General features: G+C 69.8%; 52 protein-coding genes, 1 pseudogene and 1 riboswitch (1 of these 54 running past the window's edge). Of the genes and pseudogenes, 18 read left to right on the forward strand and 35 right to left on the reverse strand.

Annotation, left to right across the window (positions count from 1 at the left end):
• Positions 1 to 378: 378 nt before the first annotated feature.
• Positions 379 to 705 (reverse strand): hypothetical protein, encoded by a 327-nt coding sequence (locus AOQ37_RS37430; RefSeq protein ID WP_062651566.1) that lies wholly within the window; start codon positions 703 to 705, stop codon positions 379 to 381.
• A gap of 52 nt (positions 706 to 757) precedes the next feature.
• Positions 758 to 1237 carry an ATP-binding protein gene (locus AOQ37_RS37435; protein WP_062651568.1) on the reverse strand — a complete coding sequence of 160 codons (480 nt, stop codon included), beginning with the start codon at positions 1235 to 1237 and terminating at the stop codon, positions 758 to 760.
• A gap of 204 nt (positions 1238 to 1441) precedes the next feature.
• On the opposite strand from AOQ37_RS37435, the gene AOQ37_RS40995 reads away from it, so the two are divergent.
• Positions 1442 to 1798: an STAS domain-containing protein gene (locus AOQ37_RS40995; RefSeq protein ID WP_062651571.1), complete on the forward strand. Its 357-nt coding sequence runs from the start codon at positions 1442 to 1444 to the stop codon at positions 1796 to 1798.
• A gap of 1130 nt (positions 1799 to 2928) precedes the next feature.
• Positions 2929 to 3603 (forward strand): LysE family translocator, encoded by a 675-nt coding sequence (locus tag AOQ37_RS37455; RefSeq protein WP_062651577.1) that lies wholly within the window; start codon positions 2929 to 2931, stop codon positions 3601 to 3603.
• A gap of 79 nt (positions 3604 to 3682) precedes the next feature.
• Here AOQ37_RS37455 and AOQ37_RS37460 read toward each other — a convergent pair whose 3' ends face one another.
• Complete coding sequence (locus tag AOQ37_RS37460; RefSeq protein ID WP_234437143.1) at positions 3683 to 4663, reverse strand: pyridoxal phosphate-dependent decarboxylase family protein; 981 nt, start codon at positions 4661 to 4663, stop codon at positions 3683 to 3685.
• A gap of 39 nt (positions 4664 to 4702) precedes the next feature.
• Positions 4703 to 5440 (reverse strand): DUF4142 domain-containing protein, encoded by a 738-nt coding sequence (locus AOQ37_RS37465; protein ID WP_062651579.1) that lies wholly within the window; start codon positions 5438 to 5440, stop codon positions 4703 to 4705.
• Between AOQ37_RS37465 and AOQ37_RS40670 the strand changes: the two genes are divergently transcribed.
• Positions 5439 to 5678: a hypothetical protein gene (locus AOQ37_RS40670; RefSeq protein WP_159401438.1), complete on the forward strand. Its 240-nt coding sequence runs from the start codon at positions 5439 to 5441 to the stop codon at positions 5676 to 5678. The two genes, AOQ37_RS37465 and AOQ37_RS40670, sit on opposite strands and share 2 nt — an antisense overlap.
• 126 nt (positions 5679 to 5804) lie before the next feature.
• On the opposite strand, the gene AOQ37_RS37470 is transcribed toward AOQ37_RS40670, so the two are convergent.
• Positions 5805 to 6833 (reverse strand): aminotransferase class I/II-fold pyridoxal phosphate-dependent enzyme, encoded by a 1029-nt coding sequence (locus AOQ37_RS37470; RefSeq protein ID WP_062651582.1) that lies wholly within the window; start codon positions 6831 to 6833, stop codon positions 5805 to 5807.
• Positions 6830 to 8170: a radical SAM family protein gene (locus AOQ37_RS37475; protein ID WP_234437144.1), complete on the reverse strand. Its 1341-nt coding sequence runs from the start codon at positions 8168 to 8170 to the stop codon at positions 6830 to 6832. The genes AOQ37_RS37470 and AOQ37_RS37475 overlap by 4 nt, the downstream gene beginning before the upstream one ends.
• On the opposite strand from AOQ37_RS37475, the gene AOQ37_RS41000 reads away from it, so the two are divergent.
• Complete coding sequence (locus AOQ37_RS41000) at positions 8144 to 8401, forward strand: hypothetical protein (protein WP_199825152.1); 258 nt, start codon at positions 8144 to 8146, stop codon at positions 8399 to 8401. The genes AOQ37_RS37475 and AOQ37_RS41000 overlap by 27 nt on opposite strands.
• Positions 8402 to 8683: 282 nt before the next feature.
• Here AOQ37_RS41000 and AOQ37_RS37480 read toward each other — a convergent pair whose 3' ends face one another.
• The 5 genes from AOQ37_RS37480 to AOQ37_RS37505 all read right to left on the reverse strand — a co-directional run bounded on the left by AOQ37_RS37480 (position 8684) and on the right by AOQ37_RS37505 (position 13673).
• Positions 8684 to 9529: an MOSC domain-containing protein gene (locus AOQ37_RS37480; RefSeq protein ID WP_062651584.1), complete on the reverse strand. Its 846-nt coding sequence runs from the start codon at positions 9527 to 9529 to the stop codon at positions 8684 to 8686.
• A 495-nt stretch (positions 9530 to 10024) separates the two neighbouring features.
• Positions 10025 to 10414 carry a hypothetical protein gene (locus tag AOQ37_RS37485; protein ID WP_234437145.1) on the reverse strand — a complete coding sequence of 130 codons (390 nt, stop codon included), beginning with the start codon at positions 10412 to 10414 and terminating at the stop codon, positions 10025 to 10027.
• A 596-nt stretch (positions 10415 to 11010) separates the two neighbouring features.
• Positions 11011 to 11469, reverse strand: coding sequence for a hypothetical protein (locus AOQ37_RS37495; RefSeq protein WP_062651588.1), 459 nt, complete (start codon positions 11467 to 11469; stop codon positions 11011 to 11013).
• A gap of 572 nt (positions 11470 to 12041) precedes the next feature.
• Entirely contained in the window at positions 12042 to 12722 is a 681-nt protein-coding gene (locus AOQ37_RS37500) for a hypothetical protein (RefSeq protein ID WP_062651656.1), read from the reverse strand.
• Between the two features lie 477 nt (positions 12723 to 13199).
• Complete coding sequence (locus AOQ37_RS37505; RefSeq protein ID WP_062651590.1) at positions 13200 to 13673, reverse strand: hypothetical protein; 474 nt, start codon at positions 13671 to 13673, stop codon at positions 13200 to 13202.
• Positions 13674 to 14017: 344 nt separating this feature from the next.
• On the opposite strand from AOQ37_RS37505, the gene AOQ37_RS37510 reads away from it, so the two are divergent.
• Both AOQ37_RS37510 and AOQ37_RS37515 read left to right on the forward strand, forming a co-directional pair.
• Positions 14018 to 14416 carry a hypothetical protein gene (locus AOQ37_RS37510; protein ID WP_234437146.1) on the forward strand — a complete coding sequence of 133 codons (399 nt, stop codon included), beginning with the start codon at positions 14018 to 14020 and terminating at the stop codon, positions 14414 to 14416.
• Between the two features lie 69 nt (positions 14417 to 14485).
• Positions 14486 to 14572: riboswitch (ZMP/ZTP riboswitch) on the forward strand.
• A gap of 21 nt (positions 14573 to 14593) precedes the next feature.
• Positions 14594 to 15460, forward strand: coding sequence for a bifunctional 5,10-methylenetetrahydrofolate dehydrogenase/5,10-methenyltetrahydrofolate cyclohydrolase (locus tag AOQ37_RS37515; protein ID WP_062651592.1), 867 nt, complete (start codon positions 14594 to 14596; stop codon positions 15458 to 15460).
• Between the two features lie 214 nt (positions 15461 to 15674).
• Here AOQ37_RS37515 and AOQ37_RS37520 read toward each other — a convergent pair whose 3' ends face one another.
• Complete coding sequence (locus AOQ37_RS37520; RefSeq protein ID WP_159401439.1) at positions 15675 to 16058, reverse strand: DUF6924 domain-containing protein; 384 nt, start codon at positions 16056 to 16058, stop codon at positions 15675 to 15677.
• 509 nt (positions 16059 to 16567) lie between these two features.
• Between AOQ37_RS37520 and uvrA the strand changes: the two genes are divergently transcribed.
• Positions 16568 to 19036, forward strand: coding sequence for an excinuclease ABC subunit UvrA (gene uvrA, locus AOQ37_RS37525; RefSeq protein ID WP_062651596.1), 2469 nt, complete (start codon positions 16568 to 16570; stop codon positions 19034 to 19036).
• Between the two features lie 20 nt (positions 19037 to 19056).
• Here uvrA and AOQ37_RS37530 read toward each other — a convergent pair whose 3' ends face one another.
• Both AOQ37_RS37530 and AOQ37_RS37535 read right to left on the reverse strand, forming a co-directional pair.
• Positions 19057 to 19395: a thioredoxin family protein gene (locus AOQ37_RS37530; RefSeq protein WP_062651661.1), complete on the reverse strand. Its 339-nt coding sequence runs from the start codon at positions 19393 to 19395 to the stop codon at positions 19057 to 19059.
• Positions 19396 to 19844: 449 nt separating this feature from the next.
• The gene (locus AOQ37_RS37535) at positions 19845 to 20987 is read right to left on the reverse strand and encodes a PucR family transcriptional regulator (RefSeq protein WP_062651598.1); all 1143 of its coding nucleotides are present in this window, start codon (positions 20985 to 20987) and stop codon (positions 19845 to 19847) included.
• 87 nt (positions 20988 to 21074) lie between these two features.
• Here AOQ37_RS37535 and AOQ37_RS37540 point away from each other — a divergent pair, with 87 nt between their 5' ends.
• Together AOQ37_RS37540 and AOQ37_RS37545 are read left to right on the forward strand one after the other, a co-directional pair.
• On the forward strand, positions 21075 to 22130 hold the full coding sequence (locus AOQ37_RS37540) for a ferredoxin reductase (protein WP_062651600.1): 1056 nt from the start codon (positions 21075 to 21077) through the stop codon (positions 22128 to 22130).
• 7 nt (positions 22131 to 22137) lie between these two features.
• Positions 22138 to 23256, forward strand: a complete 1119-nt coding sequence (locus AOQ37_RS37545; RefSeq protein ID WP_062651602.1) for a fatty acid desaturase family protein — start codon at positions 22138 to 22140, stop codon at positions 23254 to 23256.
• A 269-nt stretch (positions 23257 to 23525) separates the two neighbouring features.
• On the opposite strand, the gene AOQ37_RS37550 is transcribed toward AOQ37_RS37545, so the two are convergent.
• The 4 genes and pseudogenes from AOQ37_RS37550 to AOQ37_RS37560 all read right to left on the reverse strand — a co-directional run bounded on the left by AOQ37_RS37550 (position 23526) and on the right by AOQ37_RS37560 (position 28711).
• Positions 23526 to 24491 (reverse strand): amidohydrolase family protein, encoded by a 966-nt coding sequence (locus tag AOQ37_RS37550; protein ID WP_062651604.1) that lies wholly within the window; start codon positions 24489 to 24491, stop codon positions 23526 to 23528.
• A 610-nt stretch (positions 24492 to 25101) separates the two neighbouring features.
• Positions 25102 to 26379, reverse strand: a complete 1278-nt coding sequence (locus tag AOQ37_RS37555) for an MFS transporter (RefSeq protein ID WP_062651663.1) — start codon at positions 26377 to 26379, stop codon at positions 25102 to 25104.
• A 553-nt stretch (positions 26380 to 26932) separates the two neighbouring features.
• A pseudogene (locus AOQ37_RS41670) lies at positions 26933 to 27019 on the reverse strand (GntR family transcriptional regulator); the annotation flags it as partial.
• 303 nt (positions 27020 to 27322) lie between these two features.
• Entirely contained in the window at positions 27323 to 28711 is a 1389-nt protein-coding gene (locus tag AOQ37_RS37560) for a hypothetical protein (protein ID WP_062651606.1), read from the reverse strand.
• Between the two features lie 398 nt (positions 28712 to 29109).
• On the opposite strand from AOQ37_RS37560, the gene AOQ37_RS37565 reads away from it, so the two are divergent.
• The gene (locus tag AOQ37_RS37565; protein ID WP_234437147.1) at positions 29110 to 30480 is read left to right on the forward strand and encodes an alpha/beta hydrolase family protein; all 1371 of its coding nucleotides are present in this window, start codon (positions 29110 to 29112) and stop codon (positions 30478 to 30480) included.
• A 283-nt stretch (positions 30481 to 30763) separates the two neighbouring features.
• On the opposite strand, the gene AOQ37_RS37570 is transcribed toward AOQ37_RS37565, so the two are convergent.
• Together AOQ37_RS37570 and AOQ37_RS37575 are read right to left on the reverse strand one after the other, a co-directional pair.
• Complete coding sequence (locus tag AOQ37_RS37570; RefSeq protein ID WP_062651610.1) at positions 30764 to 31540, reverse strand: hypothetical protein; 777 nt, start codon at positions 31538 to 31540, stop codon at positions 30764 to 30766.
• A gap of 226 nt (positions 31541 to 31766) precedes the next feature.
• Positions 31767 to 32354 carry an ALF repeat-containing protein gene (locus tag AOQ37_RS37575; RefSeq protein WP_062651612.1) on the reverse strand — a complete coding sequence of 196 codons (588 nt, stop codon included), beginning with the start codon at positions 32352 to 32354 and terminating at the stop codon, positions 31767 to 31769.
• Positions 32355 to 33385: 1031 nt separating this feature from the next.
• Here AOQ37_RS37575 and AOQ37_RS37580 point away from each other — a divergent pair.
• From AOQ37_RS37580 to AOQ37_RS40675, 4 genes are all read left to right on the forward strand, one after another.
• Positions 33386 to 34525 carry an NUDIX hydrolase gene (locus AOQ37_RS37580; RefSeq protein ID WP_062651614.1) on the forward strand — a complete coding sequence of 380 codons (1140 nt, stop codon included), beginning with the start codon at positions 33386 to 33388 and terminating at the stop codon, positions 34523 to 34525.
• A 55-nt stretch (positions 34526 to 34580) separates the two neighbouring features.
• A complete protein-coding gene (locus tag AOQ37_RS40225; protein WP_199825150.1) occupies positions 34581 to 34736 on the forward strand; it encodes a hypothetical protein in 156 nt (51 codons plus the stop codon).
• Between the two features lie 330 nt (positions 34737 to 35066).
• On the forward strand, positions 35067 to 35750 hold the full coding sequence (locus AOQ37_RS37585; RefSeq protein ID WP_062651616.1) for a histidine phosphatase family protein: 684 nt from the start codon (positions 35067 to 35069) through the stop codon (positions 35748 to 35750).
• Positions 35751 to 35764: 14 nt separating this feature from the next.
• A complete protein-coding gene (locus AOQ37_RS40675) occupies positions 35765 to 35950 on the forward strand; it encodes a MafI family immunity protein (RefSeq protein ID WP_267888032.1) in 186 nt (61 codons plus the stop codon).
• A gap of 254 nt (positions 35951 to 36204) precedes the next feature.
• Here the strand turns inward: AOQ37_RS40675 and AOQ37_RS37590 are convergent, their stop codons facing one another.
• The 4 genes from AOQ37_RS37590 to AOQ37_RS37600 all read right to left on the reverse strand — a co-directional run bounded on the left by AOQ37_RS37590 (position 36205) and on the right by AOQ37_RS37600 (position 42127).
• Positions 36205 to 36729: an SMI1/KNR4 family protein gene (locus AOQ37_RS37590; protein WP_063781242.1), complete on the reverse strand. Its 525-nt coding sequence runs from the start codon at positions 36727 to 36729 to the stop codon at positions 36205 to 36207.
• A gap of 143 nt (positions 36730 to 36872) precedes the next feature.
• On the reverse strand, positions 36873 to 37397 hold the full coding sequence (locus AOQ37_RS40680) for an SMI1/KNR4 family protein (protein WP_159401441.1): 525 nt from the start codon (positions 37395 to 37397) through the stop codon (positions 36873 to 36875).
• A gap of 242 nt (positions 37398 to 37639) precedes the next feature.
• Positions 37640 to 40711 (reverse strand): FG-GAP-like repeat-containing protein, encoded by a 3072-nt coding sequence (locus tag AOQ37_RS37595; protein ID WP_062651620.1) that lies wholly within the window; start codon positions 40709 to 40711, stop codon positions 37640 to 37642.
• A 768-nt stretch (positions 40712 to 41479) separates the two neighbouring features.
• Positions 41480 to 42127: a dihydrofolate reductase family protein gene (locus tag AOQ37_RS37600; RefSeq protein WP_062651622.1), complete on the reverse strand. Its 648-nt coding sequence runs from the start codon at positions 42125 to 42127 to the stop codon at positions 41480 to 41482.
• A 264-nt stretch (positions 42128 to 42391) separates the two neighbouring features.
• On the opposite strand from AOQ37_RS37600, the gene AOQ37_RS37605 reads away from it, so the two are divergent.
• A complete protein-coding gene (locus tag AOQ37_RS37605) occupies positions 42392 to 43165 on the forward strand; it encodes a maleylpyruvate isomerase N-terminal domain-containing protein (RefSeq protein WP_062651624.1) in 774 nt (257 codons plus the stop codon).
• 746 nt (positions 43166 to 43911) lie between these two features.
• Positions 43912 to 44238, forward strand: a complete 327-nt coding sequence (locus AOQ37_RS37610; RefSeq protein WP_062651626.1) for a hypothetical protein — start codon at positions 43912 to 43914, stop codon at positions 44236 to 44238.
• A gap of 257 nt (positions 44239 to 44495) precedes the next feature.
• On the opposite strand, the gene AOQ37_RS37615 is transcribed toward AOQ37_RS37610, so the two are convergent.
• The 10 genes from AOQ37_RS37615 to paaA form a co-directional block, all read right to left on the reverse strand.
• Positions 44496 to 45308, reverse strand: coding sequence for an SDR family NAD(P)-dependent oxidoreductase (locus tag AOQ37_RS37615; protein WP_062651628.1), 813 nt, complete (start codon positions 45306 to 45308; stop codon positions 44496 to 44498).
• 577 nt (positions 45309 to 45885) lie between these two features.
• Positions 45886 to 47136 (reverse strand): kynureninase, encoded by a 1251-nt coding sequence (kynU, locus tag AOQ37_RS37620; protein ID WP_062651630.1) that lies wholly within the window; start codon positions 47134 to 47136, stop codon positions 45886 to 45888.
• Entirely contained in the window at positions 47133 to 48017 is an 885-nt protein-coding gene (locus AOQ37_RS37625) for an alpha/beta hydrolase family protein (RefSeq protein ID WP_062651632.1), read from the reverse strand. Before AOQ37_RS37625 ends, kynU begins: the two co-directional genes overlap by 4 nt.
• Positions 48007 to 48852 (reverse strand): tryptophan 2,3-dioxygenase, encoded by an 846-nt coding sequence (locus AOQ37_RS37630; protein ID WP_062651634.1) that lies wholly within the window; start codon positions 48850 to 48852, stop codon positions 48007 to 48009. Before AOQ37_RS37630 ends, AOQ37_RS37625 begins: the two co-directional genes overlap by 11 nt.
• A 53-nt stretch (positions 48853 to 48905) precedes the next feature.
• A complete protein-coding gene (locus AOQ37_RS37635; protein WP_062651636.1) occupies positions 48906 to 49682 on the reverse strand; it encodes an SDR family oxidoreductase in 777 nt (258 codons plus the stop codon).
• A 51-nt stretch (positions 49683 to 49733) separates the two neighbouring features.
• Positions 49734 to 50873: a 2Fe-2S iron-sulfur cluster-binding protein gene (locus tag AOQ37_RS37640; RefSeq protein WP_062651639.1), complete on the reverse strand. Its 1140-nt coding sequence runs from the start codon at positions 50871 to 50873 to the stop codon at positions 49734 to 49736.
• Positions 50870 to 51370, reverse strand: coding sequence for a 1,2-phenylacetyl-CoA epoxidase subunit PaaD (gene paaD, locus AOQ37_RS37645; RefSeq protein ID WP_062651641.1), 501 nt, complete (start codon positions 51368 to 51370; stop codon positions 50870 to 50872). Before paaD ends, AOQ37_RS37640 begins: the two co-directional genes overlap by 4 nt.
• The gene (paaC, locus tag AOQ37_RS37650; protein WP_062651643.1) at positions 51367 to 52167 is read right to left on the reverse strand and encodes a 1,2-phenylacetyl-CoA epoxidase subunit PaaC; all 801 of its coding nucleotides are present in this window, start codon (positions 52165 to 52167) and stop codon (positions 51367 to 51369) included. The genes paaD and paaC overlap by 4 nt, the downstream gene beginning before the upstream one ends.
• Complete coding sequence (locus AOQ37_RS37655) at positions 52151 to 52492, reverse strand: 1,2-phenylacetyl-CoA epoxidase subunit PaaB (protein ID WP_062651645.1); 342 nt, start codon at positions 52490 to 52492, stop codon at positions 52151 to 52153. The genes paaC and AOQ37_RS37655 overlap by 17 nt, the downstream gene beginning before the upstream one ends.
• Complete coding sequence (paaA, locus tag AOQ37_RS37660) at positions 52489 to 53568, reverse strand: 1,2-phenylacetyl-CoA epoxidase subunit PaaA (RefSeq protein ID WP_062651648.1); 1080 nt, start codon at positions 53566 to 53568, stop codon at positions 52489 to 52491. The genes AOQ37_RS37655 and paaA overlap by 4 nt, the downstream gene beginning before the upstream one ends.
• 322 nt (positions 53569 to 53890) lie before the next feature.
• Here paaA and AOQ37_RS37665 point away from each other — a divergent pair, with 322 nt between their 5' ends.
• Positions 53891 to 54145: an acyl carrier protein gene (locus tag AOQ37_RS37665; protein WP_062651650.1), complete on the forward strand. Its 255-nt coding sequence runs from the start codon at positions 53891 to 53893 to the stop codon at positions 54143 to 54145.
• Complete coding sequence (locus tag AOQ37_RS37670; protein WP_062651652.1) at positions 54145 to 55623, forward strand: class I adenylate-forming enzyme family protein; 1479 nt, start codon at positions 54145 to 54147, stop codon at positions 55621 to 55623. Before AOQ37_RS37665 ends, AOQ37_RS37670 begins: the two co-directional genes overlap by 1 nt.
• 467 nt (positions 55624 to 56090) lie before the next feature.
• Here the strand turns inward: AOQ37_RS37670 and ccrA are convergent, their stop codons facing one another.
• Positions 56091 to 56249, reverse strand: partial view of a crotonyl-CoA carboxylase/reductase gene (gene ccrA / locus AOQ37_RS37675; RefSeq protein WP_062651665.1) — the 3' portion only. 1071 nt of this gene lie beyond the right edge of the window; only the last 159 of its 1230 coding nucleotides appear in the window; its start codon lies beyond the right edge, outside the window; its stop codon occupies positions 56091 to 56093.

Consider the following 56249-nt stretch of genomic DNA (forward strand, 5'->3'; position numbering starts at 1 on the left):
CTCAGTCGAACGGATCAGCGGTTCTGTGCGCGGTTGCCCGCGCGGTGCCGCCACCACGTGGTCTTGTCGCGGTCGGCGTATGTGCCGTCGACGACGAACTCCAGGCCCCGGACGACGCCCGGCCGCGGCCTGCCGGTCGATCCCCGCCGGGCGACGTCGCCCCCGCCGCACTCCTCACGGCCGATGGAGCGTCTCCCGCCGCAGGCATGGGGTGCTGACCAGCATGGCGTGCTTAACCAGCCGCTGCCCGCGAATTCGTCGTCGTCGGTGGAACAGGGCGGCGCTCCCCGGCGGCCTCTGTGGCTGGCCGGCAACGCTTCTCACGCGACGCCGCCGGGCTCGAGTGAGCGTCGGTGCCACCCTGACAGCTGGTGCTCGTCAGCGCCGCTCGGAAGGTGCCACCGCTGGGGGCAGCACGAGGAGGCCCTCACCCTCTGCCGGTGCGATCACGTGTCCTTGCTGCTCGAGCACTCCCGACACCGCGGCCTGCACCATCGCCCGCACGCCGTCGTCCGGGGCCCGGCCGGGCTGCTCGCCCGTCAGGGCCTGGAACTCGTCGGAGGCCGTCCATCTGATCAGCACACCTTCGGGCACCTCGCTGACCTCGAGGCCCGGCGTACCGGCATCCACCCCGGTGCTCACGTGAAAGCCCGCTTCGGCAAGAGCACGCCGTACCTGGTCGGCAAGCGAAAACGGCGACAGCATGCGCTGCTGTTTCCCCGGATCGGGCTGATCATGCGTGCCGGTTCTCGTACGGTTACGGTGCCGTGCGGCCGGCGATGGCCCCGCCCGGATCATCGGCCAACGCGATCACCGCGGTGACGCGTTTACCGACCGGCTCACGGCGTGCCTCGTAGGCCTGGCAGACGGCCAGAGTGATCTCCAGACCGTGGCGCCCCACCCGCTCCGGGTCGGTGTCAGCCACGTTCGGCAGGACCGGATCGCTGTCCCACACCGACACGCGCACCACCCCCTGGGTCACCTCCAGATCGAGCACGACCGGCCCGGGCGCGTACTTCACCGCGTTCGTCACCAGCTCGCTGACCACCAGCTGCGTCATGCCCAGCGCCCGCTCCGACACCGACAGCCCATGCACGGCCCGCACCTCGGTGAGAAAGCCGACGGCCAGACCACGCGCGTCCCCGATACAGGAAGAATCGCCGTCATAGGCGGCTGATGCCGACAGCGAATCGGTGCGCTGCGCCGCCTGCCCCTCGTCCCCCACGGCCTGCTCCATGCACCCGCCCCGTCTCCAGCAATCACCACACGACGTTCACGCCGCCCACGCAGCATCGCACGACCACGGGCCCACATTCCGCTTACTCGGAGCTTCAGGCCGCCCCACAGGGTGTGGTTGACACGGAACAGCGGCGTGCGCTTGCGTGGACGCAGAGGGGCTTCGCAGCAGCAAGGCCCCCACACCATCAGGGCGGGAGACGGCATGAACCAGGCCCAGCTGACCGTCTCCCAACACATGACCGCTGACCACGTGCACGTGGTGCTGCTGGCCGGGGAGATCGACCACACCACGACCGATCTCTTCCGCCAAGTGCTCATCACCGAGGACGGCTTCCCCCGGCACACCGTGCTCGACCTGCGCGCCGTCACCTTCATGGACTCCAGCGGCATCAACATCCTCGTCGCCGCCAACAACGCCGCCCGCGCCGACAACGGCTGGCTACGCCTTGCCCACATCCCCAAGCCCGTGGCGGAACTGCTGCACATCGTCGGCCTCGACGACGTCATCGGTCTCTATCCCACACTCGACGAGGCCCTCGCACCGCAGGCCGCCGCCTGACCCCACCGCCTCAGCCGACCGGCAGCGACGCCTTCATGACCCGCCGCCTCAGCGTCACGGCGCCGCGCCCTGAACACATGCGCGTCCCCACCCGGGCCGATCCGCGATGCCTCGCGATCCGCGTGCCGCTGCGCGGCCGCCTCCATCCGCCGTCCCACCGCTCCGCCAGGGCAGGATCGGGTCACGCGCGCGTCGGGAAGGTGCCGCTGATCGCGGGAACAGGTCGGGAGTGCAACAGCGAGTTCATCCGTCGACGCCGGGTAACCGCACGGCATGTATCTGCCAAAACCCCTGAAGGCTCTCTTACTCGGCATCGCCGTCTACGCGCTGCTCGTGCTGATGTTCCGCTACGGGCGCGGTGGCATGTCATGGGAGCACTCGTTCTTGGTCTCTCTGGTCGCAGCCCCGGTGGCGCTGTTGTGGGGGTGGGTCCGGGACCACTGGAACGACCGGGCTCGAGAGGCCGGCGCAAGGTGGCGACGCAAGAGGCAGAACTGACCCGGCTCGCCCGGAACGCATGCTGTGCGGAGCGCTGCGGTCATGGTGACCTCCCCATGCAGCCGGCCGAAGGTCACACCGGACGCGGCGGAGGGCATCGCTCGCGCGGTCGTCGATTTCGCAGCGCGGTTGCTCACCGAGGGCCACGAGGCGGGCGCTGACACCCTCCGCCGGCCGGAGGCAAGCGGCGTGGTCCAGGCCCTCGATGCGCACCCCGCAGCAACGGGTACGCACCTCGTGCGCCTGCCCCTCTCTCAGCCGTGGTCCCGCACCGTCGCGAGGCACTGGTTCATGGAGGCCTGCGAGGTCGAGTCGGCCCCACCAGCCCCCGACGGCCCCAACGCGGCGTTTCGCGAGGTGCGTTGAGACATGTGTTTCTCGCTGCGGACGCGGGCGCGTGTGTGGCGTGGGGCGGCGAGGACGTACCACTCGATGACCCGTGAGCGACCCTCGTGAACGCGCACCACGTTGCCCGTACAGACGAACAGGCCTCCGGTCGGCACATCTTGGGAACCGTGGGGAACTGGAGGGGGAACGCGGTCCGCACAGGGGAACCCGGGACCGACCACGGCCGGCCGGCCGGTGCGACGTATGAGGCGAACCGAGCGCAGGGCCAGTGAAGGGGAGAACGTATGTCGGTCGATCTCGTCGGCTTCCTCGGCGTAGTGCTGTTGGCCTACGTGGTGCCCGGCCCGGACTTCCTCGTGGTGGTGAGATCGGCGACCGAGCATCCCGCCAAGGGGCGGGCCGCGGCGCTTGGCGCCCAGAGCGGACTGTGCGTGCACATGCTCGCCGCCGCGGTGGGGCTGTCGATGATCGCCGCCCGCTCCCCGGCGGTCTACGACGCCATCAAGCTGCTGGGCGCCGCGTACCTCGTCCATCTGGGAGTCCGTGCCGTGCTGGCCGCGCGCCGGACCGCCCGTGAACGAGCCCTCAGGCGCGAGACTGCCGCCCGGCCGGAGGACGGCGCCGACCCGCGGCCTCCGGCGGAGGACGGCCCGGCCCGCGGCCGGTGGCGGTCCGGCTTCACTCAGGGCTTCCTCACCAATGTGCTCAATCCCAAGGCGGCGCTGTTCTTTCTCAGCATCCTGCCGCAGTTCGTCCACGGCGGCGGCTCGGCGTCGCGGCAGATCTTCTTCCTCGGCACCCTGGACATCGTCCTCGGTGTCGCCTACTGGTTCGCCCTGGTCGCCGTAGCCGCGCGACTGGGGGCGTTCCTCGCGCGCCCCAAGGTCCGCCACCGCTGGGAGCTGACGACCGGGTGGCTGTTCATCGCCATCGGCGTCGGCGTCGCCGCGGCAGCCTGAAACGCTCGGCGGGCCCAGCAGGTTGTTTCTCCGTGCCGGCATCCAGCCGGACACCGCCCGGATGCCGGGCTTTCGCCGGCTACGCGGCGGGGATGTTCCTCGCCTCGGCAGTGATGATCTTCAAGGCCTCGGTGACGCGGTCCTGGTGGATGCGGTGGGAGACCACGCAGACGCGCAGGGCATAGCGGCTGTCGACAACCGTGCTGGAGAGCACGATGCGCCGGTGGGCGTTGATCCGCTCCAGCAGACGGCGGCTCGCCTCGTCCGCCCGCTCGGCGGCGGCCCGACTGCCATCGGTGGGGCGGACGCGGAAGATCACGGTGGACAGGTCCGGGCGTTGCGAGATCTCCAGCTCTGCGACGTCGGCCGGCGTGTCGTGGATGTGTTCGGCCAGGTCGAGCTTCTCGTCCAGAGCCGCGCGGAAGGCGTCCACCCCGTGCAGGTGCAGCGGAAGCCAGGCCCGCAGGCCGCGGATCTCGTGGGCCAGTTCGGGGCCGAGGTGGCCGGAGTCCGGGACACTTCCCGTTGCCCCCATGTCCTGGAGGTAGCTGCCGGTGCCATGGTGCGCGGCGTGCTGGGCGGCGAGGTCGCGGACGACCAGGGCGCCGGTGCCGAACGGCATGAACAGGGTCTTGTGCGGGTCCAGGGTGACCGAGTCGGCCTCTTCGATCCCGGCCAGGCGTTCCTCGCCGCGTGCGGTGAGCCGGAAGAAGCCTCCGTAGGCCGCGTCGATGTGGAACCACACGTCCTCGCGGCGGGCCAGGTCGGCCAGCCGAGACAGCGGGTCGACGGTGCCGGTGTCGTTGGTACCGGCGGTGGCCACCAGCAGGAACGGCCGCTGCCCGGCATCCCGGTCGGCGCGGATCATCGCGGCGGCGGCCTGCGGGTCCATCCGGAGATCCACCGCATGCGGCACGGTACGTATGTGAGCCGCCCGGATGCCCGCGAGGCGGGCTGCCTTGGCGACGGAGTGGTAGGCGAAGGCGGTGGTGTGGACGGTGCCGCCGTCGAGGGCCTCGCCGGGCCTCGCGTGCCGGGCGGCGACCGTCGCGGAGAACATCCGCCTCACGTGGGTGCCGTGAACCCTGTTGTCGTCCGCCTAGCTGCCGTTGGCGGCCGGGCCGTTCATGGCCGGGCCCAGGTCCACTGGGGTGGATGTCGCGTTCGCCGGCGGGGGCAGGACGACCAGCGGTTGGCCGACCGGCGGGACCGGCGGGGTCATGTCCGACTTGGGCAGCTTCGGCGGGGTGGTCTGGTTGAACAGCGTGGTGTCGAAGTCGACCAAGCCGGTCTGCTCCATCACCGTGATGTGGTCCAGGACGGTGTCGTTGGCCTGGTCTGCCAGCGCGCGCACCAGCGTGTTCTTCGTCGTCGAGCGGACCTTCGCCACCGTGTTGAAGATCGAACCGTGCGTCTGGCGCAGGATGTTGGCGAACTCGATGTCGAACTGCTTGCCCTGGGCCGCCTTCAGCGTGTTGACGAACCCCTCCTGCTGCGGACTCGCGATGTTGGGCAGGGTCACGTTCAGCAGGGGTGCGATCTTGCGGCAGGTCTCGTCCAGCGCCGCATGCCCGTCGACCAGGTGCTGGCTCGCGGTGAGGACCCCCTTGCTCTGCCCCTTCTGCTGTCCGATCAGCCCGACCGGATGCTCCCAGAGACCGGCGGCGCGCACCGCCACCACGAAGGCGCGGTCGCCCTCGGTGAACGGCCCCCACTGAGTGTTGGCGATGATCCGGTCACCCGAGGTCGACACGGTCTCAAGTCCGAGCATCGACGGATAGGCCAGGGCACCCAGTGTCAGCGTGAGTGCGCCCCCTACGACGACAGTGCCCACCATGTTCCGCGAAAGTTGCACCAGTCCTCCTGCCCGTCGGGATTTCCGCCGCCTTGCCCACCTGATGGGAGCGGACGAAGATAACTACGCGCGCGGCACTGTTCAGGCTCATCAGACCGAGCAACATCTTCATGGGCAGTACACAGGAAGCGTCCGGCGTACCACAGCCGAGATCGTGATCTTGTCGGTCGGAGCCGGCTCCGGGTACGCGGACGATGCACTGTTGATCATCGGTGTGTGATGACGGATGAACAATTGATGGCCGCGGTACGCGGCCCAGGTACCGCGCTGGACGCTGACGTTCGAGGTCCTGAGGTCCTTGGGGCGCTGGAGTGGTCGACCACCACCTCGACGCGCCTTCGATGGTTCATCGGAGCACCGTCGACGTCCCGTCGAAGGCGTCGGCAAGGCTGGTCAGGATCGAGCCGGACCAGTTGTTCTGTCCGAATACGCTGACCGGTGCTGCGAGCATGCCGTACTCGCGCTGGAGCGTCTCCGCTGGGATCTCCACCGGGAAGAAGTAGTTGCCGGGACAAGTCCGGCTTGCTGCGGGAATCGCCCTCAGCACGTCCTCCGGCAACCGTTCGAACAACCGATCAGCCCGCGCGGCCAGTTCATCGACGACCTGCCGGGGCACGTCGCTGTGCTCGGTCAGCAGGCGGTCGGCGAGGCTCAGTTGTTCCGACGTCGGCGGATCCGACCGGAACGCTTCGGCCAACTCGGCTTGCTCCGGAGCTTGCGCCGGATCCAGCAGGACCACGCCGAACGTGCGGGGCCACAGCCATCCCTTGGTGACCGAGTGCAGCAGGACCGCACGACCGGTGTCCAGCAAGCGGCGGGTGCCCGCGGCGAACGGAACTCCCAGGTCGTAGACGCTGTCGATCAGCACACGGCGGCGCGGTGACTCCCCCAACCACGAAATCACCGCGGCGCACTCGGCATCGGAGAGGTACCGGCCGAGCGGCTTGCTGGGGTTGGCGAGCAACAAATACTCGGGCCGGGGGTGCGCCGGCGACCTCGGCAGAACCGGTGCCGGTAGCGTCGGGTAGGAGCCGGGCTCCAGGCCGGCAGCGTGGGCCAGCTCGAAGTAGACCGGATAGACGTCGCTGGGCAGCCACAACCGCGCTTGCACGCTGTGCAGCCAGTGGAACACCACACCGAGCCCGTGCCGCACCCCTCGACAGACCATGGCGTGGCCGGACCACTCGTCCGGCAGCTCGAAACGCCGAAGCCAGGCACGGGCGAGATCGCACCGGTGCACCGTACTCAGGTCGGTCGGCGGTTGCGGTCGCATCGGAGCAAGCGCCCGGTACACATTCGTCTCGGCAACGTCCAGAAGCGACGAGGAAGCGCTGAGTTGCCGCTGCCGGAACTCCTGGAACTCGTCGAACTTCATGTCGCTGCACCTTCCGGCACGATCTCGCTGGCCCGGTCTTCCAGTGAGGCGTAGCAGCGTCCGTCGGCCAGGACGTTCCAGCTGCGTGCGATCCCATTGGTGCGTTCCCAGAGCAGGCTGGGCTCGGTGTAGGCGGCGATCCGCATCGGCCGTCCGTCCCAGCTGCCGTCGTAGACCGGCGCGCCCCAGGGCAGGCGGCTCGCCAGCTCGAAGCCGTGCTGTTCGGCGAACCGGGTGACGATGGACAGGGAAATCTGGTGCTCTCGGCTCCAGACGTTGGCGGTGCGGTCGAAGTAGAGCGACTCAGTGCTGGTGGAGACGTAGAGCTCTTTGAAGCAGACTTCCTCGACACCGAGAGCCGCGGCCCACGAAAGGTAGTCGGCGACCCCGGCCGCGTCGGCGACACCGCCGTGTTGGAGCACGCAGATCAGTCTCGTCCGCAGCCCCGGCCACCGGTCACGTTCCTCGCGCCAGGTCTCGATGACCGAACTCACCGGCGTGCGCAGCATCATGAGCCGCTCGCTGACGGCGTCGTCCTGATGGTGCCGGGAAACGGCGAGCACGCTCAGGCCCGCGGCACGGAGGGCCGCGAGGCGCTCGGCCCGGTCGACGTGCCGGCCCTTGGCCAGGGTGTGCGCGTTGGTGATCAGGACGACCTTCGGGAACGCCGCCGAGCAGGCGGACACCAGTCGCAACTGCTGTTCGAACGGTATGAGCGTGGGCTCCCCACCGCCGGTGATCACCGCACGCTCGGCACCCGCCGCGCGGGCGCGCTCCAGCCAGTCGGCGACGGCGTCCCACGGGACCCGTGCCGGCGCTTGGTCACTGGAGATCGAAGCCGACGAGAAGCAGAACGAACACCGGGCTTGGCAGGCGGAGGCCACCGGCAGCAGCGACACCGAGCGCGGTCGCGTGTCGGCATACCCACGCAGCGCCGATCCGTGCAGGTGCAGGGAGGCCGCCATCGCATCCTCGACGGTTGTCGGGCGCAGGGTGAACTCGTCGCCCGCTTGGTCGAGTTCGTGGACGGCTGACAACCGGATGTGAGCCTCGTGGAGTTCCGTGCCGAGGCCGGTCGACAGGTTGGGCTTCAGCTGGTCGGGATCCACCATGGTCTCCAGCACCAGCAGCCTGTCACCCGGAATGGCCAGACGGTCCAGCAAGCGTCTCGCCTTGCCGATACCGATTCCCAACTCCGCGCGGGTCAGCAGGTGGAACCGGTCGGGAAAAGTACTCTCCGGAATCCCCGCCTTACCGTAAGCGAAGGCGTACTTGTCAAAGCCTTTCGCGAAGTTCGACAGCACGATGACGTGGAAGCGCTGGTCGCCATGATTCATGCGGTCATCATGCATGAACGAGCCCCGGACGACAGGAGTCGAAGTGCAGGCGGAACGGGGTGCCTCGATCCGAACCTCGTCGTCGACGCCGGGTCCTGCCTTCTCGCGGTCCACGACACGGCCGCCGGTGACCTGAGCCCGCTGACCTGGAACAGTGACCGGACCGGTGCAGCCGAGGACCTGCCCTTCGTCATGAGCGAGCACCTGATCGCACGTCGATGCCCATGCTGACGGCACCGCCATAGCGCCGATGGCTACGGACCCGCCGCTCCCGGCACCGCCCCAGACCCGTCCGTCCTGGCGCAGCGGGGCCGGGCCGTCGGCCCCACGCAGCTCGCAGACTCCGTCATCCCCAGCCCTGCCCTGCGGGGCTGTGCCTGGTGGGAGCGTCGATGTGGACGTGGGCCGACCAAGCGCCCCCGCGTCAGGCCCGTCCTTGCCGACGTAGCCCTCCGGGCCATCGGCCTCACCCGCACCCGTACCTGTACCCGCCCCCGGCTCCCGCCCGTCGGGTCACGTGGCCGCTTCCAGAATGATCGCGTCGCCCACCCGGACCGTTCCCGCTTCCAGCACGTCCAGGTACACGCCGAGACACGAGAGCCGGCCCAGGTCGAACACGGGCACGCGGTGAACGCGGGCCACCGCTCGCATGATGCCCGGATCTGCGGGCAACTCGTCATGTCCGAGCGTGGGGACCACACAGCGGGGAGTCGGTACCACCACCCTGAACAGCGCCTCCCCCAGGCGCAGTCGTGATCCCGGCCAGGCATCTTCCGGGAAGCCGGGGCCGCCATCGGTGTCCACGACGAGGTTCGGCCGGAAGCGGCGGGCGTCGAAGTCCCCGGCGGGATACACCCCGCGCATCCGGGCCAGGGACGCAGTGGTGACGAGATGGACCCGGCCGAAGTCGAAAAACGTTCCCCGGGCAACGCTGCCGGTCGTGATGCTCACCCCGGTCTCATCGACGGCCGCCGTGCCCCGCACGGAGTCCGGCACCCCGCCCTCGTACTCGGGCACGGCACGCTCCAGCCTGCTGTGCTGCGGCACGGCAGCCGAGAGGAAAACCGGCCGACCCAGCAACTTGGAGAGCCGCGCGTCCAGTTCGGGATCCTCCACCGCCAAGGCGGCGCCGTCCGGCAGCACGACCTGGACCACCCCGGACTCCTCAAGGCGGCCACGGCAACGCAGCAAGGCCCCCCATTTACGCGGGTGCTTGACGCTGCCCACCGCGCCCGTCACGTCGAGAACGGCGTAGGCGCGGTCCCCGGAAAGCCCGTCCTCCGTGACCGCCACGGTGGTCACGCCCTCGCCCAGCATCGACTTCACCGGATACCGGTACAACGCTGCCACAGTCCCCATGGATCAAGTATCAGGGGAGACCGGCCGGTGAAAGGCACGTCGGTGCGATGTCAACGGTGACGTCGTTCCTCACAGAGCCCACCGAACTCCTGCTCCCGACAGACGGGACAGATCCCCAGGATGCAGTGGCAAGGGTCCAGGCTCCAGGCCCCGTTGCCGGTGAGGAGCTGTGGGTGTCATTGGCAGGGGGCGCAGCGCATTCAACTCCGTGGCGCTGAAGTCCATCGACGTCCCTCGACACGCGCGGAACTTCGCAAGGAGATGGTCGGCGTGCCGGCCGCCCGCTTCCCGGTCCGCCCCGGTGGCCAGCGGCTTCGCATCGACGTACGGCCGCCCGCCAGGTGGCCGGGTTGACCTGCGCCTCAGTGACCAGGTCAAGCGGGCGCCAACGAAGCCTTCGTGATCGTCGGCGCCCGCTGTCTCAGGTCTCCTCCGTCCGGACGGAGCATTCGCCTTCGTCGCCGTCCAGGACGTCAACGCCCGGCATCGGCAGCATCATGCGTGATCTGACGGCGATTCCCTACGGTCCGCCTGCCCCTCCCCCTCATCAGGGGCGAGTGACTCCGGCGCCGGGCGGGACTCCAACTCCCGCTGCCTTGCGGCCAGCGCCCTCGCCAGCATCTTGTCCCGGTAGGGGTTCGACGTACCGAGGGCCTTCGCCACCTCCACAGCCTCGTCCAACAGGGCCAACCGCCGCTCAGGCAAATCCCTCACCAGGGGCGACGTACTCGCCTCCACCAAGACGTACGCCAGCTTCGATCCGTACGCCTCCGGCTCGACCCGTGCCAGAAGGCGGTATATCCACAGCCCCTCCGCACCGCGCACCACCCGCCGGTTGGCGCTGAGCAGCCTTACCCTCGCCAGCACGATCAAGTCCTGATCCATCGATCCCCCTTCGTCCCGCCACCCCCCGGCCGGTGCACGTCGCACGCCGAGACAGCACGGCGAACGCGCCGACAGCCGATCAAGGCTGCCGACACGCTGGCCGGAGAGTGGATGTCGACGAGTCTGACGCGCGATGCCGGCCGCCACAAGGCCGAAAGGACGTGCGCTGAGTCCTACCGAAACCGCCTCCGAACAGCGATGATGGACCTGACACTCACTCAAGGAGCCAAGGAGCCAAGGAGCCAAGGAGCACCGCTCCGAGGGACTTCTTGACCAATTGGCGTATCCGCGGGTGACAGTCGCGAAGGTGCTGGCGGAGGAGCCGTCGGCCGGACACGCGAGGCCGGACAGGGCCGCGATGACACGCTCGGTCGCGTTGCCGCGAGCGGAGGGGATCGACGTGGAGGTGCGCGCCGGAGCACAGCAGATCTTGTGCGCCCACGCCGCGCCGGAAGCCGACGAAGGGATGCGGGGTGACGGGTGACGGGTGACGGGTGACAGCTTGCGGTTCAACTGGGCGGGGATACAACGCCAATGGGACCGAGCTCCTGGGGCGCTGCGGCGTCAACAACGAGCGTCCCCTGCCGGGGGGACGGTTAGTAGCTCCAGCTGTAGAGGCCGCCGCCACCTGTCCTCGTCGCAGACTCTGCGAGGCGGGCAACGCCCTGCAAGACCGCAAGGAGATCATCGTCGGTCATATCGTCGCCGTCCTCAGCCCGGAGCCGCGCAATCCAGCGGCCGGCGAGCTCCTCGAGTTGGGAGGAACTCGCTTGGGCGAGCGCTCGGGTCAGGCGCTTCGGCAGAGCGAACACCTCAACGCCATCGTTCAAGGGGGCGGTGACCCACTCAGGCCACGGCCGCCACGCATAGAGCTGCTCAACCGGCGGTGCCTCGGCCGAAGGCACCTCGAAATACATGTCCCACTCGGCAATGGCGGTGTCCGGCTCAATGAAACGGCAGGTCACAGACTCAAATGCCTCACCTGGTCCCCGCAGGCGCGTCGAGGCTGCCGTCTCGTCGTCAGGGGCGAGGAAGAACACGATGTCGTGAGCCATTCGAGCATGATGGCAGCCTGCGGCAGACGGGGTGCTGCGTAGTCGGTGGCATCCGTCTGATCGGCGGGCCGCCTCGGCTGCGCGTACGGTCCCTGGCGGCCTCGGCGGCCCAGCGCTCGGCAGCTATGAATGATGCCGCGCAGACGCTGAAGGACCGCGGGCGGCATCTGGGTGCAGAAATCACGGACCTCGTGGCTCTGCTGCACGGGATGCTCGTGCCACACGCTCGACCGTTCCCTCGATGCCGCTGCCAGAGCCACAGAGGCGGCGAAGACACCCCCCTCCTCCGGGCTCCCCGGCCGGCTTCACCGACCCGGCCAACCGGAGGTCCGCCGCCAGCCGCACCCCTTTCGGCTCCCCATGTGCAGCATCATCGATCGTACGTTTTTCTCGCCGGTCAGCGGCAATTCGGCAGACCCTGTGGCGCCAGGCGTACCGGAGAGGAAAGGATCACCGCACCCTTGCCCCCTCCGGTCACTCGACGATCGAGGCCTCGACCGGCTCCGGTCGCCGGACCACCGAGCTCGTGTCGCAAGTCCCCGGCTCGGTTTTCGCTTCCGACAAGATGGCGTTCACGCGGACTCCTGGTCCGGCTGGGGGTAGCCGACCTCACGGATGTCCTGGGCCAGGTCGCTCAAGCTGACCCCAGGGTTCAACGACGACACGAGCTCCGGAAGCAGCGGCTGCAAGGCGTACACCTGACTTACGGCCTCCAGGTCGACGGGGACCTCGTAGTAGTCCTCGGCGAAGCGCTGGAAGGCTTCTGGTGAACGGTCCACCAAGAGCTCGAACAAGCCCGCTGCCCCGTCGGGATCGACAGCGCTATCGGGGAAATCGATCGTCCCGTGATGCCACCGATCGTCCGTCAACCCCCGCCACAAGCAGGCCGTCACGACACTGACGCCGTCCTCGTCGGTGAACGCCGGCTCCTCGACGAAGGGCTTGAAGGGCTCGGGGACCTCGTCGATCACTCCCGGCCAAGGCTCGCCGTCGTTGCCGTACGGGCTCATCGGCGCTTCATGGTCGAAGCCGCGTATGTAGGCCCCGGCAGACGAGAACACGATGGAGTATTCGTTCCCCGACCCGTTGCGCATCGAGGCCATCTCTTCGCCGTCGGCCCATTTGGTGTTCATGGAGTAGTAGCGGCTTTCCCACTCCGGGCTGAGGATCGCATCGAGCATCGCCAGTGCACGACACAGATCCCGCAGGTCGGCGATGCCAGGGAGCTGGCGAGCTACGTCGTAGACAGTCACGTACTCATCCAACCCGATACCGGTGACAGCCAGGTCAACGCCGGCTTCCTCTGAGCAGAGTCACCAATACCGGGGCCTGGTGTCGTGCCACTCCGGCAGACTCCCGCCCCCGGGGAGCCAGACCTCGCCGTTGTCACGAACCCAGCCCCTGTGTGTGAAACGACCGTCGAATGCGTGATCGGCGCCGACCTACAGGGCCAGGTCACGCCGCCGGCCAGGTGTGGCAGGCGACGCTCCTCAACTCCACGGCACGGTGGTGCCGTGGACGACCACGTTCCAGTCGTTCTGGAGGAAGGCGGCAATGCCCAGGAACAGCGAGGCCCGTGGGCGAGGCTACGGGTCATCCAGGCGGTGAGGTAGCGGCTGCGGCGTTCGCGGCTGAAGGTGCTGAACTCGTACGCAAGGTCGCGGGCAGCGGCAAGCCAGAGGCAGGCGTGGCGGAGGCCAACGAGGTGCCGCGCAGCGATATTTGCTGGTCTATGACTTGTCGGGGCAGCCGACTTCAGTCCAGGTCGCGGCCAGGTCACGGCAGACGATCGTGAGCGAGCCGTTCCAGAACGCGATCTCGTGGCTGCAACCGTGCTGGTGGGGCAGGACCTCGTCGAGGATTACCGTTCCGAAGCCTGCCCAGTCGTTCTCTCCGACGCTTCCGGCATCGAAGCTGGAGACGCCTGCATAGCGGATGACCATGTCCTCATCGTGCTTCCAGCAGTTGTGTCGGAACTGGATCTCCACCTGACGGCCATCAGCTCCTACATTGCGGATGTCCTGAACCTGCAAATCCTTCACACACCGCCTGCTGGAGAAGTCGTAGTGCTCGGGAGCAGTCGCGAAGCTCCGGGCCCCGACCGGCAGATCATCAGTCAACGAAGGCAGACGCTCCAGGTATCGAGCGGGGGATATGACACCCCGCACGTTGCCGACCTGCGCATCCAGGTTGATGTACTTCATCGTCCTTCGTCCGTCCCCTCCTATGACTCCGTGGTCAACGCATGCCTGACCCTGGAGAAGAAGCTACCGAGTGCACCGTCCCGAACAACTCGTCGCGCCGGGCGGTCAGACACGTGGAGAACTCCCCGAGAGCGTGACGCTTCCGCGAACGCTTGCCTCCGAACAGCATCAGGCAGCGAACTCACCCCCACGGCCTTCGTCTTGGTCACGTGCACCGTGGTCGGGGCACACGTTCAGACGAGGGCCGCCCCCGCGTCCGGCAAATCCCCATGCCAGCGGATCCGTTCGAGACGCCATTCGAGACCGTGGCACCATGTACCGCATGACCACGAACCGAAAGGTCCATGCCGCGTAGACGGCCAGGACAGATCCGTGCCGACTCCCTCGGCAACCACCGGACCACGGATGCAAGGCCAGTCATCGACGGCCTGTCTTCGCGTGCACTGTCCGAGATCATCCGCCTTGAGCACACCCGCAACTATCTCCAGCCGGGCGACGTCAGCACGGCTGTGGGCCTGTGGAAGGACTACGTCCACCAGCCCGAGCTCGCCCTGTGGCACGACTACGAATGGGGCAACGTGCACTGGCACTGCTGCGGCAATCCTCTCGAAGCCCGCGCCCTCCTCGAGACCGTGATGCAGGCCATGTCACCACGAAGCGCCCGCGAACTTCGAAAGATCGTCACCCGGTCGGACGCCTTCGTGAACCTTGCGTCCCGGCCCTACGACGTGGCCGGAAGGTGAAGAACAAAGTGAGTAGGTGTTTTTGAACTCCACGATCCAGATCAGCGGAAGCGTCATCCACTAGGGTGATGTGTGGGCCGTGACTGGCGCTGAGGTGGAGTACCACCGGGGAGCGGTCCGACGAATCGGTCGATGCCGTGCGCCTGGGCGAGTGGTCAGCGACGCCGGGAGGCGACCATGTCCCAGACTCGGACAGCCCTGCTCATGGACGGTGTTGGCCTTGCTCGACGCGTCGTCGAGGAGGCATCAGACAGGGCGGCAGAGCTTGCGCGGCGTGTCGGAGTGACGCCCTGCCTCGCAACGGTGCTGGTGGGTGAGGATCCGGCTTCGGTGACGTACGTCCGGATGAAGCGGGCGCGTTGCGCGAAGGCGGGCATCGAGTCCCGGCTCGTCAGCCTGCCGGCCACCACTACAACGGCTGAGCTCGTAGAGACCCTCCAGTCCCTCTCGCGGGACGCCGGAGTGCACGGCATCTTGCTTCAGCACCCCGTGGGCCCTCACATCGATGAGCGCGCGGCATTCGAGGCCATCGCGCCCGAGAAGGACGTCGATGGGGTCACGATGAGCTCATTCGCCGCGATGAGCTTCGGAATGCCGGGTTTCGCATCGTGCACCCCGGGCGGGATCATGCGGCTCTTGGACGAGTACGACGTCGATCTTGCAGGTCGACACGCTGTTGTCGTGGGCCGGAGCGCGATCCTCGGCAAACCCGTCGGGATGCTCTTGCTCGCCCGGGACGCCACGGTCACCTACTGCCACTCCCGTACGACCGATCTGGCCGCGACCGTACGGGAAGCGGACATCGTTGTGGCGGCCGTGGGACGGCCTCGGCTTATTCGTGGCGAAGACATCAAGCCGGGGGCCGTCGTGGTCGACGCCGGATACAACCCCGGCAATGTCGGCGACGTCGACTTCGCCACCGCCCGCACTCGCGCCCGCCTGATCACGCCGGTCCCCGGTGGGGTCGGGCCCATGACCATCGCAGTCCTGCTGGCTCAGACGGTCGACGCGGCATACATCCAGCTCGGGCTGGCCAGCCACTGAGCGGGGGTTTCCCACCCGCGCCGCGCGGATCACGGGAGGTCGACCGGACGGCGCGCGCAGCCCGCTCACCTCTGCGGTGATGGCGGCTGCGCGGCCGCGTCCGCGAACACGGACCGGGGTGTGGAGGAGGTCCACTTCCGCAGCGAAGGAGGCGGGCGTCGGGGCGGACGTCCACTCGCCCGCACCCCCTGGTCACCGCCTTGGGACCAGTGCCTCAGAAGCCCCGGAAAACGCCGTCATCGTCGACGCCGTCGGCGAAGTCCTGGAAGTCCTGGAAGTCCATGTTCGCCTCCGCGAGGTTGTTCTCGATGCTCCACAGCGCGGCTGCCGCAACGCGGACGCACCGCACCCGCTCACTCCGCAGGTACACCACGAGGACCGGCAGTTCAGCCGAGGTGCCGACGACAGAGTCCGCCAAGACAAGAAGGGGATGGCGATACTCGCCAGAAATCAGGTCGAGAGCCCGGTCGGGCGTCAAACCCTCGTACCTGCGGTCATCGACAAGTGCGACATTGGCCAGGAATCCGTCTCTGCTGGGTCGGGACAGCGCCGCCCGCAGAGCACCCCAAGCACCGTTTGCTGAGAAGTCGGTGCGCACAACCAGGGCTTCCTAGGTGCACGGGAGCTGATTCATGTGCGGAGAGTACCGCCGTCCCGGTGAACCTGCGTGGGCACTGCTCCTGGCCCACCGCATCGGCGCGTCCCGCTGCGTCCACCTCGTCGACGGCCTGCTCCCCCGCTTCCAGCCCTACGCCCGCCTCCAGGGCGTATCGGAGCCGCCACCTGGCAACCGCGTAGGACCTTCTCCCTGAGCCGAGGCTGGTCGCCCGGTGTCGACACCTTCTCTCCTTCCGCCTCTCCTTCCACGCATGGCGAGACAGTTCTCGCAACGCCGGATGCGGCAGGGCCCGTCTTCAGGCGGGGAAGACCTCCTCCGCCCGACCGTGCCTGACCCGGACTCCGACTCCGCCCCCGACCCCGCCTCCGACCAGCAGCGGAATCTCCATGGGTGGGGCGCCGAAGTCCGCTGCACCTGGGGGCCGGGCAGCGGGGCCCGGTGACGGCGCCTGTCGCGCGGTTTCCGGCGCGATCAGGTAATCAGGAACGGTGAACAACGACGCGAGCGACCCCTTCGTGCATGTCCGGGGCGCCAGTGAGAACAACCTGCGGAACGTCGATGTCGACGTTCCGCGGGACGCGATGGTCGCGTTCACCGGCGTCTCCGGTTCGGGCAAGTCCTCGCTCGCGTTCGGCACGCTCTACGCGGAGGCCCAGCGGCGCTACTTCGAGTCCGTGGCACCGTACGCCCGAAGGCTTTTGCAGCAGGTGGGCGCACCACACGTGCAGGAGATCACCGGACTGCCACCCGCCGTGGCCTTGCAGCAGCGGCGCGGGGCGCCCAGCTCGCGTTCGACGGTCGGCACCCTCACCACGCTGTCCAATCTGCTGCGCATGCTGTACTCCCGCGCCGGCACCTATCCGCCCCGGGCCGCACGGCTGGAAGCCGAGTCGTTCTCACCCAACACGGCGGCCGGCGCCTGCCCGGAGTGCCACGGACTGGGTGTCGTGCACGACGTCGCCGAGGATCTGCTCGTCCCGGACCCTTCGCTGAGCATCCGCGAGGGGGCGATCGCCGCCTGGCCGGGCGCCTGGCAGGGCGCCAACCTGCGCAGTGTCGTGAACGGCCTGGGGATCGACATCGACCGACCGTGGCGCAGGCTCAAGAAGAAGGACCGGGACTGGCTGCTGTACACCGACGAGCAGCCCTCCGTGTACATCGAGCCGGAGGAGGACCGCGTCGACTACGGCTACCAGGGCAAATTCTGGAGCGCCCGCAAGCACGTCATGCACGTCCTCGCCGACTCCAAGAGCGAGAAGATGCGCGAACGGGCGCTCCGGTTCGTCAGGAGTGTGCCCTGCCCCGAGTGCGGGGGCAGCGGACTGCGGCCCGAGGCGCTCGCCGTGACCTTCGCCGGACGTTCCATCGCCGAGATCAACGCGATGCCGCTCACTGAGGTCGTGGCGCTGCTGCGGCCCGTCGCCGCGCGGTCCGAGGCCGACGCCACCACGTCGACCGCCCGATCCGGGGAGACCACCGAGGTCGCGGTCCGGATCTGCGGCGATCTGGTCGCGCGGGTCGACGTACTGCTCGACCTGGGTCTCGGCTACCTCAGCCTCGGGCGCCGTTCGACGACCCTGTCGCCGGGCGAGGCGCAGCGCCTGCGGATCGCCACCCAGCTGCGATCGGGGCTGTTCGGCGTCATCTACGTCCTCGACGAACCCTCCGCGGGGCTGCACCCGGCTGACGCTGAACCGCTGCTGGACGTGCTGGACCGCCTCAAGGCGGCGGGCAACTCGCTGTTCGTCGTAGAGCACGACATGGACGTCGTACGGCGGGCGGACTGGGTGGTCGACATCGGCCCCGGCGCGGGTGAGGGCGGCGGACACGTGCTGTACAGCGGCCCGGTCGCCGGCCTTGAGCGGGTCGGGGAGTCGGCCACGAGCCGATACCTGTTCGGGCGCGCCCAGCCGCTCGATCACCGCCCGCGCACACCGCACGGCTGGCTGCACCTGAGCGGCGTCTCCCGCCACAATCTGCACGACGTGTCCGTCGACGTACCGCTCCGCGTGCTGACGGCGGTGACCGGCGTGTCGGGTTCCGGGAAATCGACGCTGGTGACGCAGGTGCTCGCCGAGGTCGTCCGGGGTCATCTCGGACTCGTACCCGAGGAGCCCGACGAGGCGCAGCTGGAGGTCGACGTCAAGGACGCGTCGGGGGTCGAGTCGTTCGACCGGCTGGTCCTGGTCGACCAACGGCCCATCGGGCGGACTCCCCGGTCCAACCTGGCCACGTACACGGGCATGTTCGACGCGGTGCGCAAGCTGTACGCGGCGACGGACGAGGCCGGGGCGCGCGGCTACTCGGCCGGGCGGTTCTCCTTCAACGTGCCCGAGGGGCGGTGCGAGACCTGCCAGGGTGAAGGGTTCGTCGCGGTGGAGCTGCTGTTCCTGCCCGGCACCTACGCACCGTGCCCGACCTGCGGGGGCGCCCGGTACAACGCCGAAACGCTGGAAGTCACCTACCGCGGCAAGAACATCGCCGAAGTGCTGGGGCTGTCCGTCGACGCCGCCGCCGAGTTCCTGTCCGCCGTCCCGGCCGCCTCCCGCAGTCTGGAGACGTTGCGCGAGGTGGGACTGGGGTACCTGCGGCTGGGCCAGCCCGCGACGGAACTCAGCGGTGGTGAGGCGCAACGCATCAAACTGGCCACCGAACTACAGCGGGCCCGCCGCGGGCACGCGCTCTACTTGCTCGACGAGCCGACGGCGGGGCTGCACCCCGCGGACATCGCGCTGCTGCTGCGACAACTGCACCGCCTCGTCGACGCCGGCAACACGGTCGTCCTCGTCGAGCACGACCTGGACACGATCGCCACCGCCGACTGGATCATCGACCTCGGGCCGGGCGGCGGCGACGCGGGCGGCCGGGTGGTCGCGGCGGGCCCGCCGGCCAAGGTGGCCAGAGCCCGCCGCAGCGCCACCGCGCCCTACCTCGCGGCCCGGCTCGCACGGCCCTGACGTGCCGCAGCAACCGCTCATCAGAGGTGGCTGTCCAGGAACTTCCGTACCTCGGCGGTGGTCATCGGCCCGGTGCCGTGCGCCACCGCCTCGCCCTCCTTCAGCAGGACGTAGGACGGGGCTCCGGTGATCCCGCATCGCTCGGTTGCGGCCGGACAACGCGTGATGTCGGCGCGGACGGCCGTCAGGCGGCCCGCGTAGTCGTCGGCGATGCCATCCACGACGAGGTCCATGACCCGGCAGGGCTCCATCGCCTTGGGCCATGTCCCGATGAAGTATGCGAGGACCGGAACTTCGCTCATCCCGAGGATGAAGTTGAACTCCGCGTCCTCACGGGGTCGGTGCACCCGCTTTGCCATGAAGCTCCTGACCTCACGTTCCGTCATTCCCTCCCCATCATCCCTCGTACGCGGTGCCAGACCGCCCCGGCCGGCCCGGTCGGTCGTCGAGTCGTCCAGTCGTCCAGTCGCCCGCTCGACCTGCCGGAAAGAAGGCAGAGGGCCGTGCGCACAATCACGGTGATCTCCGGCGCGAGCGGCCCGGCCTCCCGTGCCTGGTGACCGGCCTGACCTCCCGCCTGCCCCCCGGCCGCGGCCCGCCGCGCGCCCGTGGGGCGGCTCGTGCCAGGACGGCGCCCTTCACGACGGCACGGAACCCGGCTCCCACCCGCCCCCGGTCTCGGCTGGCTGATACCGCGCCTCCCCGGGCCGCATGAGCCGGCCGACGACACCGGGAACGAGGCACGATTCCCGGTGCCGGACCGGACCGGACCGCTCGCGGACGCCGTCGTGGACGGTCGACGTACGCGTCAGGCGCCCCGAAGGCCGACCGCCAGCGTCAGCTCAAGCACCCGGTGCGGCGATGCGAGATCCGGGAACAGCTCCCGCAGCTGCGACATGCGGTACCGGACTGTCTGGGGATGGACGAACAACGCCGCCGCCACCTCGTCGCGCCTGCCCTGGTGCAGCAGCCACTCCCGCAACGTCTCCTCCAGCCGCCGCGCGGTCGCGACCGGCAGGGTCCACAGCGGCGCGAGGGCACGGGCACGCAGGTCTGCGAACGCCTCCACGTCGGCGCTCAGCACCAGCTCGGGGAGGTGGTCCTCGGTGTCGCGAATATCGGAGGAAAGGGAGCGCGCGCGTACGGCTCGTGCGTACGAGGCGGCCGCACGAGTCCATGGCCGGGCCGGGCCGACCACGGCCGTGCGATCGGTCAGCTGGCGCAGGAGATGTGATCGGTCGGCATCGGGGACGAGCAGCACGCCGGTGGCGTCCGGCAGATCGTCGAGGACGAGGGTGCTCTGGTCGTCGAGCGCGCGGTAGGCGGGCCGGGCCTGGGCGGCGGGCAGCAGGACCGCGGTCAGCGAGACCGGAGGCTGCCATCCGGCCCGTTGGGCGGAGGCCAGCAGCACGTCCGGGCTCGCGCCGGCGAGGAGGTCGCGGGCCAGGTGTTCCAGGTGGCGCTCGATTGCCCTGCCCCGGGCGGCCAGTTCGTCGGCGTGGCCCGCTGCGCTCGCGGCGGAGAGCTCGTCGATGTAGGCGAAGGTCAGCTCGGCGAACTTGGCGACCTCGGCGGCGGGCAGGCCCGCGGGTACGGCACCCGCCGCCAGGCATCGCCAGGCCACGCGGGCGCCGACGCGGTAGGCGCTGAGCAGGGCGTCCATCGAACGGCCGTCGCGCACCTCGCCTCGGCCCAGCTCGTAGGCGGCGTCACCGGCGTCACCGCCTGTGGCGTTGCCGCTCGCGAGGTCCAGGTAGTGTCCCAGGGCGGTGCGGACGGCTCGGCGGATGGTGGCGCCCATGTGGCCCGAAAGGGCGTTGGCGTAGGGAGGGACCTCGTCGATGATCGCCTGGACGACTTCGTCGGCGGTGGTCTTCAGCGCCGCCCGAATTGCGGTGACCGTCGTCTCGTCCAGGGCCAGTTCGCTGGCCCTCCGGGTTGCATGACTCACGTTTTTGTTCCCTGCGAACAATTCAGCCGACCAGATTTACGTCCTGCGGTCAGGACTTTACGCCTCGCGGCGCAGCAAGCTGTAGTCATGACGAGTACAGCCCTTCGCAGCAGGGCGTGGAAACTGCTGGAGATGGTCACGACGCCGCTGCTGCCGTCGGACTACCTCGACCTGGTCAGCCCGCTACGCGCGGGCGCCGACCTGCGTGGGCGCATCGAGGCCGTTCACCCCGAGACGGATGACGCCGCGACGATCGTGATCAGGCCGGGACGGGGCTGGCGCGGCCACACGGCCGGTCAGTACGTGCGGATCGGCGTCGACGTCGACGGGGTGCGCCTGTGGCGTGCCTACTCCCTCACCTCGCCGACAGACCGCCAGGACGGCCGCGTCACGATCACCGTGAAGGCGATCCCGGACGGCAAGGTCAGCAACCACCTGGTCCGCAGGGCGAAACCGGGCACGTTGATCCAGCTCGACCAGCCCACCGGTGACTTCGTGCTGCCGCAGGCCAAGCCCGCCAAGGTCCTCTACCTGACGGCCGGCAGCGGCATCACGCCCGTGATGGGCATGCTGCGCGACACCGGGTTCGACGACGTCGTCATGGTCCACTGCGCGCCACAGCCGCAGGACGTGATCTTCCGCGACGAACTGCACGACCTGGTCGCGGACAAGAAGCTGCGGCTCACCGAGGTGCACACCGACACGGACGGCATGCTCGACATCGCCCGTCTCGACGAACTCGTGCCCGACTGGGCCGAGCGCGAGACCTGGGCCTGCGGGCCCGCGGGCCTGCTCGACGCCGCCGAAAAGCACTGGAGCGAGCACGGCGTACCGGAGCGCCTGCACACCGAACGCTTCCGCCCCAGCATCGTCGTCGCGGGCGACGGCGGCGAGGTCAGGTTCAGCACGACCGGCAGGACCGTCGACGCGGACGGCGCCACGCCGTTGCTGGACGTCGGCGAAAACGCCGGCGTGCTCATGCCCTCCGGGTGCCGCATGGGCATCTGCTTCGGCTGCGTCTCGCCGCTCAAGGCCGGCGCCGTCCGCGACCTGCGTACCGGCGAGATCACCGAGGCCGAGCCGGGCGTCCTCATCCAGACCTGTGTGTCCGCCGCTGCGGGCCCCTGCGACATCGAACGGTAGGAGCACCTTGACCGCCATCGACCCCACCGCCCACCTGACCGCGGAGCAGATCGAAGAGCTCGGCCGCGAAATGGACGCGATCCGCGACGAGGTGATCGCCAGCCGCGGTGAGAAGGACGCGGCCTACATCCGCAAGGTCATCTCGGCGCAGCGCAAGCTCGAGCTGGTCAGCCGGGGCGTGCTGCTGTTCTCGATCTTCCCGCCCGCGTGGGTGCTCGGCACCGCCGGTCTGTCCGTGGCGAAGATCATGGACAACATGGAGATCGGCCACAACATCCTGCACGGCCAGTGGGACTGGATGCGGGACCCGAAGATCCACTCCACCACCTGGGAGTGGGACCACGTCTCGCCGTCCGACCAGTGGAAGCACTCGCACAACGAGCTGCACCACACGTACACCAACGTCATCGGCAAGGACAACGACCTCGGCTACGGCATCATGCGCGTCGACGAGGACCAGAGGTGGCACCCGTTCCACCTGGGCCAGCCGCTGTGGAACTTCATCAACGCGTGCTTCTTCGAGTACGGCATCGCGGCGTACGACCTGGAACTCGGCAAGAACCTGAGCAAGCGCCGCCGCAAGAACCCGGAGTTCCGCGCGCGGGCCAAGGCCGTGGGCCGCAAGATCCGCAAGCAGGTGCTCAAGGACTACGTGATCCACCCGCTGCTGTCGGGCCCGTCGTTCCTCCCCACGCTGGCCGCCACGTTCACCGCGAACCTGGTCCGCAACATCTGGTCCCACTCGGTGATCATGTGCGGGCACTTCCCCGAGGGCGTGCAGGTCTTCGAGCGCCGGTCGATCAAGGGCGAGACGCGCGGCCAGTGGTACCTGCGCCAGATGATGGGCTCGGCGAACATCAGCGGCAGCAAGGCCATGCACTTCATGACCGGCAACCTGTCGCACCAGATCGAGCACCACCTGTTCCCGGACCTGCCGAGCAACCGCTACGCCGAGGTCGCGGTGAAGGTACGCGCGCTGTTCGAGAAGTACGAGCTGGACTATGTCACCGGGCCGCTGCCCAAGCAGGTGTTCTCCGCGTGGCACAAGGTCTTCCGGCTCTCGCTGCCGAACAGGAAGCCCAAGGTCAAGGCACCGGAACGTGAGCAGGAGCTCGTCGCGGCCTGATCCCGGCCGGGGCTCAGATCCTTCGGTCGTGAGGACCGTACCGACCGTACCGGTGGCACCGCCGGTACGGTCGGATCCGTTGCGGACGTTGGGCGGCCGCGTCATCAGACCGTGCGGCGCTGGATCGACGCAGTCCGGTGTCAGGCTCCGTCGTCTGGACGACATCCTCGGCGATCGCCAGCAACATCCGGCTCCCCTGGTCATCCGCCTCTCCGACTCGAAGGACGGGGACGCAGCACCCCCGTTTCAGCGGCGACCGGGTGGGGGCACTACGGCTGCGACGTGAACCGAGGAAACAGGGAGGCGGCGGTGTCGTACATCACCGACTGCCGTTGCTCCGCGGTCAGCACCGCGCTGGATACGAGTGTCTCCGCCAGGCCGTGGACCACCCAGTCCGGCGTGAAGGGGTAGTCGCTCCCGTAGAGGATGTGGCCGGGGTCCGTCAACGTCAGCAAGGCGGGCAGCAGCCGCGGCAGAGGGAAGCCGGCGAGGTCGTAGTACAGGCGACGCAGGGCGCCGAGAACGTCTACGGGCGGACCGCCCATGGTGAGTGCGAAGGCTGCGACGCGGTCGGCGACGGCCGGAAGGGCGGCTCCGGCGTGCGGGACGATGAAGCGGATCCGCGGGTATCGGTCGAGGACGCCGTTGAGGACCAGATTGGTGACGGCGCGGGCGGTCTCGAAGGGGAACTCCAGCATGGGGCGCGCGTGGCCCATGCTGGTGGCTTCCCAGCACGGCGGTGAAGTGGGGTGCAGGAAGACGACAGCGGAGCGTTGGTCGAGCTCGGCCATGAGCGGCTCGTAGAACGGATCACCCAGGTGACACCCGGCGTAGTGGGTGTGGAGGGTGATGCCGTCGGCTCCGAGTTCGTCGAAGGCGCGTCGCGTCTCGACGAGTGCACCTTTCAGGTCGGGCAGCGGAAGTGTGGCCAGAAGGCCGAAGCGGTGGGGGCGCTCGTGGACGAGTGCCGCGCCCTCCTCGTTCACCACCCGGGCCAGTTCCCGGGCGGCCTTGTCGTCGCCATAGTGCACGCCGGGCGACGAGACGGACAGCAAGGCCGCCGCGATACCCGTCGCGTCCATGGCGGACAGGGCATCCTCGGGGCTCCAAGCGGGGATGGCGGCCATGCCGTCCGGCCCGCCGTGACCCGCCCTCTCCATCTCGGTGCGCAGACGCGGGGTGATGTAGTGGGCGTGCACGTCCATGGCTCCGCTGAGCGGAGGCTCGTGCGTCATAGGTCTTCCCTCCACTGGCCCGGGACAGGGTGTCTGCGGCCGGGCCGACCCGCAACTGCCGACATGATGAAATCATCAGTATTGACCGATCGCATGTCAAGATCGTCGGTCCGGGTTCGGTTCTTGTGTGACGCGGGTCGCTGTCGGCTGGAGAGGCATTCGGTCGCCGAGCGGTGCAACGACCAGAGAGGCCCGGAGCGACTCCGGCGCCCCGCCCGGCCGCCCCGCCGCCCGGGCTCGATGACCGCCGTCGACGGATACGTCCACGGCGGTCCGCATCGACCGGCACATTCACGGCCGGCAGCCGCTGCGACCAGAGCCGCGCCGACCAGCCGATCCATGCGGCTCCCCCGCCGCTGACGCATGGCTCGCACGCGCGGTGGGCGCTTGACCTGCATCGGCATTCCCCACCTCAGACGGGTGAGCAACGCGATGAGGGCTTCGTTGTTCCACCGTGAGGCGCCGCTCGCGGCACAGCTCGAACTCCCAGCCCGGCCGGTGCCTCCAACGGCCCCCTCAGAAGGGCTTGGTCACGATTGCTCGCAGGTCGCCGATCACCGGACCGCCGGCATCGTCGTGGTGGCCGTGACCGTGGCCGTGGTCGTGGCCACTACGCCTGCTCCACCGTGCGAAGACCGTCTGCGGCTGCCGTCTGATCGACTGGTGTCAGGCGGTTGATGCGATACACAGCCGGGACGCAGAGGTTCAGGACGGTCGCGGCAACAATCAATCCCGCGCACGTCAGCAGCACTGCCTGGCTGCTCCAAGAGTGGGCCGCGAGGGCGGTGATGAGGTACCCCAGGGGAATGGCGAGGCGTTCCCCGACGCCGTTGAAGGCGCTCATGCGGCCCTGTTCCGCCTGAGGCACATGCTGTTGAAACGCAGTGCTCCAGGCGACGATCGCGACGTCCAGCCCGACCCCTGCCAGTGCAGCGGCCAGCAGGACAAGAGACAGCGGCACCGTGCAGGCCAAAGCGGCCAAGGGGAGCGCGAGAGCACCGGCCGTGACGACCGCGACCATGAGCAGCCGGTACGGCTTCCAGCGCAGGCAGACGACGGTCCCCGCCAGCAGACCACACGTGAAGGCCGCCTGGATCAGGCCCCAGTCGCGGGCTCCGGCGTACTGCGCCGCGGCCACGAGTGGGCCCAGAAGCTGGAAACCCGCCAGCCACGCCGCGACCAGGACCGTGCCGGCTGCCGTATAGGTCCACAGCCAGGTACGCGACCAGAAGCCCACCCAGCCCGCCCGCAGGTCGCTCAGGACACCGCCAGGTGCGACGAGCGGGGCCTCCAGACGCAGGCCCAGAAGCAGAACGGCCGCGGCGGCGAACGTGAGCGCGTCCCAGGCCAATGCCCATGCCGCTCCGCTGGCGGCGACGATGACACCGCCGACGACCGGACCCAGCACCTTGACCGCGTTGCTCGGCAGCCTGAGCAACGCGTTGGCCTGTTGCAGGTGCCGCTCCGGAACGATCTGCGCAACGGCGCCCTGCGCAGCCGGCACGGTGAACGACGCCGCAGTTCCCGAGACGAAACCGCATGCTGCGATCGACACCGTCGTCGCATGTCCGGTGGCCACGGTGACGGCCAACGCACCTTGCGCGCCTGCCGCCAGCAGATTCCCGATGAAGAGGAGCCAGCTGCGGGACAGCCGGTCAGCGAACAAGCCGCCCGCGAGCAGGAACACGATCGTGGGGACAGTGTTCGTGGCAAGCACCACACCGAGAGACCCCGCGCCACCGCCCTGCTCAATGACGGCGTAGGCCAGGGCAAGAGGGGCCATCGCGGACCCCGTGGCCGAGATGAGATTGGCCGACACGAAACGCCGGAAACCCGCGATCTTCGCCAGCGTACGGATCGACGTCGGTGACTCGTCGGCGACTTTCATGATCTCCCCAGGGCTCGGCGCAGCGAGCACCCTAGTGCAGAGGCACGCCGCGCCGAATGACGGTCATCAGAGTTGGCCGACACCCCCTCATCGCCTCGAGGACCATGCACCGGGCGTCCGCCGACGACGAGTTCGGCCACGAGCACGCAAGGGGTTGGGGTTCATGAGACCGCCGAGGCGATCGTCAGGACGGTCACCGGCCCCGGTGGCCGCTCCCGGCAGCCTGCTGCTCGGGAGATGGGACGACCACGGGACGCCGACCGGCCGCAGGGTCAGCCCGAGACCGTAAGCCGCCGAGGTGTGTGCACGGTCCGCCCCATGCAGACGACAAGAACCGGAACTGCCGGCGCCCTCGGGGCTGAAGCCACCCGGCCGGGGTATCCGCCTGTGCATGCTTGCTCTGATTGCCTACCGCTCGTACCACGGCGCAACGACCGTGTGGGCCTTCGTCGTTGCCATCCTCATCGTGCTGGCCGCCGGTTGGTACATCCGACGACGAAGGTAGTCGCGACACCCGCACTTCTGCTTCCGTTGGTCCGGCAAGCCGCTCCGTACGGTCGATCGGGATCCTGTGGACGATCTCGCAGTGAGCGGCGGGCACCACGATGTCCGCAGGCTCCACGGGCCGCCCCTCGCCGCTGTCAGCTCGAGGGCCGAACCGCCGTCCTGCTCCTGGACACCGGGGGCACCGATCCCTGCTGCTTCGGGCACGGCGGTCCAGGGACTCGATCAGCGGTGTTTCCGAACGTCCGACGTCGAACCAGCTCCTGTTGTACTGGAACACCGGGCGCGTCCGATGCGCCCCTCGAGCATGGAGGATTCGGGCGGACGGAGAAAGGTTGCTCGCACTGTAGCCCGCCTCCGCTCGTGGGGGGGGCCGACAGACTGAGGGCCGCCGCCGGTACTGCGCTCCCCGGCAGCGGCTTCGAAGGAAGGTCTCCTGTCAGCCCAGGGACTTGATCAGGCGTTCGATGCGGGCGGCGACCTTCTCCGCCGTGCCCTGCACGTAGAAGCCGTCCCTGGCCTCGTAGGTGTAGTGGTCGTAGTTCCACCGGTCGGGCATGTTCTTGGCACCGCCCTCGAACATCGACATGACGAACGTGCTCGAGAAGGGTGAGTTCTCACGGATGGCGATGGCGGTGCTGGTGGACAGTTCCGGCTCCACGCCGGCGAAGACCCCCTTGCCGACCTGGAAGACCCAGAGGGGGATGTCCACGCTGACGGTCGGCGTGTAAGTGGCGGTCTTGACCGGTCCGTCGGGGTGGTCGGTGGTCATCTGGGTGGTGGTGACGGTGTCGGTGAGCAGCCGTACGGAGACATTGTTGCCGCTCTCGTAGCGGGTGACGGCCTGAGCGACGCGGACGATCTCGTTGCCGAGACGTTCGCTCTGCGCGGTCAGCAGGGCGAACCCGGCGTCCTGGAGGTCGACGCCGTAGGTCCAGCCCTTGTCCTTGTCGATGGTGTACCGCTTCGCACGATAAGCGGGGAACTGGTCACCGCACGCCCCGACCAGCCAGAAGCCGACCGCACCGGAGTACTGGCTCTCCACATGGGCCATGGCGGCGCCGGCCAGGTCGGAGGTGATCGGCAGGTTACCGTCGGCCGTCTTCGAGTCCTGCATCACGCAGGACTGGACGTTGTAGTTGGTCAGGACGGCGATGGGGTTGCCGTCGAGGTCGTTGAAGCGTGCCACGTACACGCCGTCGTCCGATGTGCCCTGTTCGTTGACGCCCAGCCAGTAACCATCGGCGGTCAAGACGTTGCGGTTGACGTTGACGTCGGCTGAACCCGAGCCGTAGCCGACCTGGGCACTCCGCAGGTTCTCGACGGCGTCGGCCACGGCGGTCCTGGTCGCGGCGGCGATGGCCCGCACATAGGCGGCGGCCCCGGCCGACGCGGTGCTCGCGGCGACATGCGGCGCGGAGAAGCAGTGGGTGACGGTCACCATGATGTCCGCGGCGGCGACGCCGGTGGCGGCGGTGATGGCCGTCCGCATGAGGGCGACCGCCTCGGCACTGATCGAGGTCAGGTCCAGTACCGCGAGAACGAAGCTGCGGGACGTGGATTCCACCAGCAGGACACGAACGTACAGATCGTCGTGGACGGAGGTGAAGTTGTCCAGCGGCAGTATCGAGGCGTCCGGCGTGAACTTCGCCTTGCCCGCACCGACCCGCAGACCGTTCTTCGTCCGGGTGGCGGCGCCGGCCGAACCCGCTGCGCCCACCACCGTGGTCGCCGCTGCGGCCACGGCCGCCGCCGCCACGACGGTGCGGCGCCTCAGCACTGGGAAGGAGCCATATCCGTCGAATTCGTTCTCGTGCCGCTGCGACATATCAAAATCCTCCACAGGAAAGCGGATCGACCGACGCGGTTTCAGCCACCGGACAGAAATTGCTACGGCTGACAGCGGTGCCCTGACACCGAGGAAGCATCACAGCGGTCCCTTTGATCAGCAATTCGCGGGCTGCAATCTCAGGTTTCACGCCCCGCACGTTGACGCATGACGGCACGCCACCGAACCTTCTGAACGCAGCGCAGAGATGCGCGTTCCGTGACATCGATTCCCATCCCGAGTGAATCATAAGAAACGCACAGGGAATTCAGAGAAGGATCTTCACAGCATTTCCATTGCTTGCGGCAGGTCCTCACTCATGAATGTCGTGGAACATGACTGCGCGACTACGCGCCCTCGGGTCACCGATCATGAAACCTGACGTGCAAGGAGTTCAGTTGAGCAGCAGGCGTGCATTCATAGCGGGATCCGTCGGAACCGGCATCGCGGTCGCCGGCGGAGCCGCCTACCAGGCTTCGGCGGCGACCGAGGGAAAGGGGAGCTCCACCGCCGGCCGAGACCACGTCCAGGGCGCCACAGCGATCACCCAGGTCTACGGAGACGGCCAGAAGTTCGTCGCGGTGGCCGTCGAGTACGACCACGACGTCAGCAGCCGCCACCTGACGACATCCACCTTCGCCGTCGACGGCCGAACGATCACTGGCGTGTACGCGAACGACAGCGCTGAGCGAGGCGACCGGGGCAAGAACGGGCGTTTCGTGATCGTCGAGCTGTCCCCCGACGACACCGGCGCCGCCTTGTGGTCCACAGGAGGAGGCGGCGGTGGCGGTGGCGGAACTCCCACGGCCTCCCCCACCGCCTCCGCTTCGGCGGGCACCGCTGCACAGAGCGGCCCGACCCTCCGCACTCCTTCGGCCACCGTGACCCAGACCGGAAGCGTCTACACCACCACCGGCCGCCGCTACGAACCCGACGGGACCGCGCTGACCACTGACAAGGTGGTCAACCCCGTCGTGGACGACTTCCGCCAGCTCACCTTCGACGACCCGGAAACCGGCGAGAGTCTCCCGTACAACCTCTACGTCCCCCGCGACTACGACCCGCACAAGAAGTACCCACTGGTCCTCTTCATGCACGACGCGAGCGTCGTCGGAGCCCCCGTCCTCGGGCCTCTGGTCCAGGGCTTGGGCGCCGTGGTCTGGGCTTCACCCGAAGACCAGGCCAAGCACGAGTGCTTCGTCCTGGCACCGCAGTACCCCAGCGTGGTCGTCGAGGACGACTACCTGCCGACCGACCTGTTCGACACCACCATCCATCTGGTGGAACACCTCACCGATCAGTACGGCATCGATCCCGATCGCCGCTACACCACCGGTCAGTCGATGGGCGCCATGATGTCGCTCGGCTTCGGCATCAAGTACACCGACGTCTTCGCGGCCCTGTACATCGTCGCAGGACAGTGGCCCGCCGAGCAGGCCTCTCCGCTCGCCGGCAAGAAGATGTGGGTCCACGTCTCCGAGGGCGACACCAAGGCGTTCCCCGGCGAGAACGCCATCATGAAGGTCATCAAGGCGGAGGGCACGAAGATCGCTACCGCGGCGGGCTGGGACGCCCAGTTCACCCAGGCCGAGTACGCTGCCGCGGTCCGCGCGATCACATCCCAGAAGGCACCGGTGCAATACACCACCTTCCTCAAGGGAACCGTCGCCGGAAGCAGCGGCGGCGCCGGTTCCGAGCACACCGGCACCTGGAAGTACGCCTACAGCATTCCCGGCATCAGGGACTGGGTGTTCCGCCAGTCCCGGTAGACCGCCATCCGAAGATTTACGTCAGGCAGTGGCGCGCCCAGCGAATTGGGCAGACCACTGCCTGCATCCCGGGCAAAGAGATGCACCCCCGCGATACGGATCTTTTGGCGGCCTCAACAAGGTTACTGACGCGCCCTACCCTCACCACCGGGATCACCCGCGTACCGAAGGGGAGATCACCGGTGGGAACCCTCGGCGGCCAGTTCTGAGACCTTTACCGTGAACGACCTTCAGAAACCGGGACTCGGTTCAGGCACTGGGCAGAGTGCAGGGACGGGCTCGATCAGTTGGCCGACGTGTTCCGTGTCAACTCGGCTGCCTCGGTGATGGCGCGTTGTCCGAGAACGCCGAACAACTGCATCGTGACGGCGGCCAGGACGTCGTCCCCGCCTACAGTCCGCCCGTCCCCGCGACGGGTGGACAGGGCGAGAAGGGGGTCCTTGAGCCGCGGGGCCGGGGCTGGCTCACCCGGCACCACCAGACTGACCGTCCCGAACCGCTTGACCCCGCCCTCGCGGACGACCCTGGCCGCGTCCTGGGCCAGGGCCGTCAGGAACACGCTCGCGATTCCGTCCAGGTCGCGGACCATCGCCGGGACCGCCCTCACCCCCCGGCTCCCCAGCAGCCTTCTCACCCCGGCCTCGAACCGATGGGCCCCAGCCACACCACTCGGTGTACACGCCCCGCGGCGCTCACGAAGAGACACGAGCGCACCGTCGGCGTTGCGCACCTCGCCCATCAGGCCGTGGAAGGTCGGGCTGTGCAGGTACCACGCCGAGCCCACCTCCACCTCGATGTTCCGGTCGATCGCCGAGATGAGGTCCTTCGGAATCAGCTTCTTCCTGGCCTCCTCGGCCGCCGCGCTTCTCGCGCCGTCGATGATCTCCGTCAGCACGGTCCGCGTCACCGACGCGGCGGCCCACGCGGCCGACAGAGAAACGTGCAGCGGGGTCACGTCCCTGAACACCGCTTTGACGAGCTGAGGCTTGAACGGCAGGTCGGTCACGACGGAAGCGGACTGCGGACCGCTGCGCCTGGTGCGTGGGGGCTGTGTGGTCATCGAAGGAGGTGCTTTCTGCTGTCGGAGGTGTCGGCGGCCCATGCCGCATCGGGCCGCGAGACCACAGAGCTCTGCGGAGGGTGCCGAGCCGGCGGAGGGCCTGCCGGGCGGGGCCGCCGGCACACAGAGGTGCAGGCGGCCCCACCCGGATTCTCGCGTTCCGGCGACCGGGCGTGCGGCATGGGGTGCCGCACGGGCGACGCGCTGTGGTGCGGCGCCGTGCCGGTCAGGCGGCCTGGTACCTGCCGACTTCCAGGAAGTGGCGCAGTGCTTCGGGTGTGTTGTCGTCGAGGGCGGCGTTGGCTGCCGCGCGCAGGGCCGGGCTGATGGACGGGTCGGCGAGGATGCGGGCGATGGCGACGCGGTCGTCCTCGGCCTGGGCGATGCGGTAGCCGGTCTCCAGCCAGGCGCGGATCGCGTCGGAGTCGTTGGCGTCCAGGAGGGCATTGACCTCGGCGATGACGCGCCGGCCGCTGTCGGGGTCGGCGAGCAGGCGCGTGATGGCGACGAGGTCGTCCTCGGCCTGGGCGATCCGGTAGCCGGTCTCCAGCCAGGCACGCATCGCCTCGGGGTCGTTGGCGTCCAGGAGGGCGTTGGCCTCTCGTGTCACACGCCGCCCGCTGTCCGGGTCGGCGAGGATCCGGGCTATGGCCACCTTCAGGTCGTCGGCGTCCGGCTCGTCCGCGGACGAGGACACCGCGGGCACCGTCACCGCGGCCGGTGCCGCCGTGGCGGCGAAGGACGGGGTGGCGAGCAGGAGGGCCGGGGCGATGATGCCCGCGGCAATGCCGGGCGCTACGCGATGCAGTCGCAAGGGGAATGCTCCTCTTCGTTTGCTACGGAGGTCAGTTGAGGATGCCTCAGTGCGTCCTCTTCAGTGATGCTGCCACCTGGGTCTGACAGTGGCAGTTGCCCCGCTGCGGTCGCAGGGCACCGTCGCCGCGGGCGTGGCCGGTGTTTCATACCGGCGCGCCTTCGCGAAGGGTGGCTTTGAGGGTGGCCTTGAGCGCGGCTCGGGTTGTCAGGGCATGATCGGGACGAGACGATTCCTGGGGGCGGTCGTGGTGTGGTCCGAGCGTGTGGTGGTGCACGACGGGGTTCGGCTTGTCTGCCGGGACCGGGGCGGGCCGGAGGAGCCGGTCGTGCTGCTGCACGACTGCACGACTTGGCCGGTCGTGCGGGTGATTGGGAGGTGATGATCTCGCGGCTGGTTGCCCTGTATCGGTTCGTCTCGGTCGTTCAGCGCGGGCACGGAGCGAGCGAGCGTCGTCCGCAGGATGCCTCCCGGGCCGCCTATGTCGCCGTCGCTGCAACCGTGCCCCCGGGAGAGGGAGATCCCTCCTTCGCCTACGGACTGGCAGCGGTCGGGGCACGCACCAGCGCGTGACCTGCCGTGGAGGGATTGGACTTACGTCGCTTTGGTCCCGCAGAAGTTCACGTACCTGCCGCTGACCACCGCGACAACATCACCTTCGCGCAGGGCGACACCACTGACGCAGGCCTGCTCGCCGCGTGCGGCGTCCGGCGCCGCGGAGACGCTGCCGGGCCTCTACTGGCGGCAACAACACCCTCCTCACCAGCGAATGGTTCGGTGGGCAGCATCTCTCCGGCGGACCGTGGCAGCGTCTGGTCCTCACCCGCGCCTTCCACAGGCAGGGGGCACTGCTGGTCACGGACCAGGAACAGATCGTCCGGGAGGACACCTACACAACCTACCCAGCAGCCGGGGCTCTCCCAGACCGTGTGGGACCTTCAGCGCCGGATGCGCGGCGACGCCGCCTGACCGCCACAACCAGGTCCGCACCGAACACACGCCCGCCCGCCGTCCTGAAAGGCAGAAGCCACATGACCACTCCCTTCCCCGCTCCGGATGCCAGCGCACCGCGCACCGCCCCGCCCGCAACCCAGCGCGCGGTGTCCCGGCACGCGGTGTGGCTCGGCGCTGCCGCGATCATCACCGACCAGGTCGGCCGCATCCTCCTGGTGCGTCCCACTTACCGCAAGGACGACCGTTGGCTGCTGCCCGGAGGCGTCGTCGAACCCGGTGAACACCCGCACGTCACCTGCCGACGCGAGATCACCGAGGAACTCGGCCTCGCAGACCTGCTCCTGACAGGCGTGCTCGCCGTCCACTCCCTCTCGCCGCACCACCCCGACACCCAGCCCGGCATGCCCTGCCCCGGAGAGATCCGTTACGTCTTCGACGGCGGAACACTCACTCCCGACCAGGTGGAGGCAATCCGCCTGCCGCGCGAGGAACTGTCCGAGTTCGCCTTCCTGGAGACCCGGGACGCGGTACGGCGGCTGCGCCCCGTCGACGCGCAGATCATGCTCGCCGCCTACCGTGCCCGGCTCGGGAACACCGCCACCGTCCACCTCGCCGACGGCCGGCACATCCTCGATACCCCGGCGCTGGATCGTCATGACGTCCACGTCCGCTACCGGCCCCTGTGGGACAGCCCTCTCCACCGCGGCCCCGTTCCCGGACAACTGCCCGTACGGCAAGCCTGGGGGTGGTGCTTCGTCCCCGACGGCCGAGTCGTCCTCGTTGCCGACCCCGGCCCCTCGGGTGCACTGCCGATGCTGCCCGGTGGCACCGTGGAGACGACCGACGCGACACCTGAGGACACCCTGCACCGCGAAGCCGCCGAGGAAGCCCAGCTCACCCTGGCCGATCCGGTACGACTGGGCTGGGTGCTGGACGAGACCGGCGAGGTCCACGGCGGCGTGGGGGCCAACGCCCGGCTCCGCCTGGCCGCCCGGGTCACCGCCATCGGGCCGGCGGCCGTCGACCCCGCCACCGGCCACCCCTTCGCCCGCCTGCTCGCCACCCCCGCCCAGGCAGCCGCCCTGCTGGGTTGGGGCCCGCCCGGCGCGCGGCAAGCCCAGCTCGCGGTGGAGACAGCACGCGAGCAGTGGGGCCTGCCCACCGCTCGCCTCGCCGCCATCGAAGAGATCCCGGCAGAGGCGGTGCAGCTGAGCTGACACGACCACCACCCTGCCTCGCCCCCTCCCGCCCACGCACCTCCGAGGTAGCCCCATGCCGTTGTCGCACGACCATGTCCGCACCACCGTCGAGACCTACCTCGCTCTCCACCCTTGCGAGCGCGAGCAGCTCGGCGCCTTCCTGGACACCCTCGAGCGTCCCACCGACATCGCCAGGCCCCGGGTCTTGGCAGCAGAACACGGGTGCTGACCCGTCAGGTAGCTGGCGCGGGTGGCGTCGTGGAAGGCGCGGAGCGCGAGCCGGCGACGGCCATCCGAGGATCGGTCCACCGCGCCCGGCAGCGAGCAGTCGCCCCGCCTGCGAGGTGGTTCCGGCCCTGAGCGCGGTCGCGGGCCTCGAGCCGGACTGGGCTTGTCGGACGGCAACTCCGCTGCCGGTAAAGGGAAATACAAGTCATGATCATGAGAAATCCACATGGGAGGCCCTGTGTCCGCACCGCACCGTGATGACCAGGACGAACCCGGATCAGCCACGCCGGCCGCACTGCCGGGCCAGGACCACCACCGTGGTGGTGCACTGTTGCCGCAGTCCACTGTGGCCGCGCTGTGGGCGGTGCGGCACGGGCAGAGCACCGCCAACGTAGCTTTCGCCGAGGCGGAGCGCACAGGCTCGGCCGATCTGCCGGTCACGGGCCGCGACAGCGACGTGCCGCTGTCCGCGCTGGGACGGGCCCAGGCTCGTACGCTGACCGGCTGGCTCGCCGATCACGCTCCGGGTACCGGCCCGGACCTGGTGGTCTGCTCTCCTTACGCGCGGGCCCGGCAGACCTGGGAGGCGATGGCCGCAGCGGCGCCGGATGTGCCGGTGCTGGTCGACGAGCGGCTGCGTGACCGCGAGATGGGCGTCTTCGAGCTCTACCCACCGGGCGCACTGGCGGCCCGGGCCCCCGACGAGGCCGCGCGCCGCGCTCTCCTTGGCGAGTGGTCGTACCGTCCGCCGGGCGGCGAGGCGCTCGCCGACGTCGCCCTGCGCATACGGGACTTCACCACCGAGCTGACCGGGGCCGCCGCCGGGCGCCGCGTCCTGCTCGTCGCGCACGACGCGGTCGTCATCGCCCTGCGCTACGTGCTCGCCGGAATCGGCGCGCCCGTCCCTCACGATCTGCCGCCGGTCCCCAACGCCTCCGTCACGCACTGGCGAGGCGACGGACACCACCTGCGGCTCGCGCACTGGGGCCAGACCGACCACCTCACCCGCCACTGACCTCAGAGGCGGTCATCACGGATGTGCGCCTTCTGCTGTCACATGGTGAGGAGGCGTTGACGTTCGACACCATGTGCTCGTGGATCTACGAGGACGCTCCACCCCTCACCCGGCAGTACTACGCGAGCCTGTTAGTGATGGCCGATGAGATGCACACGCCGCGTTCCGTCCACCGCCTTGACGAGTTGTTGATCGACTGACCTCCGACCCTGGCGATCTTGACGGGGGATGGCCTTGCCGTGGCTGGTGTGATGACGGAGGCGGAGCCGTCTTGGCCAGCCCCGTTCACCGGGCTGAGCCCGTGACGGTTCGGCTGGTTGATCACCGTCGGCGTGGTTCCGTCAGCTACCAGGCGCATGCCGAAACGATCTCACGCAGCTTCACGTCGTCTCGACCCTGTTCAGCAGCTGGCCGACGACACAGACGTTGAAGATCAGGTTAGCCGTCACCCACTTCATGGAGCGGGGTCATAAAAGGGATCTGGAACCAGATCGGCAATGGTGAAGCCACGCAAGGTCACATCAAGAAGCATTTTGTATGTGAATTCTGACATGGTCATCCCATACGCCTTCCATTGGCCGCCTTCCTGGCGTGCCAGCACCGGCCAATCGGAAGGCTGGATGTCGTAACGAGCGAGCCAGTAGAATTCTGCGGCTGTCTCCGATATTCCCCAAGGGAGCAGCCCGCCCCTACCGGGCCAAAAAAGGCCGTATGGCTCGTAAACCCCACGAACTACGGGGTGTTGCGTGAGGATACGCCGGAATCGAGCCATCCTGTCAAGGATTCCCAGGTTGTTACCGCCGGGCGACGAATAGACCTCGAGGTACTCATTGAACTGACCGACCCCGAAGCATTCACAGAAGGACTTGAAATCCTCGGGAAGTTCGACGCCGAGCCGCTGCTCGATCTCACTCCACGAGATCTCCAGCTCCCTCGACTGCCACGCAACCGCTGCCGCGAGCCTCTCAACCCAAGCCATCATCCACTCCCGAAGATGTGCATTACAGCGCCGTACCAGATCGCCGCTTAGGCCCGCGCTTACACGGCACTGCTGGTTGCATGGGCCTCACGCTCCCAAACCACTACCACTACCGCCACACCCGGCCAAAAACGGTTTCCTGCCTATGCCTCCATCAGTCCAACAGATTCATAAGTCGGGTCACCCTCCACTATCGGAGCTACCAACTCTCCACGGATTGCAGCCCACAAGAATTCGGTGAAGGGCATCATGAATTGAATCCACTGACCCATATCGATAACCACAGACCAATGTTCCACACCGTCTTGCGGAGGATTCAGGAAAACATAGTTGCCAGCTGTCGACCGAGCGACGGGAATCAGCCCTCCGGGCGCCGGGTGTACGTAGTACGGATACTTTTCGGGCGCCGATTCACGCAGCTCCGCATAGGCAGCAGTCGCTTGCTCCCAAAGCATCTCGAGTCGCAGCCCGCGACCATCCCCGGCCGCTCTTGGGTGAAATACATACAACTGATCATTCACGCATCCGGGCCCGTAGGCAGTCACGAAATGCTTGTAGTCCTCTGGCAGCACCAGCCCGTAACGCTGCTCGACGAACAGCCAGTCATGCTCCACCACACCATCGACATGAGGCCGACCGAGAAGTTCACGAAACCGAGAGACTTCCACCACTGAACCTTTCACTGCAAGGGTGACCCCGCGCGCTGCTCGATCATGGATCGTACAGTTCAGGCGATAATGGCTATTCCCTGCCGGTTGTACCGGATCCGGAGTCGATTGCGGGGCGGTCGACCGCGAGCACCTGCCGCCAGGGCATGGTCCCCGGGGCGGGTGGGCCGCCACCGGGGTCGTGGAGAGGACGGCGGCCTGGCAGCCGCCGTCGACCGCAACTCCACTGTGCGGGGATGCCGTCAGAAGATGCCCTTGAACGCGCCCCATCCGGTGGCGATCTTCACGCGGGCGCCGAACGCTCCCGTGCCGTTGCCGGTGTACCGCCAGACGGTGCCCGAGGTGTCACGGGCGATGATATCGGGCCTGCTGTCGCCGGTGATGTCCCCGACGCCGGCCACGACGTTGTACGACGCTCCCCACCCTGCGGCCACCTTGACCCTCGCGGTGAAGCCGCCGGAGCCGTTGCCGGCGTAGCGCCACAGGGTGTTGCCCTTGTCCTGGACGAGCAGGTCGCCGCGGCCGTCGCCATCGAGGTCTCCGACACCGACGATCTTCTTGTACGCCGACCAGTTCGCCGCGATGCGTACCCGCGCCGACAGCTTTCCCGCGCTCGTGCCCTTGTAGAGGAACACCTCGCCCGTGGACGACTTGCGGGCGATCAGGTCCGCCAGGCCGTCGCCCGTGATGTCGCCGGGCGAGGTCAGCACGTTGTACTGGTTCCAGCCGGTGCCGAGCGAGGTGTGCGGGGTGCTGGGAGTGAAGGCCTGGCCGCGCAGGGTCCGGTACACGCGCAGCTCGCCGGTGCCGAACCGGACGAGGATGTCGCCGCGACGGTCGCCGTTGAGGTCTCCGAAGGGGACGAGTGTCACCGTGGACGGCCAACCAGGGGCGGAGAAGGCGGCGTTGAAGCCGCCCGCGCCGTTGCCGGGCCGGTAGCCGACCACCCCGGAAGTGGAGAGGGTCAGGGCGTCGCCTGCGCCGTCGGGCGCGCGGGAGCCGCTGCTGGTGAAGTCGTGCCGCACGGCGGAGCCAGTGGACACGGTCAGCGCGCGGGACAACGTCAGTGGCGGACCGGAGCCGTCGGCGGGCGCAGCGTTGAGCGTGAAGGTGTATGTGCCGTTGGGCACGAGCGCACCAGCCGTGTCACGCAGGTTCCAGCGCGCCGTGAGCGTGCCGTCGACCTCGCCGCCGGTGTACGTACGGACCACCCGGCCGGTGGCCTTGCTGGTGAGGGTGGCCGTCCAGGAGGCGGCGGGCTTGGAGAGCAGCCCGCGCCACTGCCACCACGGGGCGGTGGCCGCACTGCTGTCGGCGGCGTTGTCGGTGGTGTCGGACTCGATGGCGCCGAGGGGCTGGGTGGCGACCCCGCTGGGCACCAGGTGGACGCGGTGGCCGGCATCGACATACGCCGCCGGCCCGCCGAACTTGTCCACCGTCCAACTCACCCCGCGCAGGCCGCCGTCACCCGCCGCGAGGTCGCCGATCTCCCGGGTGGCGGCGGCCGTGCCGTCGGCGAAGGCCGTGAGCAGGAGTACCCCGGCCGAGGTGTCGTGGCGTACGAGGTAGCCGTCGCCGAGCAGAGCCTCGCCGGAGGGGACGGGGATGTTCTTCTTCGCCGTACGGTCGAAGACGCCGCTCGCCCCCGTCGCGCCGCACGCCCAGTAGATCCAGCGGCCCACGACCTGGAGCTCCTCAGGGACGCAGGGGGCGCCGGTGCTCATGCTTTGGGTGGCCTTGCCGGTCTTGAGGTCCTTGGCGGTGACGACGCCGGCGGTGGTGCCTGGTGTCCACAGCTCGGTTCCCCACACCGAGGCGGCCGTGACGGAACGCGTGACGATCGGTCGAAGGTCTGTGTAGACGGCGAGATCGCCTACGTACTGACGTGCCGGGGAGGAGCCGTTGACGACCGCGTACCGGCCGGTGATGTCCAGGACGCTGCCGGAAGCAGACGGAAGGTAGAAGGCGCCAGCCGGGTCGGAGCGGTCGACGGAGGCCAGCAAGGAACCGCCGTCCGGGTCGGCGTCGGCGACGAACTCCACCGCGCGGCCGTCACCGGTGGCGTACGGGCCGGCCTGCTCATGCTTCCAGGTCCGCCAGATCGGCGCGCCCGGTGTTCCGTCGGCGGAGACCGGACGCGTGTAGTAGGCGTTCAGGAAACTGCTGTCGGTCTCGTCGGTGGCCAGGGTGCCGTTTTGCAGGGAGATGCGCTCGATCCTGGCGGCGACCGGCGGCACGGCGCTCACCTCCGTCAGGACGGGCGTGTCCGCGCCTGTGTCGGTGACCTTGCGCACCGCCCAGTGGCCGGAGTCGGCGCCGCCCACGATCAGCAACCCGCCGTCCGGCGTCGGCGTGAGCGAGGTGCTCGCGTGCCGCAGGAGGGTGACCACGTCGCCGCCCGCGAGAGGGACGGCGCTCAGCGGCTCACCGGACTTGTCGACGAGGTTGCCCGGCTGCGACGGCACGGACCGGGCCACCACCAGCCAGCGGCCGGCGATGCCCAGCTGCGGAGTGCCCTCGGTACCGGGCAGCGGGACCGTGGTCTCGGGCGCGAACAGATCGGCCCGGTCCAGGACGTGGGCCGTGGCGCCGTATGCGTAGACCAGTCGATCGGCGCTCAGGGCGACCGTGGTCGGCGTGGCGGATACCGTGATGTCGCCGGTGACCTTCGCCTCGGCGAGGTCGACCAGCGCCAGGTGGGGCGTGCCGCCGAGGACGTAGCTGATGACGGCCGTGCCGCTGTCGCCGCCCAGGACGGTGAAGTTGGCGGCGGTGATGCCGGTCGGCCAGCCGGCGACGAGGCTGCCGTCGGCCGGTGCGTCGCCGCCGTACAGCCACAGCACACGGTTTCCGTCCGCGTCCCGCGCCTGGGTCAGCACATGGGTGCCGTAGGTGGCCCAGTACGTTCCGTGGGTGATCGTGACGTCCGTGGCGGTGCCGGCGGCCATGTCGCGAAGGACGACCCTTCCGGTACGCGAGACGACCTCGGTCACGATGTCGGACGACGAGCCGAGATAGCCGGGGATTGCCGCCTGCGCCAGCGGCCCCAGCTCGGTCGTCGTACCGGTGCCGTACGACGTCCAGAGCAAACCGGAACGGCCCTCCTGGGCATGGAGATAGCCGCTCGGACCGGCGGACTGGATGAGATCCCGGCGTGGGACGTAACGGTCGGACTGGAAGACCTTCTCCGCCGCGAGAGGAGTGTCGGTGCCCTGGTCCGCGACCGCCGGGGCGACGACCGGGAAGGGACCGGCGGCCGCGCTGAGGACCGCGAGCGCGGCGACGACGAGACGGGCGGGGGTACGGCGGGCCACACGGCCTCCAGTATCAGGAGAGAACATCGGAGTCAGATCGGAATCAGATCGCTGGATCGGTGACGCGTGCCGCTCGGACGCCGGGCGCACGGGGTCCGGGTCGTCGGCGCGAGACACGCCACGGGAAGTGGTACCGCTCCTCAACCGGACGGCGTGACCACGGAAAAGCTCCTTCGCACGGTGGACAGGGCAGATACGAGATCTGCGACCACCAGCACCCGCAGCCGTCCATGGCCGGACGACGATCAGAACGTCGGTGGCAGACGTGCGGCGGTGATGTTCGCTCCCCCGGCATGGAACGTACACAGCCAACGCCAAAAACGCACACCAGAGTTACCTGGCATGGGCAAAAGTTTCCGATAAGCGGTCGATTCCCGTTCCTCGACGTCCTGCGTGCCGGGGTACCACGGTGGCTGATCCCCACCTCCGCCGCAGAAGCCGCGCTCCGGGTCGGGTCGGGCCGGGTTGCACCAGGCGCTGCGCCGCAGCCGGTCCATGCGCCCGTCGTGAGAGCAACCAGCCGTCCCGGCCACCTGATTGCTTGGCCCTCATCACTGATCGATGTGGTCCGTGCCGTCGGCTGACGGCACGGACCGGTTCATCGCGACATGGGACGCATGGGCGGCAGGCGGCAGGCGGCAGCCCGGGTAGTGGAGAACCCGGCCCCCACTGAGCCCCTCGTGGTGGTCGGGGGCGCCTTCCAGGACGCGGGGCCGGGAACACTCACGTCGGGCTTGTTGAGAGCCCCGCGTCAGGCCGCCTCGTATGTCACCTGCGCCAGAAGAGGTGGTGCGTCACACCGCTCGGGCTGGGCACGACCTCCAAGTGGAACCGGTCCAGCAGCTCATCGGGCGAGTCCCACAGGCGCAGCCCGGAGCCGAGCTTCACCGGCGCGACGGCCACGTGGAGGGTGTCGACAAGGTCGGCGTCGAGGAACTCCCGGATGGTGCTCACGCCGCCGCCGAGCCGGACGTCCATGCCCTGCGCGGCGTTTTTCGCCTGCGCGAGGACGGTGGCGGGGTCGCCGTCCACGAAATGGAACGTGGTGTCGCCGAGCGTGAAGGAGGGACGCTCGTGGTGGGTCAGGACGAACACCGGCGTGTGGAACGGCGGCTCCTCACCCCACCAGCCGCGCCACTCGTGGTCGTTCCAGGGGCCGCGCTGGGGTCCGAACTTGTTGCGGCCCATGATCTCGGCGCCGATGTTGTGGCTGAAGTCCCGGGTGAAGTAGTCGTCCAGGCCCCGGCTTCCTCCGGGCTCGGCGCGGTTGGGCCAGCTCGCCGTGGCGCCGGCCCAGGCGAAGAGCTTTCCCGGATCGATGTGGTGGCCGAAAGGCCGCTCCAGGCTCTGGTCCTCGCCGGCGGCGACGCCATCGCTGGAGATCGTGAAGTTCTGCACTCGCAGCAGCTGATCCATGAGTTCCCTCATCTGGTCCTGTCGCATCCCCGCAGGCGATGCGTCCTCCACCAGGATGTCGAACGGGACGCGGCTGGATCGACAGCGGCACTCACTTTCTTTCACAGCGTGCCCCGCGCGACCGTTGCCGGGGGCCGGTCGCCGGTGCTCCCCCGCCGCAGACGGCCGGCCGCCTGGTCGGTCTTTCTCTCCGCCCGGCCGTCGACGCGTTCGCCGGAGAAATTCGCTGTCCGGCGGCCGAAGTGCCGTGATACACAACCGCAAGTGCATAACATCTTGGAGTTCCCCGAGGTCCTGCGGCTGATCGAAGACCGTTCGGCCGCGTTCCGCGCCGCGATCGCATCCGCCCCCGACCTTGACGTCCAGGTCCCGAGTTGCCCGGACTGGACGCTGCGCGAACTGGCGCAGCACCTCGGTGACGGTCGCCGCCGCCAGGCCGCCATCGTCGCGGCGGGCCCGGGCGTCGAGCCCCCGGCGAGGACGGACCCGAGGGGCGCCCCGACCGCGCCCCGTGATCGCGACGCCCTGGACGCGTGGCTCGCCGAGTCGACCGAGCTCATGCTCGACGCGATGCGCGCGGCCGGCCCGGACCGCGGCTGCTGGACCTGGTGGGGCCGTTCGCAGGCCCCGGAGACCAGCGGGGCCGTGGCCCGGCACCAGATCCAGGAGATCGCCGTCCACACCTATGACGTACAGCTCACCCAGGGCGCGGCACAGCCGCTGCCGACGGACGTCGCGGTCGAGGGCGTCGACGAGTTCCTGACGACCGTGTCGGCGACGAATGTTCCCTGGCCGTTCAAGGCGGCGACCATCGACCTGCACACGACCGAGGGCCGCTCCTGGCGCCTGACCCTCAACGCCGCCGGCGTCCGCTGTGACGACCTCGCCGCCGACGCGGAGCCGGGCGACATGGCGATAGAAGGCGCAGCGAGCGAACTGGTCCTCTACTTCTACGCGCGCACCCCGCTCGACGGCCTGGAGACCACCGGCGACACCGAGCCGATGGAGCAGCTCGCGGACTGGGACCCGAACGCGTAGGTCACGCACTTGTGACGCATCTGCCGATGGTGCCCGCGCTTCTGCGGGCGCCACCGGGCCGAGGGTTTCGGACCTTGTGCGGTGCGGGGGGGGGCTGCGGACCTGCTGTGCAAGGGCCGAGGACTCTCGCTCGTCCTGGCGCCGGGTCAGTGGGCCGACCGCACCCGGTGTGGGGCTGACCGGGAACGGATCCGGATGCCCCGCCCGGTCACCGGCCGGCCTCGCACGACACCCGACAGCGTCAGCGCCGACAAGGGCTACAACAACAACCGTCGTACCCGCGCCTGCCTGCGTGGACGCGGGATGCGGTGCGTGATCCCGGGGACAGTGGACCTGGCGGCCGGCCGTCCGCGGCTCCGGCACCGCCAGTGACGTCGCCGGTCCGAGCAGCCGACAGCCTGGTCGCGGATCGGCATCCTGGCCGATGCCGGGCTTCACGTGGCTTCACGTGGCTTCACGGGAGTCCGTCGCAGCCGAGGGCGAGGGGGCGTTCGGCTCATCCCTCGACGCCTACCCGACCCTTGCCGGACCCGCCCTGTCCCGCACTCCGTCACCCGCGCACGTTCGTCCGTGCTCTCTCCTCATCCGTTCGGTGGCTGCCTGCTCGCACACCCCGGGACCCCCACATCAGATGGAATGAACACCGCCTCGGAGCCGGGTGAGGAGCGCCGGACGACGGGTACGCGGAAACACAACCGGAATGCCGGTGCGACCGAGCGGGCCGCACGGCCTGAAAGGAGGGCGTCATGCCGCAGGGATCCAGTGCGAAGCGTGAGCGTCAGTACGAGCACATCAAGGACAGCGCCGAGAAGCGCGGCGCCTCGAAGAGCCGGGCGAAAGAGATCGCGGCGCGCACCGTGAACAAGGAACGGGCCCGCTCCGGCGAGTCGAAGACGGCGAGCAAGACGTCCACGCGGGACCCGAAGTCCGCTCCCCAGCGGGGCGGCGAGCGCTCGCACCGCGGCGCCCAGGGCCCGACGAGGGACCAGCTGTACGCGGAGGCGAAGAAGCGCGGCATCAACGGCCGTTCGTCGATGAACAAGAAGGAGCTGGCTGACGCTCTCGGGCGCTGAGGCCGGATCCGCCGGGAAACCCCCGGGATGCCCCGGGCCGCTGGGATGCCCCGGACCGCAGGGAAACCCCTGACCGCTGGGATGCCCCGGACCCTCGGAAGCCCGAGACCGCCGGAAAGCCACTGCCCACCGGGATGCCCCTGACCGCCGGGAAGCCATGGGCCCGCGGTGGAGGTACCGGCCTACCTCGCCTTCGACCTGTGTGATGCGGGTCAGGGGCATCGGTGGGGCGCCGGGGCATCAGGTGGCGGGGGCGCTCAGGACCTTCCGGATGTGCCTTCCTCGGCCGACCCGGGTTCCGCCATCCGCCGGTGGGCGGCCGCCTTCGCGCTGTCCGGGAGGATCCTGTTAACCAGGCCCTGCGCCTTGGTCTTGGCCGAGCCGGCCACGGCCTTCTTCCTGCCGGCCATGAGAGCGTCGAAGCCGTCCTTCGCCACCTTGGCCGGGTCGTCCTTCTCCTGCTGTCCGACTTTGGTGTCCTGCATGTCGGCGCGTCGGAAGAAGTCCGTCTCCGTGGGGCCCGGCATGAGGGACGTAACGGTGACGCCGGAGTCCTTGAGCTCGTTCTGCAAAGCCTCCGCGAAGGACTGCACGAACGACTTGGACGCGTTGTACACGGCCTGGAAGGAGCCGGGCATGGTCGCCGCGATCGACGAGGTGAACAGCACCTTGCCCTCGCCCCTGCGGACCATGTCCGGCAGCAGCCGCTTGGCGAGCCGTACTGTCGAGGTGATGTTGAGATCGATGATCCGGATCTCGTCCTCGATGTCGTTCTCGACGAACGGCCCGCCCTTCCCCACGCCGGCGTTGAGTGCCGCTGCGGCCAGCGGTCGCCCCTCGGCGGTGACCGCGGCGTACAACCGGTCCACTCCGCCCGGTTCCGCGAGGTCCGCCCGGACGGCCGTGACCGCCGCTCCGTGGGCACGGATCTCGTCCGCCGCCAGGTGCAGCTCACCGTCCTCCGCGGTCAGCAGCACGTCGTATCCGTTCTCGGCGAATTGCCTGGCCAGTTCGAACCCGATGCCGCTCGAGGCACCCGTGACGAGAGCCTTAGGTTTGTTGTCGTTCATGGCCGCCGGGTACCCCTGTGCACCCGCGGGGAAGCGCCGTCGACGTGGGGCGCGGGGTCTCCCCCCACCTATTCGATCACAGGTTCGACTCGGGCTGGAGCTGCACGTCCGTTGCGGTCAGCCTCCGCCGGCACCGCCGGGCAGTGAGCGCGCGGGGGCGCGTCCTGGGTGGCGCCGGTCGGCAGGGCCGGGTCAGGTACCGACGGAGGAGGGGTACCGGTGACGGGTCTTCCGGGGGTGACGGTCGGAGGGCGCGATGGAGTCTGCGGTGGACCGGATCGGTGATCCGTGGGGCAGCCGTGCCGCGGTGCAGGCCTCTCGCGACACCGGCTGCTCACGCTCGCGTCCTCCTGTCATCCCCAGACACTGCGGCAGACGCGATGGACCAACACGATGATCAAAAACACGTCGCCCCAAGCACTGACCAGCCTTTGACGCCTGCGTGGGCCGCGTGTGGGGGGGACGAGATGACCGTCGCTGGTGCCCGGGGCTCTGGCGAGGATCGAAGAGCGCGTCCGCCTCTGGAGGGCTCCCGTGAGCCGGCGTGTCGGCGTGTCGGCGATGTCGTGAGGAGCGCTCAGGTGACCGGGCCCGATCGTGCGGGTGCGGGGTCGTAGGAGGAGTCGCGCACGATGGTGCTCAAGCGCTGTGCGGCCGTGAGCAGTTCGGTGTGGGTGGTGTAGAGCGCGTTGACGCCGAAGCGGAGCAGGTCGGGGGCGCGCATGTCGATGACGACGCCCCGGTCCGCCAGGGCCCGGGTCAGGCCGAGGGCGTGCGGGTGGCGCAGGGACACATGGCTGCCCCGGCGGGCCGCGTCGCGGGGTGTCACCGGGGTGATGCCCAGCGGCGTGAACAGTTCCTCGGCGCAGGTCAGGAAGAACTCCGTCAACGACACGCTCTTCGCGCGCAGTTGTGCCAGGTCCACGTCCTCGAAGACGGTGAGGGCCGCCTCCAGGGCGAGCAGGGACAGGATGGGCGGGGTGCCGATTCGGGCGCGGGCGATGCCGGGAGCGGGTGTGTAGTCCCGGTCCATGGCGAAGGGGCTCGCATGGCCGTTCCAGCCGGTCAGCGGGGTGTCGAGGGCGTCGTGGTGACGGCGGGCGGCGTAGAGCCAGGCGGGCGCGCCGGGGCCGCCGTTGAGGAACTTGTAGCCGCAGCCGACGGCGAGGTCCACCTCCAGGGCGTCGAGGTGCAGCGGCATCGCCCCGGCGGCGTGGCACAGGTCCCACACCGCGAGGGCGCCGGCCCGGTGCGTGGCCTCGGTCAGCGCGGCCATGTCGCACAGCTCCCCGGTGCGGAAGTCGACCGGCGAGTAGCTGACCGCCGCCACCCGGGAGCCCTCGTCGGCGAGGAACTTCTCCAGGTCGGCCGGGGGTATCCGGCGCACCTCCAGGGCGTCGCCGCGGCGGGCGACGGCATCGGCGAGGTAGCGGTCGGTGGGGAAGTGGCCGGGATCGGTGACCAGCAGGGGCCGGTCGGGGCGCAGCGCGGTGGCCGCGCTGAGCGCGGTGAACAGCTGGACGCTGGTGGAGTCGCCCGCCACCGTCTGCCCCGGCGCGGCTCCGACGAGGCGGCCGATGGTGTCGCCGATCCGCAGGGGCGCGTCCCACCAGCCGCTGTCGTTCCAGGAGCCGATCAGGCCGGTGCCCCACTGGCGGGCCACGACGTCCGCGAGGGCGGGCGGGACGGCGGCGGGCAGCGGGCCCAGGGAGTTGCCGTCGAGGTAGATGACGCCCTCCGGGAGGACGAACCGCTCGGCCAGCGGGGCCAGGGGGTCCTCGGCGTCGGCGCGGGCGGCCCGGTCCTCGAGCGCGGTGGCGGCGTTCATGGGTGCGTGGCCTTCCCTGGAGTGGTGCCGGTATCGGTGCGGGGTGCGGGCGCCGTGTCGGTGCCGGCGCGCGGTGCGGCGAAGCGGGCGGACATCTCCCACAGGGTGTCGGCGACCGCGCGGGCCGCGGGGGCGCCGGGCTCGATGAGGGTGTAGTGGCCGGTGCCGGGCAGCACGACCGTCCTCAGGTCCTCGTGCACGGCCGCGTAGTCGGTGAACTGGGTGAGCGGGACCTCCTCGTCCACGGCTCCGTGCAGCAGCACCGTGGGCACGCCGGTGGTACCGGCCCCGCGCAGCAGGGTGAGGGGGTCGACGGCGGGCAGCCGTTCCTCGAACACGGCCTCTCCCCCGAGGAGCTGGACGGCCGCGTCGTTGCTGAGGCCGTCCCGGCGGGTGGCCGCGAGGTCCGTGATCGGGGCGAGTGCGAGCACGCCGGTCGGGAGGGTGCCGGTGTGCCAGCGGGAGCCGGCGGGCAGCAGGCCGCGCGCCGCGCACCACAGGGCCAGATGCCCGCCGGAACAGTGGCCGGCCAGGAGGTAGGGCCGCCCGGCGGGAAGGGTGTCCACGATCCGGGCCACGTCGTCGAACGTCTCGGGATGGCCGCCGGCCCCGCCGGAGCGGCGGAAGCCCGGCAGCAGCACGTCGAAGCCCTGCTCGGCGAGGTAGGCGGCGAAAGGAGTGAGGTGCATACGGTCGTAGCGCCAGTAGCCGCCGTGCAGCAGGATCACCAGGGGGGCGCCGGGGTCTTCGGCCGGCCAGGCGTCGTAGGCCTGGTGCGGGTGGTCGCCGTAGCGGCCGTGCGCCGGTGCCAGCACCGGTTTCAGGCTCAGTACCCGCTGCTCCTCCTCCGCCGCGAAGGCGGAGATCACCCTAGACCCCACCGCGCACCTCCCACAGCTCCGGGAAGACCGGCCTGTTCGCGCGCTGTTCGAGCCAGGCGAGGCCGGTCGAGCCCGCGCTTCCGCTCTTGGTGCCCATGGCCCGGCGGACGACCATGACGTGGTCGAAGCGCCAGCGCAGGACGAGTTCGGCTATGTCGGTGAGCAGTTCGCCGAGGCCGAGCAGCGGATGGTGCTGGGGGCCGGAGTAGATCAGCCGCCACACCTCCACGACGCCCGGGTCCGACGTGTAGGGCGCGCTCACGTCGCGCTCCCTGACGTGCTCCGGAACCGGCAGCCCCCGCCGGTGCAGACAGCCCAGCACCTCGTCGTACAGGGACGGCTGGCGGTGGGTCTCGCTCAGCGCCTCGTGCACGTCGGGGTCGCCCCGGTGCAGGCGGAGCATCGCCTCGGACTTGTCGCCGAGCAGGAACTCCAGTTGCCGGTACATCGCGGACTGGAATCCCGAGGCCTTGCCGAAGGCGGCCCGGAAGCCGTTGAAGCGGGCGGGGGTCAGCGATGCCAGGGGCGCCCAGGCGGCGTTGAGGGCGGTCAGGGCGCGGCGGCTGCGGGTCAGGGCGTCCATGGCGGCGTCCAGGTCGTCCTTGGCGAAGGCCGTGCCGGCGCTGCGCCACTCGTGGACGATCAGGGTGAACCACAGCTCCATCACCTGGGTGGTGACGACGAAACCCATCTCGTCGGGCGCCTCGGTGAGGGGTTGCTGGAGGTTGTTCAGGACGGACGCGTGCACATAGGCGTCGTAGGGGCTGGCCCCGTCGAAGGGCCGGGTGAGTGAGTCGTCCGCGGCCCGGGCCGGTGCGGACGTGCCGTCGTTCATGGTGAGGGCCTCCTGTTGCTGCCGCGGGCGGCGCGGCGGGACGGGCGCGGGGCTCACGGACCGAGGTGGACTCCGCCGGAGACGTCGATCCACTGGCCGGTCACCCAGCGGGCGTCGTCGCTCGCCACGAAGGAGACGACGTCGGCGATGTCCGCGGGGGCGCCGAGCCGGCCGAACACGGAAGCAGCCTCGTACCGTCGGCGGATCTCCGGGACGGCGAGCGTCGGGTTGATCTCCGTCTCGGTGTAGCCGGGCGCGACGCTGTTCACCGTGATGCCCCGCGGTCCCAGTTCCTGGGCGAGGGCCAGGGTGAGGTAGTCGAGGGCGGCCTTGGTCATGGTGTAGGCGATGATCGGCGGGAAGGCGACGCGCGTGGCGACCGAGGAGACGTTCACGATCCGGCCGCCGTCGCGCAGCCGGTCCAGAGCGCGCTGGATGATGAAGAACGGCGCTCTGGTGTTGATCGCGAACGCCCGGTCGTAGTCGTCCTCGGTGACGTCCGCGATCCGGCGCGGGACGGTGATGCCGGCGTTGTTGACGAGGATGTCCAGGCCTGGGACGGCGTCCTGCCCGGCGAGGGCGTGGTCGAAGGCCGTCCACAGGGTGTCGGCGTCACCGGGCACGCCCAGTTCGGCGTGGACCGGGAAGGCGCGTCCGCCGTCGGTCTCGATCTCCTTGACGGTGCGCTCGGCGGCCTCGTGGTCGTGTCCGTAGTGGACGGCCACGAGGGCGCCCTCGCCGGCCAGCCGGCGGGCGACGGCCCGGCCGATGCCGCGGCTGCCGCCGGTGACCAGCGCGGTCCTGCCCGCGTGCCGCAGGGGGGTGGTCATCGTTTTCTCCTTCTGCTGGGGTGGGTGGTGGCCGGGGCGGGTGCCGTCATGTCATGCGTCGAAGTCGACGGTGACCTCGCCGCCGAGGGGCCTGGCGCGGCAGGTGAGCGTGTAGCCGGCGGCCAGTTGCCCGGCGTCGAGGGCGTACTGGGGGCCGGTCGTGACCTCGCCGGTGAGGACCTTGGCCCGGCAGCTGCCGCAGATGCCCTCGCGGCAGGCGTACGGCACGTCCGGGTGGTCGCGCAGCAGCGCGTCGAGGAGGGCGGGGTCCCGCGGTCCGGCGGTGACGACCCGGCGGTGGCCGTCGTAGAGGGCGGTGATCCGGGTGCCCTCACGGGCGCGCGGCGCGCCGGGTACGGCACCGGGTACGGGCGGGGTGCTCGGTACGGGCGGGAGCGGTGGGGTGTCGCCGAGGGCGAACAGTTCGGAGCGGACCAGGGCCGGGTCGGCTCCCGCGTCCTTCAGCGCCCGTCGGACGGTGGCGATCAGACCGGCCGGGCCGCACAGCGCGAAGGTGGTGTCCGGGCCCGGCCGGACGTCCAGCGCGGCGAGCAGCCGGGGCAGGCGCTCGGCGTCGATCCGGCCGTCCAGGGGCGGGCGTCCTTCGCGGGTCAGCAGATGGAGCACGGTGAACCGGTCGACGAACGCGTCCTTGAGCAGGGCGAGTTCGTCGGCGAGCAGGGCGTCCGCGGCCGTGGGCACCGAGTGGACGAGGTGGACCCGGCAGGTGGGGTCGGTGCGCAGCGCGCTCGCGCCCATGGCCGCGAGCGGGGTGATGCCGGAGCCGCCCGCGATCAGCACGTGGTGGGCTCCGGACAGCTCGGGCAGGGCGAAGGCCCCGGCGGGCGCGGAGAGTTCGAGGCGGTCGCCGGGTGCAAGCCGGGTCAGCGCGTACGCGCCGAAGCCGTCCGGGGCGCCCCGCTTGATCACCAGCCGCAGCGCGCCGGGATCCTCGGGTGGCGGGCACACCGAGTAGCTGCGGCGCAGTTCCTCGCCCGAGCGGCGGTGCCGGACGACGACGTGCTCCCCGGGCCGGTGCGCGAAGGTGGCGCGGAGGGGGTCAGGTACGTCCAGGGTGACGGCGACGGCGTCGCCGGTGAGGTGCTGGACGGCGGTGACCGGGAGCCGGTGCCAGCCGGTTCGCCGGCGGGTGCCGTCGGGCGCGAGGACGGGGTTCGGGCGTGTCCTCATAGCGCGCTCAGGTGGGGGAAGAGCTCGCGGCAGGCGGTGCAGCGCAGCATCGACTGGCAGCGGGTGGGGCCGAACGCGCTGTGCGGCCGGGTGGCCCGGGAACCGCAGTGCGGGCAAGGAACCCCGGTCAGCCGGACGAGGACCGGGCCGTCCCCCGGTGCGGGCGCGGGCGGGGCGATGCCGTGGGCGGCGAGCTTGGCGCGGCCGGCCGCGGTGATGCGGTCCGTCGTCCACACCGGGGACAGCACCTGCCGTACCCGGGCGTCGGGGTGGCCGCCGTCCGTCAGGACCTCGCGGATCGAGGAGGCGATGGCGGCCAGTGCCGGGCAGCCCAGGTAGGTGGGGGTGAACTCCACCTCGAGGCGTCCGTCGGCGGCCGGGCCGACCGAGCCGATCACTCCGAGGTCGCCGAGGGCGATGAAGGGCAGTTCCGGGTCCGGCAGCGCCTCCACCCGGGCACGGATCTCCGATGCCGCGAGGGCCGTGGCGGCGTTCACCAGGTGCCTCCGGGGAACTGGCGGCGCACCGACTGGAGTTCGGCGACCAGGGACGCGAACTCCTCGGTGTGCAGGCCCGCACGGCCGCCCCGGGCCCGCCAGCGGGGGGACGGCACGGTGAGTCCGGCCCGGGTGATCACCTCTGTGGTGCTCCGCTCCCATCCCGGGCGCAGCGGGGCGGGCGAGGGGGCCGTTCCGGCGGCGGCGAGGTCGCGCAGCAGGTCGTCCTCGTCGAAGAGTTCCGCCGTGTACGCCCATACGTGATCGAGGCCCTCCTGCATGCGGCGGGCGCTCTCGGCGGTCCCGAGGCCGAGGCGTTCGGTCCAGGTGTCGGCGTGCAGCCGGTGGAAGGCGGTCTCCTTGGCGGCCCGCTGTCCGAACGCGGCCAGTTCGGGGTCCGCGCAGCCGCCGAGCGCCCCGTAGTACGCCACGGCGTAGTGGGTGTACACGAGTTGCCGGGCGACGGTGGCCGCGAAGTCGCCGTTGGGCAGCTCGGTCAGCAGGGCGTTGGTGAACTCGCGGTCGGTCCGGGCGAAGGCGAGGTCGTCCTCGTCGCGTCCGGTGCCGTCGAGGCGGCCGACGAGGGTGAGCAACTGCCGGGCCTGGCCGACGAGGTCGAGGGCGATGTTGGACAGCGCCAGGTCCTCCTCGATGGTGGGCGCCCGGGTGATCCACTGGCACAGCCGCTGGCCGAGGACGAGGGCGTCGTCGCCGAGGCGGAGCAGCTGGACGGCGAGCCGGGGGTCGGTGCGGCCGTCCGCCTCGGTGGCGGTCGCCCGCTCAGTCGTCGTGGCCATCGTCGGGGCTCCTCTCGGTCGTCAGCGGCACGAACTGCTGGGGGTACCGGTACGGCTTGTGCCGCGCGTTGGCGAAGTACGGGTCGCGTTCGTCCGGGGAGGCGGTGTGCACCGCGTCCGAGCGGACCACCCAGAGCGACAGCGGGTCGCCCCGGCGGGTGTAGAGGTCACGTGCCCTGAGCAGGGCGGTGTCCGGGTCGTAGGCGCGTACCGAGCCCACGTGCTGGTGGGAGAGTCCGCGCCGGGGCCGCAGGAAGACCTCCCAGGACGCGGGGACGCCCTCCGGCCGCGCCACCGGGGTGCCATCCGGCTGTCCGCCGCTCATGCCCGTACCTCCGTGCGGTGCTGGCCGCGCTCCTGCCCGTGCCCGTGCGCACCGGCGTCCTGGCCGGCCGCCCCGTCGCCGTCCGGGGTGCGGGCGGCGTACGCGGCGGCGGCCTCCCGTACCCAGGCGCCGTCCTCGTGCGCCGCGCGCCGGTGGGCGACGCGCTGCCGGGCCCAGTGCGTGTCCTCGCCGAGCGCGCGCCGGTAGACGTCCCAGTCGACCGGGGTGAAGTCGTAGTGGCCGCGTTCCTCGTTCCAGCGGATAGCCGGGTCGGGCAGGGTCAGGCCGAGGCGTTCGGCCTGCGGGACGCAGCTGTCGACGAACCGCGCGCGCAGTTCGTCGTTGGTGTGCCGCTTGATGCCCCAGGCCATGGCGCGGCGCGAGACCGCGGCACCGACCGCCGCGGTGCGCGCGTCGGCGCCGCCCGCCTCGGTGTCGGGCGGGCCGAACATCAGCGCCACGGCCGGCAGCCACCAGCGGTCCACCGCGTCCTGCGCCATCGCCTTCTGTTCCGGTGTCCCCTCGCACAGGGCGCGCAGCAGGTCGTAGCCCTGCCGTACGTGGAAGGCCTCCTCCTGGCAGACGCGCCGCATGGCCCGTGCGTAGGGTCCGTACGACGTACGGCACAGCGGGGCCTGGTTGATGACGGCGGCGCCGTCCGTCAGCCAGGCGATGGTGCCGGTGTCGGCCCAGGTCAGCGCGGGATGGTCGAAGGTCGCCGAGGCACGCTGGCGGCCCTGGTGCAGGGCGTCCAGCAGGTCGGCGCGGTCCACGCCCAGCGTCTCGGCGGCGGAGTACAGGTACAGACCGTGGCCGGCCTCGTCCTGGACCTTGGCGATGAGCACCGACTTGCGGTGCAGGGACGGCGCCCGGGTGAGCCAGGCGCCCTCCGGCTGCATGCCGATGATCTCGGAGTGGGCGTGCTGCGCGAGCTGCCGGAGCACCATGCGGCGGTAGCCGTCGGGCATCCAGTCGCGCGGTTCGACGGCCTCACCGGCGCCGACGAGCGCCTCGAACCTCGCCGTCAGCTCGTCCTCGCCGTCGGCCGCGGTGGCGGCGGGCTCCGCCGCGCTCATGCCGCGCCTCCCCGGCCGGTCCGCGCCGGGGCGGGGACGTACGCACCCCTGGACCGGACCCGTCGCCTGGGCACTGGCATCACTCCTTCGGTGCTCACCGGGCGCCGTGGCGCCCGCCCCGCCCGGTGGATCGGGCGCGGCCTGCGTCTGGGAAAGAGGCCGTGCGGGAGGCCCGCAATCCCCCGGCGGGCCGGATGGGGCGCGTGACAAACGTCACGCGGGGGTGCGGGGATTGCGGTCCGGCGCTGGGGCCTCTTGTTCGGGTGACAGGCGAAGGACGCGATGCGCTCGGCGGTCGGCCTGCCGGGTGAAAGGGGTAACCATGAGCACCGTCAGGGAGTTGCTGGTCGAGCTGACCGGCACGGAGGAGTTCGCCGACGCCGCCCGGGTCGGTGACGACCTCGACCTCGCCGCGAGCGGCATCGACTCCGGGGACCTGGTGCGGCTGGTGTTGCTGGTCGAGCAGCGGGCCGGAGTGGAGATCACCGCGGACGACATGGAGAAGCTTCAGACGATCGCCGACTACGAGCGTTTCGTGGCCGAGCGGTCCGCGGCCGGTGCCGGTGGCGGTGCCTGATGTGGCTCACGCAGCTGCTGGAACGCAACCGGCAGTGCTTCCCCGGGCGGACGGCGCTGGTCGACGAGCGGCGCGCGGTCACCTGGGCCGGTTTCCACGACCGTACGCTCGAACTCGCGCGGGGATTCGCGGAGCTGGGGATCGAGCACGGTGACCGTGTCGCCGTGCTCTCCAAGGACCGGATCGAGGTGCTGGAGACCTACTTCGCGCTCGCCCGCCTCGGCGCGCTGTTCGTCCCGCTGAACCACAGCCTGGCCGTGCCCGAGGTCGCCGACATCGTGGCGCGCGTCGGCGCGGTCGCTGTGTTCGGCGAGTCCGAACTGCTCGACCGACAGCCGGAGTTGCCCGCCTCTGTACGGATCACGATGGCGTTCGACAAGCCGGCCTTCGAGGCACTGGGCAGTGTGGCGGCGCGGCGGGAGCTGCCGCCCGTGGCCGACACCGATCCGGTGGCCGTGCTGCACACCTCGGCGACCACCGGGCGGGCCAAGGGCGTCACGGTCGACAGCGCCTCCTTCCGCGCCATCGCCCTGGGCTGGCTGGTGCAGGCCAGGCCCACCGACGACATCGTGATGGTCAACTGCTGCCCGCTGTACCACGGCAGCATGGTGGTGTCCCTGACCTACATGGCGACGGGCGCCACCATCGTGCTCATGCCGGGCTTCACCCCGCAGCGGGCGCTGGCCGCGGTGGAACGGCACCGGGCGACCCACATGTGGATGGTCCCGCAGATGGTGCGCTTCATGCTCCAGGCCAAGGGCGCCGACCGCGCCGACCTGTCCACCCTCCGGGAGATCCTGTACGGCGCCGCCCCCATGCCGCTCGACGTGTACGAGGAGGCCGTACGGCGCCTCGGCTGCGGCTTCCGGCAGGTGTACGGCATGACGGAGGTCGGCGGCCCGTTCGTCACCCTCGGCCCCGACGAGCACCCCGCGCCCGGGGACACCACCGCGCGCATCCCCTGCGGCCGCGTGATCCCGGGTATGTCCGCGCGCGCGGTGGGCCCGGACGGGACGCCGTCGCCGAGCGGCGAGATCGGCGAGATCGTGGTGCGCGGACCCGGTGTGATGCAGGGCTACTGGAACGATCCGCAGGCCACGCGGGAGATCGACCTCGACGGGTGGATCAGGACCGGGGACCTGGGGTTCGTGGACGAGGCCGGACGCATCCACCTCGTGGACCGCACCAAGGACGTCATCATCCGGGCCGGCCAGAACGTCTACCCCTCGGAGATCGAGCGCGCCCTGATGAGCCACCCTGCGGTACGGGACGCGGCGGTCGTCGGGATGGCGGACGAGGACTACGGCGAGGTGCCGCTGGCGTACGTGGTGGCCGAGCCGGACACCGGCGCCCGGGAACTGCTGGGCCACATCTCGGGGTTGCTCGCCCCCTACAAGAGGCCGCGGCGGGTGGAGTTCATCGAGCAGGTGCCCCGCAACCCCGCCGGGAAGATCGTCAAGAAGCTCCTGCGGACCTGAGGTCGCGCGCCTCCCCGCGGTCCCCCCGGCCGCCGGCCACGGGCCCCGGCCACCGCTCCCCCGGTGGCCGGGGCCCGGCCGGTGTCCGCGAGGCCGGCACGGCCGACGGACTGTGACGCCGGTACGGGTGTGACAGCCGCCGCCTGTGCCCTGACCGCCCGGAGACCGCCGCCCTGAGCTGTCGGGGGCCGCCCTGCCATGTCGGGGGCTGTCCGTGGCACTTCTGCGCGCTGAGAGCGAAGACCAGCGCGTCACTGGCGGCCCTCACCACGATTCGCGACTCCCCTGTGCCGACCCGCTCCGTCAGCCCGGGTGTCGGCACGCGACAACTCCACGCGGGGCCCTGGTATCTGCACCAGGGCCCCGCTCCTGTCATGCGTACGGACCGCCACGAGCACATCTCAGGGCAACGCGCACGAGCCGCGACCGTGCCGGAGTCCTGTCGGACGGCCCGGCAACCGCACGCTCTACTCCGACGCGTTGACCAGGACCGCCATGTTCCCCATCGGGTGGCGGTTCTCGTGGATGAGTTGGTGGGCCAGGCCGATCTCGTCGAAACCGAAGGTCCGGGACAGACACGGGTCGATGGCACCCCGGTCGATCAGCCGGGTGATCTCCCGGGCCTC

This window comes from Streptomyces maremycinicus, from assembly GCF_001184025.1.
Taxonomy (GTDB): domain Bacteria; phylum Actinomycetota; class Actinomycetes; order Streptomycetales; family Streptomycetaceae; genus Streptomyces; species Streptomyces maremycinicus.

Excerpts from the sequence above, each read along its gene's own strand:
- AOQ37_RS37430 (WP_062651566.1), bottom strand. The coding sequence starts at position 705 with ATGCTGTCGCCGTTTTCGCTTGCCGACCAGGTACGGCGTGCTCTTGCC.
- AOQ37_RS37435 (WP_062651568.1), bottom strand. The coding sequence starts at position 1,237 with ATGGAGCAGGCCGTGGGGGACGAGGGGCAGGCGGCGCAGCGCACCGAT.
- AOQ37_RS40995 (WP_062651571.1), top strand. The coding sequence starts at position 1,442 with ATGAACCAGGCCCAGCTGACCGTCTCCCAACACATGACCGCTGACCAC.
- AOQ37_RS37455 (WP_062651577.1), top strand. The coding sequence starts at position 2,929 with ATGTCGGTCGATCTCGTCGGCTTCCTCGGCGTAGTGCTGTTGGCCTAC.
- AOQ37_RS37460 (WP_234437143.1), bottom strand. The coding sequence starts at position 4,663 with ATGTTCTCCGCGACGGTCGCCGCCCGGCACGCGAGGCCCGGCGAGGCC.
- AOQ37_RS40670 (WP_159401438.1), top strand. The coding sequence starts at position 5,439 with ATGTTCCGCGAAAGTTGCACCAGTCCTCCTGCCCGTCGGGATTTCCGC.
- AOQ37_RS37465 (WP_062651579.1), bottom strand. The coding sequence starts at position 5,440 with ATGGTGGGCACTGTCGTCGTAGGGGGCGCACTCACGCTGACACTGGGT.
- AOQ37_RS37470 (WP_062651582.1), bottom strand. The coding sequence starts at position 6,833 with ATGAAGTTCGACGAGTTCCAGGAGTTCCGGCAGCGGCAACTCAGCGCT.
- AOQ37_RS37475 (WP_234437144.1), bottom strand. The coding sequence starts at position 8,170 with ATGAATCATGGCGACCAGCGCTTCCACGTCATCGTGCTGTCGAACTTC.
- AOQ37_RS37480 (WP_062651584.1), bottom strand. The coding sequence starts at position 9,529 with ATGGGGACTGTGGCAGCGTTGTACCGGTATCCGGTGAAGTCGATGCTG.
- AOQ37_RS37485 (WP_234437145.1), bottom strand. The coding sequence starts at position 10,414 with ATGGATCAGGACTTGATCGTGCTGGCGAGGGTAAGGCTGCTCAGCGCC.
- AOQ37_RS37495 (WP_062651588.1), bottom strand. The coding sequence starts at position 11,469 with ATGGCTCACGACATCGTGTTCTTCCTCGCCCCTGACGACGAGACGGCA.
- AOQ37_RS37505 (WP_062651590.1), bottom strand. The coding sequence starts at position 13,673 with ATGAAGTACATCAACCTGGATGCGCAGGTCGGCAACGTGCGGGGTGTC.
- AOQ37_RS37510 (WP_234437146.1), top strand. The coding sequence starts at position 14,018 with ATGCCGCGTAGACGGCCAGGACAGATCCGTGCCGACTCCCTCGGCAAC.
- AOQ37_RS37515 (WP_062651592.1), top strand. The coding sequence starts at position 14,594 with ATGTCCCAGACTCGGACAGCCCTGCTCATGGACGGTGTTGGCCTTGCT.
- AOQ37_RS37530 (WP_062651661.1), bottom strand. The coding sequence starts at position 19,395 with ATGGCAAAGCGGGTGCACCGACCCCGTGAGGACGCGGAGTTCAACTTC.
- AOQ37_RS37540 (WP_062651600.1), top strand. The coding sequence starts at position 21,075 with ATGACGAGTACAGCCCTTCGCAGCAGGGCGTGGAAACTGCTGGAGATG.
- AOQ37_RS37550 (WP_062651604.1), bottom strand. The coding sequence starts at position 24,491 with ATGACGCACGAGCCTCCGCTCAGCGGAGCCATGGACGTGCACGCCCAC.
- AOQ37_RS37555 (WP_062651663.1), bottom strand. The coding sequence starts at position 26,379 with ATGAAAGTCGCCGACGAGTCACCGACGTCGATCCGTACGCTGGCGAAG.
- AOQ37_RS37560 (WP_062651606.1), bottom strand. The coding sequence starts at position 28,711 with ATGTCGCAGCGGCACGAGAACGAATTCGACGGATATGGCTCCTTCCCA.
- AOQ37_RS37570 (WP_062651610.1), bottom strand. The coding sequence starts at position 31,540 with ATGACCACACAGCCCCCACGCACCAGGCGCAGCGGTCCGCAGTCCGCT.
- AOQ37_RS37580 (WP_062651614.1), top strand. The coding sequence starts at position 33,386 with ATGACCACTCCCTTCCCCGCTCCGGATGCCAGCGCACCGCGCACCGCC.
- AOQ37_RS40225 (WP_199825150.1), top strand. The coding sequence starts at position 34,581 with ATGCCGTTGTCGCACGACCATGTCCGCACCACCGTCGAGACCTACCTC.
- AOQ37_RS37590 (WP_063781242.1), bottom strand. The coding sequence starts at position 36,729 with ATGGCTTGGGTTGAGAGGCTCGCGGCAGCGGTTGCGTGGCAGTCGAGG.
- AOQ37_RS37600 (WP_062651622.1), bottom strand. The coding sequence starts at position 42,127 with ATGGATCAGCTGCTGCGAGTGCAGAACTTCACGATCTCCAGCGATGGC.
- AOQ37_RS37610 (WP_062651626.1), top strand. The coding sequence starts at position 43,912 with ATGCCGCAGGGATCCAGTGCGAAGCGTGAGCGTCAGTACGAGCACATC.
- AOQ37_RS37615 (WP_062651628.1), bottom strand. The coding sequence starts at position 45,308 with ATGAACGACAACAAACCTAAGGCTCTCGTCACGGGTGCCTCGAGCGGC.
- kynU (WP_062651630.1), bottom strand. The coding sequence starts at position 47,136 with ATGAACGCCGCCACCGCGCTCGAGGACCGGGCCGCCCGCGCCGACGCC.
- AOQ37_RS37630 (WP_062651634.1), bottom strand. The coding sequence starts at position 48,852 with ATGAACGACGGCACGTCCGCACCGGCCCGGGCCGCGGACGACTCACTC.
- AOQ37_RS37635 (WP_062651636.1), bottom strand. The coding sequence starts at position 49,682 with ATGACCACCCCCCTGCGGCACGCGGGCAGGACCGCGCTGGTCACCGGC.
- AOQ37_RS37640 (WP_062651639.1), bottom strand. The coding sequence starts at position 50,873 with ATGAGGACACGCCCGAACCCCGTCCTCGCGCCCGACGGCACCCGCCGG.
- paaC (WP_062651643.1), bottom strand. The coding sequence starts at position 52,167 with ATGGCCACGACGACTGAGCGGGCGACCGCCACCGAGGCGGACGGCCGC.
- AOQ37_RS37655 (WP_062651645.1), bottom strand. The coding sequence starts at position 52,492 with ATGAGCGGCGGACAGCCGGATGGCACCCCGGTGGCGCGGCCGGAGGGC.
- paaA (WP_062651648.1), bottom strand. The coding sequence starts at position 53,568 with ATGAGCGCGGCGGAGCCCGCCGCCACCGCGGCCGACGGCGAGGACGAG.
- AOQ37_RS37665 (WP_062651650.1), top strand. The coding sequence starts at position 53,891 with ATGAGCACCGTCAGGGAGTTGCTGGTCGAGCTGACCGGCACGGAGGAG.
- AOQ37_RS37670 (WP_062651652.1), top strand. The coding sequence starts at position 54,145 with ATGTGGCTCACGCAGCTGCTGGAACGCAACCGGCAGTGCTTCCCCGGG.